The organism is Actinomycetospora corticicola, from assembly GCF_013409505.1.
GTDB lineage: Bacteria > Actinomycetota > Actinomycetes > Mycobacteriales > Pseudonocardiaceae > Actinomycetospora > Actinomycetospora corticicola.
Map to the genome: position 1 here is coordinate 1022558 of NZ_JACCBN010000001.1, position 56921 is coordinate 1079478.

54 protein-coding genes and 1 tRNA gene (2 of these 55 running past the window's edge) are annotated in these 56921 nt (G+C 73.0%); 23 read left to right on the forward strand and 32 right to left on the reverse strand.

Translation table 11 applies throughout. The annotated features are described in order from the left end of the window. The 7 genes from BJ983_RS04810 to aceE (BJ983_RS04840) form a co-directional block, all read right to left on the reverse strand. On the reverse strand, positions 1–163 hold the start of the coding sequence (locus tag BJ983_RS04810; protein WP_179792778.1) for a beta-ketoacyl-ACP synthase II. 1100 nt of this gene lie to the left of the window's left edge; only the first 163 of its 1263 coding nucleotides appear in the window; the start codon lies at positions 161–163; the stop codon falls past the left edge of the window. Continuing rightward, the gene (locus BJ983_RS04815) at positions 160–402 is read right to left on the reverse strand and encodes an acyl carrier protein (protein ID WP_018331414.1); all 243 of its coding nucleotides are present in this window, start codon (positions 400–402) and stop codon (positions 160–162) included. The genes BJ983_RS04810 and BJ983_RS04815 overlap by 4 nt, the downstream gene beginning before the upstream one ends. A 47-nt stretch (positions 403–449) precedes the next feature. After that, positions 450–1433 (reverse strand): beta-ketoacyl-ACP synthase 3, encoded by a 984-nt coding sequence (locus BJ983_RS04820; protein ID WP_179792779.1) that lies wholly within the window; start codon positions 1431–1433, stop codon positions 450–452. After that, complete coding sequence (locus BJ983_RS04825) at positions 1430–2365, reverse strand: acyltransferase domain-containing protein (protein WP_179792780.1); 936 nt, start codon at positions 2363–2365, stop codon at positions 1430–1432. Before BJ983_RS04825 ends, BJ983_RS04820 begins: the two co-directional genes overlap by 4 nt. A gap of 173 nt (positions 2366–2538) precedes the next feature. Further along, entirely contained in the window at positions 2539–3813 is a 1275-nt protein-coding gene (locus BJ983_RS04830; RefSeq protein WP_179792781.1) for a PucR family transcriptional regulator, read from the reverse strand. A 137-nt stretch (positions 3814–3950) separates the two neighbouring features. After that, positions 3951–4154 carry a cold-shock protein gene (locus tag BJ983_RS04835; protein ID WP_018331418.1) on the reverse strand — a complete coding sequence of 68 codons (204 nt, stop codon included), beginning with the start codon at positions 4152–4154 and terminating at the stop codon, positions 3951–3953. 213 nt (positions 4155–4367) lie between these two features. After that, positions 4368–7154: a pyruvate dehydrogenase (acetyl-transferring), homodimeric type gene (aceE, locus tag BJ983_RS04840; protein ID WP_343053726.1), complete on the reverse strand. Its 2787-nt coding sequence runs from the start codon at positions 7152–7154 to the stop codon at positions 4368–4370. A gap of 347 nt (positions 7155–7501) precedes the next feature. Between aceE (BJ983_RS04840) and BJ983_RS04845 the strand changes: the two genes are divergently transcribed. From BJ983_RS04845 to BJ983_RS04860, 4 genes are all read left to right on the forward strand, one after another. Beyond that, positions 7502–7945, forward strand: a complete 444-nt coding sequence (locus BJ983_RS04845; protein ID WP_179792783.1) for a DUF3052 family protein — start codon at positions 7502–7504, stop codon at positions 7943–7945. Between the two features lie 58 nt (positions 7946–8003). Further along, positions 8004–8474: a peroxiredoxin gene (locus BJ983_RS04850; RefSeq protein ID WP_179792784.1), complete on the forward strand. Its 471-nt coding sequence runs from the start codon at positions 8004–8006 to the stop codon at positions 8472–8474. A 54-nt stretch (positions 8475–8528) separates the two neighbouring features. Then, positions 8529–8600, forward strand: a tRNA-Val gene (locus tag BJ983_RS04855). 164 nt (positions 8601–8764) lie between these two features. Then, on the forward strand, positions 8765–9523 hold the full coding sequence (locus tag BJ983_RS04860) for a histidine phosphatase family protein (RefSeq protein ID WP_179792785.1): 759 nt from the start codon (positions 8765–8767) through the stop codon (positions 9521–9523). Here BJ983_RS04860 and BJ983_RS04865 read toward each other — a convergent pair. Beyond that, positions 9499–11874, reverse strand: a complete 2376-nt coding sequence (locus BJ983_RS04865; RefSeq protein WP_179792786.1) for an excinuclease ABC subunit UvrA — start codon at positions 11872–11874, stop codon at positions 9499–9501. The two genes, BJ983_RS04860 and BJ983_RS04865, sit on opposite strands and share 25 nt — an antisense overlap. 149 nt (positions 11875–12023) lie before the next feature. On the opposite strand from BJ983_RS04865, the gene BJ983_RS04870 reads away from it, so the two are divergent. The 4 genes from BJ983_RS04870 to fmdA all read left to right on the forward strand — a co-directional run bounded on the left by BJ983_RS04870 (position 12024) and on the right by fmdA (position 15723). Continuing rightward, positions 12024–13208, forward strand: a complete 1185-nt coding sequence (locus tag BJ983_RS04870; RefSeq protein ID WP_179792787.1) for an MFS transporter — start codon at positions 12024–12026, stop codon at positions 13206–13208. A 49-nt stretch (positions 13209–13257) separates the two neighbouring features. After that, positions 13258–14025: a class I SAM-dependent methyltransferase gene (locus BJ983_RS04875; RefSeq protein WP_179792788.1), complete on the forward strand. Its 768-nt coding sequence runs from the start codon at positions 13258–13260 to the stop codon at positions 14023–14025. A 109-nt stretch (positions 14026–14134) separates the two neighbouring features. After that, a complete protein-coding gene (locus BJ983_RS04880; protein WP_179792789.1) occupies positions 14135–14419 on the forward strand; it encodes an FmdB family zinc ribbon protein in 285 nt (94 codons plus the stop codon). 50 nt (positions 14420–14469) lie between these two features. After that, entirely contained in the window at positions 14470–15723 is a 1254-nt protein-coding gene (gene fmdA, locus BJ983_RS04885) for a formamidase (RefSeq protein WP_179792790.1), read from the forward strand. 41 nt (positions 15724–15764) lie between these two features. On the opposite strand, the gene BJ983_RS04890 is transcribed toward fmdA, so the two are convergent. Continuing rightward, entirely contained in the window at positions 15765–16973 is a 1209-nt protein-coding gene (locus tag BJ983_RS04890; protein ID WP_343053730.1) for a glycoside hydrolase family 1 protein, read from the reverse strand. A 978-nt stretch (positions 16974–17951) separates the two neighbouring features. Here BJ983_RS04890 and BJ983_RS04895 point away from each other — a divergent pair. From BJ983_RS04895 to BJ983_RS04905, 3 genes are all read left to right on the forward strand, one after another. Next, a complete protein-coding gene (locus tag BJ983_RS04895) occupies positions 17952–19037 on the forward strand; it encodes an SNIPE associated domain-containing protein (protein WP_218890115.1) in 1086 nt (361 codons plus the stop codon). Positions 19038–19109: 72 nt separating this feature from the next. After that, a complete protein-coding gene (locus BJ983_RS04900) occupies positions 19110–19952 on the forward strand; it encodes an alpha/beta fold hydrolase (protein ID WP_179792792.1) in 843 nt (280 codons plus the stop codon). 103 nt (positions 19953–20055) lie between these two features. Beyond that, a complete protein-coding gene (locus BJ983_RS04905; RefSeq protein ID WP_179792793.1) occupies positions 20056–21120 on the forward strand; it encodes a nitrilase-related carbon-nitrogen hydrolase in 1065 nt (354 codons plus the stop codon). A 3-nt stretch (positions 21121–21123) separates the two neighbouring features. On the opposite strand, the gene BJ983_RS04910 is transcribed toward BJ983_RS04905, so the two are convergent. Together BJ983_RS04910 and BJ983_RS04915 are read right to left on the reverse strand one after the other, a co-directional pair. Continuing rightward, entirely contained in the window at positions 21124–21453 is a 330-nt protein-coding gene (locus BJ983_RS04910; RefSeq protein WP_179792794.1) for a hypothetical protein, read from the reverse strand. Then, positions 21440–22246: a ParA family protein gene (locus tag BJ983_RS04915; protein WP_179792795.1), complete on the reverse strand. Its 807-nt coding sequence runs from the start codon at positions 22244–22246 to the stop codon at positions 21440–21442. Before BJ983_RS04915 ends, BJ983_RS04910 begins: the two co-directional genes overlap by 14 nt. 489 nt (positions 22247–22735) lie before the next feature. Here BJ983_RS04915 and BJ983_RS04920 point away from each other — a divergent pair, with 489 nt between their 5' ends. Further along, positions 22736–23065, forward strand: coding sequence for an STAS domain-containing protein (locus tag BJ983_RS04920; RefSeq protein ID WP_179792796.1), 330 nt, complete (start codon positions 22736–22738; stop codon positions 23063–23065). A 79-nt stretch (positions 23066–23144) separates the two neighbouring features. On the opposite strand, the gene BJ983_RS04925 is transcribed toward BJ983_RS04920, so the two are convergent. Genes BJ983_RS04925 through paaA form a run of 8 tightly spaced genes read right to left on the reverse strand, consistent with a single transcriptional unit; the run spans position 23145 to position 30304 of the window. After that, positions 23145–24026: an enoyl-CoA hydratase-related protein gene (locus tag BJ983_RS04925; protein WP_179792797.1), complete on the reverse strand. Its 882-nt coding sequence runs from the start codon at positions 24024–24026 to the stop codon at positions 23145–23147. Between the two features lie 51 nt (positions 24027–24077). After that, positions 24078–24452 carry a hydroxyphenylacetyl-CoA thioesterase PaaI gene (gene paaI, locus BJ983_RS04930; RefSeq protein WP_179797354.1) on the reverse strand — a complete coding sequence of 125 codons (375 nt, stop codon included), beginning with the start codon at positions 24450–24452 and terminating at the stop codon, positions 24078–24080. A 20-nt stretch (positions 24453–24472) separates the two neighbouring features. Then, on the reverse strand, positions 24473–26506 hold the full coding sequence (gene paaZ / locus BJ983_RS04935; protein ID WP_179792798.1) for a phenylacetic acid degradation bifunctional protein PaaZ: 2034 nt from the start codon (positions 26504–26506) through the stop codon (positions 24473–24475). A gap of 10 nt (positions 26507–26516) precedes the next feature. Next, the gene (paaE, locus tag BJ983_RS04940) at positions 26517–27572 is read right to left on the reverse strand and encodes a 1,2-phenylacetyl-CoA epoxidase subunit PaaE (RefSeq protein ID WP_179792799.1); all 1056 of its coding nucleotides are present in this window, start codon (positions 27570–27572) and stop codon (positions 26517–26519) included. Next, complete coding sequence (paaD, locus tag BJ983_RS04945) at positions 27572–28069, reverse strand: 1,2-phenylacetyl-CoA epoxidase subunit PaaD (RefSeq protein WP_343053732.1); 498 nt, start codon at positions 28067–28069, stop codon at positions 27572–27574. Before paaD ends, paaE begins: the two co-directional genes overlap by 1 nt. 5 nt (positions 28070–28074) lie before the next feature. Continuing rightward, positions 28075–28989 (reverse strand): 1,2-phenylacetyl-CoA epoxidase subunit PaaC, encoded by a 915-nt coding sequence (gene paaC, locus BJ983_RS04950; RefSeq protein WP_179792800.1) that lies wholly within the window; start codon positions 28987–28989, stop codon positions 28075–28077. After that, a complete protein-coding gene (gene paaB / locus BJ983_RS04955) occupies positions 28986–29330 on the reverse strand; it encodes a 1,2-phenylacetyl-CoA epoxidase subunit PaaB (protein ID WP_372460348.1) in 345 nt (114 codons plus the stop codon). The genes paaC and paaB overlap by 4 nt, the downstream gene beginning before the upstream one ends. Positions 29331–29332: 2 nt before the next feature. Next, positions 29333–30304: a 1,2-phenylacetyl-CoA epoxidase subunit PaaA gene (gene paaA / locus BJ983_RS04960; RefSeq protein ID WP_179792801.1), complete on the reverse strand. Its 972-nt coding sequence runs from the start codon at positions 30302–30304 to the stop codon at positions 29333–29335. A gap of 101 nt (positions 30305–30405) precedes the next feature. On the opposite strand from paaA, the gene BJ983_RS04965 reads away from it, so the two are divergent. Beyond that, positions 30406–31113: a glycerophosphodiester phosphodiesterase gene (locus BJ983_RS04965; protein WP_179792802.1), complete on the forward strand. Its 708-nt coding sequence runs from the start codon at positions 30406–30408 to the stop codon at positions 31111–31113. Positions 31114–31121: 8 nt separating this feature from the next. Here BJ983_RS04965 and BJ983_RS30495 read toward each other — a convergent pair whose 3' ends face one another. From BJ983_RS30495 to BJ983_RS04980, 3 genes are all read right to left on the reverse strand, one after another. After that, complete coding sequence (locus tag BJ983_RS30495) at positions 31122–32648, reverse strand: DUF222 domain-containing protein (RefSeq protein WP_179792803.1); 1527 nt, start codon at positions 32646–32648, stop codon at positions 31122–31124. Positions 32649–32768: 120 nt separating this feature from the next. Further along, positions 32769–33395 (reverse strand): TetR/AcrR family transcriptional regulator, encoded by a 627-nt coding sequence (locus BJ983_RS04975; protein ID WP_179792804.1) that lies wholly within the window; start codon positions 33393–33395, stop codon positions 32769–32771. Positions 33396–33459: 64 nt separating this feature from the next. Beyond that, positions 33460–33873, reverse strand: coding sequence for a DUF1761 family protein (locus BJ983_RS04980; RefSeq protein ID WP_179792805.1), 414 nt, complete (start codon positions 33871–33873; stop codon positions 33460–33462). Positions 33874–33998: 125 nt separating this feature from the next. Here BJ983_RS04980 and BJ983_RS04985 point away from each other — a divergent pair, with 125 nt between their 5' ends. Together BJ983_RS04985 and BJ983_RS04990 are read left to right on the forward strand one after the other, a co-directional pair. After that, positions 33999–34853 carry a 3-hydroxyacyl-CoA dehydrogenase family protein gene (locus tag BJ983_RS04985; RefSeq protein WP_179792806.1) on the forward strand — a complete coding sequence of 285 codons (855 nt, stop codon included), beginning with the start codon at positions 33999–34001 and terminating at the stop codon, positions 34851–34853. A 27-nt stretch (positions 34854–34880) separates the two neighbouring features. Further along, entirely contained in the window at positions 34881–35396 is a 516-nt protein-coding gene (locus BJ983_RS04990; RefSeq protein WP_179792807.1) for a hypothetical protein, read from the forward strand. 25 nt (positions 35397–35421) lie between these two features. Here BJ983_RS04990 and BJ983_RS04995 read toward each other — a convergent pair whose 3' ends face one another. Next, positions 35422–36147: a TIM barrel protein gene (locus BJ983_RS04995; RefSeq protein ID WP_179792808.1), complete on the reverse strand. Its 726-nt coding sequence runs from the start codon at positions 36145–36147 to the stop codon at positions 35422–35424. Beyond that, positions 36144–37280, reverse strand: a complete 1137-nt coding sequence (locus BJ983_RS05000; protein WP_179792809.1) for an aminotransferase — start codon at positions 37278–37280, stop codon at positions 36144–36146. Before BJ983_RS05000 ends, BJ983_RS04995 begins: the two co-directional genes overlap by 4 nt. 41 nt (positions 37281–37321) lie before the next feature. Between BJ983_RS05000 and BJ983_RS05005 the strand changes: the two genes are divergently transcribed. Together BJ983_RS05005 and BJ983_RS30115 are read left to right on the forward strand one after the other, a co-directional pair. Further along, the gene (locus BJ983_RS05005; RefSeq protein ID WP_246325532.1) at positions 37322–38995 is read left to right on the forward strand and encodes a flavin-containing monooxygenase; all 1674 of its coding nucleotides are present in this window, start codon (positions 37322–37324) and stop codon (positions 38993–38995) included. Between the two features lie 31 nt (positions 38996–39026). Beyond that, positions 39027–39656, forward strand: a complete 630-nt coding sequence (locus BJ983_RS30115; protein ID WP_218890119.1) for an acyltransferase — start codon at positions 39027–39029, stop codon at positions 39654–39656. Between the two features lie 18 nt (positions 39657–39674). On the opposite strand, the gene BJ983_RS05015 is transcribed toward BJ983_RS30115, so the two are convergent. Further along, positions 39675–40403 carry a DUF3159 domain-containing protein gene (locus BJ983_RS05015; protein ID WP_179792810.1) on the reverse strand — a complete coding sequence of 243 codons (729 nt, stop codon included), beginning with the start codon at positions 40401–40403 and terminating at the stop codon, positions 39675–39677. Between the two features lie 203 nt (positions 40404–40606). Here BJ983_RS05015 and BJ983_RS05020 point away from each other — a divergent pair, with 203 nt between their 5' ends. Then, positions 40607–41605, forward strand: a complete 999-nt coding sequence (locus BJ983_RS05020) for an LLM class flavin-dependent oxidoreductase (protein ID WP_179792811.1) — start codon at positions 40607–40609, stop codon at positions 41603–41605. Between the two features lie 9 nt (positions 41606–41614). Here BJ983_RS05020 and BJ983_RS05025 read toward each other — a convergent pair whose 3' ends face one another. Then, entirely contained in the window at positions 41615–42448 is an 834-nt protein-coding gene (locus BJ983_RS05025) for an alpha/beta fold hydrolase (RefSeq protein ID WP_343053734.1), read from the reverse strand. After that, positions 42439–43332, reverse strand: a complete 894-nt coding sequence (locus BJ983_RS05030) for a LysR substrate-binding domain-containing protein (RefSeq protein WP_179792812.1) — start codon at positions 43330–43332, stop codon at positions 42439–42441. The genes BJ983_RS05025 and BJ983_RS05030 overlap by 10 nt, the downstream gene beginning before the upstream one ends. An 83-nt stretch (positions 43333–43415) precedes the next feature. Here BJ983_RS05030 and BJ983_RS05035 point away from each other — a divergent pair, with 83 nt between their 5' ends. Then, a complete protein-coding gene (locus BJ983_RS05035) occupies positions 43416–44459 on the forward strand; it encodes a DMT family transporter (RefSeq protein ID WP_179792813.1) in 1044 nt (347 codons plus the stop codon). On the opposite strand, the gene ppdK is transcribed toward BJ983_RS05035, so the two are convergent. Further along, positions 44384–47059 (reverse strand): pyruvate, phosphate dikinase, encoded by a 2676-nt coding sequence (gene ppdK / locus BJ983_RS05040; protein ID WP_179792814.1) that lies wholly within the window; start codon positions 47057–47059, stop codon positions 44384–44386. The genes BJ983_RS05035 and ppdK overlap by 76 nt on opposite strands. A 283-nt stretch (positions 47060–47342) precedes the next feature. Between ppdK and aceE (BJ983_RS05045) the strand changes: the two genes are divergently transcribed. The 3 genes from aceE (BJ983_RS05045) to lpdA all read left to right on the forward strand — a co-directional run bounded on the left by aceE (BJ983_RS05045) (position 47343) and on the right by lpdA (position 53324). Continuing rightward, positions 47343–50075 carry a pyruvate dehydrogenase (acetyl-transferring), homodimeric type gene (aceE, locus tag BJ983_RS05045; protein ID WP_179792815.1) on the forward strand — a complete coding sequence of 911 codons (2733 nt, stop codon included), beginning with the start codon at positions 47343–47345 and terminating at the stop codon, positions 50073–50075. Between the two features lie 35 nt (positions 50076–50110). After that, positions 50111–51448: a 2-oxo acid dehydrogenase subunit E2 gene (locus BJ983_RS05050; RefSeq protein WP_179792816.1), complete on the forward strand. Its 1338-nt coding sequence runs from the start codon at positions 50111–50113 to the stop codon at positions 51446–51448. Positions 51449–51539: 91 nt separating this feature from the next. Continuing rightward, positions 51540–53324: a dihydrolipoyl dehydrogenase gene (lpdA, locus tag BJ983_RS05055; RefSeq protein WP_179792817.1), complete on the forward strand. Its 1785-nt coding sequence runs from the start codon at positions 51540–51542 to the stop codon at positions 53322–53324. A gap of 105 nt (positions 53325–53429) precedes the next feature. Here lpdA and BJ983_RS05060 read toward each other — a convergent pair whose 3' ends face one another. Genes BJ983_RS05060 through BJ983_RS05070 form a run of 3 tightly spaced genes read right to left on the reverse strand, consistent with a single transcriptional unit; the run spans position 53430 to position 55544 of the window. Continuing rightward, complete coding sequence (locus tag BJ983_RS05060) at positions 53430–54323, reverse strand: SMP-30/gluconolactonase/LRE family protein (RefSeq protein ID WP_343053736.1); 894 nt, start codon at positions 54321–54323, stop codon at positions 53430–53432. A 46-nt stretch (positions 54324–54369) separates the two neighbouring features. Next, positions 54370–54777 carry a DUF1707 SHOCT-like domain-containing protein gene (locus tag BJ983_RS05065; protein ID WP_179792818.1) on the reverse strand — a complete coding sequence of 136 codons (408 nt, stop codon included), beginning with the start codon at positions 54775–54777 and terminating at the stop codon, positions 54370–54372. A 47-nt stretch (positions 54778–54824) separates the two neighbouring features. Further along, positions 54825–55544 (reverse strand): SDR family NAD(P)-dependent oxidoreductase, encoded by a 720-nt coding sequence (locus tag BJ983_RS05070; RefSeq protein ID WP_179792819.1) that lies wholly within the window; start codon positions 55542–55544, stop codon positions 54825–54827. Between the two features lie 70 nt (positions 55545–55614). On the opposite strand from BJ983_RS05070, the gene BJ983_RS05075 reads away from it, so the two are divergent. Next, complete coding sequence (locus tag BJ983_RS05075; RefSeq protein WP_179792820.1) at positions 55615–56208, forward strand: TetR/AcrR family transcriptional regulator; 594 nt, start codon at positions 55615–55617, stop codon at positions 56206–56208. Between the two features lie 67 nt (positions 56209–56275). Here BJ983_RS05075 and BJ983_RS05080 read toward each other — a convergent pair whose 3' ends face one another. After that, a protein-coding gene (locus tag BJ983_RS05080) for an acetyl-CoA hydrolase/transferase family protein (protein WP_179792821.1) crosses the window boundary here: on the reverse strand, positions 56276–56921 show its 3' portion. Its footprint extends 641 nt past the window's final position; 646 of the gene's 1287 nt are visible here — the last part of the coding sequence; the start codon falls outside the window, past its right edge; the stop codon is at positions 56276–56278.

Sequence of the window (56921 nt, forward strand, 5' to 3'; positions counted from 1 at the left end):
AGGCGAAGTCGACGGGCAGGTCGAAGCGGGCGTAGTCCTCGGAGAGGGGCCGCGTCCCGCTGGCACCGGCCAGGAGACCGTCCCAGGTGGACTGCACGTCTCCGCCGAGCGGGGTCGTCGCTCCCATCCCGGTGACGACGACCCCCTGGCCGGCGGCGCTCACGAGTGGGAGGAGATGTAGTCGACGGCGTCGGACACCGTGGTGAGCTTCGCGAGCTCGTCGTCGGGAATCTTGACCCCGAACTTGTCCTCGGCCTGGACGGCGATCTCGACCATGGAGAGCGAGTCGATGTCGAGGTCGTCGACGAACGACTTCTCCGGGGTGACCTCGGAGGCGTCGACGCCGGCCACCTCCTCGACGATGCTCGCGAGGTCGGGCAGGATCTCTTCCTTGGAAGCCACGGGGCTCCTTTCCTTGACGGGTGCTGCGGGAAGGCTAGGGGAGGACCTCAGGGGAGGACGACGACCTGGCCGCCGTACGACAGACCGGCGCCGAAGCCGACCAGCAGGGCGACGTCCCCGGACCGCACGCGGCCGGCGGCGCGCATGTGGTCGATCGCCATCGGGATCGACGCGGAGCTGGTGTTGCCGGAGTGCACGATGTCGTCGGCGACCACGAGGTCGTCGCGGGCGCCCTCGGCGCGGAGCTTCTTCGCGATCGCCTCGACGATCCGGAGGTTCGCCTGGTGCGGCACGAGGACGTCGATGTCGGCGGGGGTGAGCCCGGCCCGCTCGATCGCCTGCAGCGCCACCGGCGCGATCTTGGTGGTGGCCCAGCGGAACACCGCCTGGCCCTCCTGGCGGAGGTAGTTCTGCTCGTCGATGCCGATGGTCTTGACGAGGTCGCCGGCCGCGCCGAGGACGACGGGACCGACCCCGACCTCCTCGGGCGTCCCGGCCGCCGTCAGGACCGCGGCCCCCGCGGCGTCGGCGAAGATGATGCAGACGCTGCGGTCGTCCATGTCCAGCCAGTCGGTGAGCTTCTCCGACCCGACGACGAGGACGTTGCGCGCGCTGCCGGCCCGGATCATGTCCGCCCCGACGCCGACGCCGTAGCAGAACCCGGCGCAGGCCGCGTTGAGGTCGAATGCCGCGATCCCGTTGACGCCGATGCGGTCCGAGAGCTGGGCCGCCGCGTTCGGGATGGGGTTCGGCATCGTGCAGGTCGCGACGATCACGGCGTCGAGCTCGGTGGGGGCGAGCCCGGCGTCGGCGAGGGCCTTCGACCCGGCGTCGGCCCCCATGGAGACCACCGAGTCGGACTCGGCGGCGAACCGGCGCTCGACGATGCCGACGCGGCTGCGGATCCAGGCGTCGTCGGTGGCGACGCGCTGCGCCAGTTCGTCGTTGGTGACGACGCGGTCGGGCTGGGAGCTGCCCAGCCCGATGATGCGGGCCCCGGCGACCGGGGGAGCGGTGCGCAGGGACGTCACGAGGTCCCCCGCAGGGTCTCGACGGCGGACGCGAGGTGCTCGGGGGTGGAGACGTTCACGGTGGCGGTGCCCTTGATCTGACGCTTGACCATGCCGGTCAGCGTGCCGGCGGGGGTGAGCTCGACCGCGGCGGTGATGCCGCGCTCGCGCAGGGTGTCCATGCAGGCGTCCCACCGCACCGAGAGCGTCACCTGCGCGACGAGCCGGTCGAGCATGTCGTCCCCGGAGGTGACGACGGCGCCGTCGGCGTCGGAGAGCAGGGGCGTCGTCGGGTCGGCCGGGGCGAGCTCGGAGCGGTGCTCCGCGACCCACGAGGCCAGCGCCTTCTCGGCCGGCTCCATGAAGCGGGTGTGGAACGCGCCGGCGACGGCGAGCGGGCGGACCCGGGCCCCCTCCGGCGGCTCGGCGGCGAGCGCCTCGATGTCGCTGGTGCGGCCGGCCGCGACGACCTGACCGGCCCCGTTGCGGTTGGCCGGCTCGAGGTCGCGGGAGGCGAGCACGCGCAGCACCTCGTCGGAGTCCCCACCGAGGACCGCGGCCATGCTCGTCGGTTCGACCGCGCAGGCGGCCGCCATCTCCCGGCCGCGGACGGCGGCGAGCGCGACCGCACGGTCCGCCGCGAGCACGCCGGCGATGGCTGCGGCGGCGATCTCGCCCACCGAGTGCCCGGCCACGACCGTCCCCTCGGGGAGCCCGCCGGCCTCGTCCCGCAGCGCCTCCCACGACAGCAGCGCGCTCGCGACCAGCAGCGGCTGCGTCACGGCGGTGTCCGCGATCGCCTCGGCGTCGGCCTCCGTGCCCAGGTGCTCGAGGTCGAGCCCGGCGGCGGTGGAGAACTCGGCCAGCCGCTCCCGGGCGCCGGGCCGCTCCAGCCACGGCGCCAGCATCCCCGGCTTCTGGGCGCCCTGGCCGGGCGCGAGGATCGCGATCACGGCACGTACTCCATCACGGGCGGGTGGTCGGCAGCAGCACGTCGGGCGACGAATCCTCCTCCGGGTTCGTTGTCGGGTTCCTACAACGACCCCGTCCCGACGACGGGTCGTGCGCGATCGGTCGTCTCGGCCGCTCTCGTGCGGTGCCGGTCGGGCAACGGTGTCGGCGCAGGTCAGAGTGTCGCGTCCGGCTCCGGTGTGCTGTCGCCCGCACGGAGCCGGTCGAGCGCGATGGCCATTCGCAACAACGCCGACCCGCGCGCGTCGCCGGGGTGGGAGCCGGTGAGGTCGGCCACTCGTCGGAGGCGGTAGCGCACGGTGTTGGGGTGCACGTAGAGGGTCCGTGCGCACGCCTCCAGCACGCCGGCGTGGTCCAGGTAGGACTCGACGGTCTCGGTGAGGGCGCCCCCGGCCTCGCGCAGCGGGCGGGCGACCTCCTCGACGAGCGTGGTCACGGCCGTGCGGTCCCCGGCGAGCACCCGCTCCGGGAGCAGGTCCTCGGCGTCGACGGGCCGGGGCGCGCCGGGCCACGCCGCCACCGCGCGGTGGCCGGCGAGCGCCCGCGCCGCCGACTCGTGGGCCTCCAGCAGGCCGCCCACGACGGGCCCGGCCACCACGGGGCCGGGGCCGAACGCGTCGGTGAGCGTGAGGACCGCCTTCGACTCCCCGCGCAATCCGCCCCCCCTATCGGCGTGCTCGGATGCATGATCGGGAGCTCGTTCCTCGTCCGCGGACATGATCATCAGCAGGTGGCGGCCGTGGGCGCCCAGCAGCACCGCGGCCCCGGCGCGGTAGGCGGCGCGGCGGACACCGTGCAGCGGGTCGGGACCGGAGGGGCGCCGGGGGTCGGGGTCGGTCGCGGGCGGGTTGCCGACCAGCACCCGTGCCCGGGCCGCCGGATCCCAGCCGAGGGCGGCGGCGCGGGAGAGGACCGCGCCCGCCGAGTCCCCGGGGTTGCTGTCGCCGCGCACCACGGCGTCGACGACGAGGGCCTCGAGGCGGGCGTCCCAGGCCCCGCGCGCCTCGGCGGCCGACGCGTAGACGGTGGCGGCGGCGAAGGCGACCTCGCGGCCGAAGCGCAGCACGGCGGCGACGAGGGTGGCCCGCTCGGTGCGGCTGCCGCCGAGGGCGGGGATGCGTTCCTCGAAGACCTCGGTGGCGATGCGGACGAGCTCGACGGTCTGGCGGAGCGTCATCTGCCGCGCGAGGTCGGGCGGGGCGCTGCGGAAGGCCTCGGCGGTGAGGCGGGGCGTCGCGTCGGGATCGCGGAGCCAGGCGACGAAGTTGGCGGCGCCGAGCTGGGTGACCATGAGGACCCCGGCCCGCTGGTCGGCGGTGAGGCGGTCGAACCAGGGGAGCCGGGCGGACATCTCCGCGACACCGGCCCCGGCGATACCGCCGGTGGCGAGCTCCAGACGACGGAAGGTGTCCGCGGAGACCGGGGCCATCGGACCTCCCTCGTCGGAGCCGGGACCCGGAGCCGGAACTCGTAGCCGGGACTCCGGGGTGGAACGACGAACGGGGCCCCGCCCGGCATCAGCTGCCGGACGGAGCCCCGCTCGTGGTGAACGCGTGTACGCGCTACTTACAGCGGCGTGACCTGAACGGCCTGCAGGCCCTTCTGGCCCTGCTCGACGTCGAACGAGACGCGCTGCCCCTCGTCCAGGGTCCGGAACCCACGAGACTGGATCGCCGAGTAGTGGACGAAGACGTCAGCGCCACCACCGTCGGGAGCGAGGAAGCCGAAGCCCTTCTCGCTGTTGAACCACTTGACGGTGCCTTCTGCCATTCCTGCTCCTCATACCGATGTCCCAGGGGCTTCTTCCTGCCCCCGGCCTTCAAGCCGCCGCCGGAGCGATGTACTCCAACCGCCGGACCCGCCGCTCGTCTCGTTGGCTACGAGGTGGGAGCGGGCGGTCGGCCACAGCCTAGCGGCACCCCCGGGGGAGGAATCCAGCCCCGAGCGCCGAAAAGTCACCGCTCGGTCACGGGGACGGGGTGATCACGCCACGCCGCTGTCCGACTCCTGCGGCCCGGCCGCCTGCGGGTCGTGGATCTGGTAGCGCGCCGCGGCGTCCCGCACCGTCGACTGGTCGACCTCCCCGCGCCGCGCGAGTGCGGCCAGCACGGCGACGACGACGTTCTCGGCGTCCACCCCGAAGTGCCGCCGGGTGGCGGGCCGGGTGTCGGAGAGCCCGAAGCCGTCGGTGCCGAGCGTCGTGTAGTCACCGGGCACCCAGGGGCGGATGAGGTCGGGCACGGCGCGCATCCAGTCCGAGACCGCGACGACGGGACCGGCCGCCTCCGCGAGCGCGGTGGTCACGTACGGCGTGCGGGCCTCGGCCTCGGGGTGGGCCTGGTTGTGCTGCTCGCAGGCCACCCCGTCGCGGCGCAGCTCTCCGTAGGAGGTGGCCGACCACAGATCGGCCTGCACGCCCCACTCGCTCGCGAGCATCTCCTGGGCCCGCTGCGCCCACGTCATCGCGACGCCGGACGCGAGGATCTGGGCGCGCGGTCCCGGCCCGCCGGGGGCCTGGGCGTAGCGGTAGAGGCCGCGCAGCAGCCCGTCGACGTCGACCCCGTCGGGCTCGGCCGGCTGCCGGTAGGGCTCGTTGTAGACGGTCAGGTAGTACAGGACGTTCGGGTCGCGGCGGGTCGACGCCGCGGCCTCGTGGTCCGGCTCCGCGGGCGGGGACTCCTGGTCGTCCTGGCCGTACATCCGCTCCAGGCCGTCGCGGACGATGTGCCCGATCTCGAACGCGAACGCCGGGTCGTAGGCCACGACGGCGGGGTTGGTCGCCGCGAGCAGGTGCGAGTGCCCGTCGTTGTGCTGCAGGCCCTCGCCGACCAGCGTGGTCCGACCCGCCGTCGCGCCGAGCAGGAAGCCGCGCGCCATCTGGTCCGCCGCGGCCCAGATACCGTCGCCGGTGCGCTGGAACCCGAACATCGAGTAGAAGATGTAGATCGGGATCATCGGCTCGCCGTGCGTCGAGTAGGACGTGCCGACCGCGGTGAACGAGGCGACCGAGCCGGCCTCGTTGATGCCCTCGTGGAGCAGCTGCCCGGTCTCGGACTCGCGGTAGGCGAGCAGCTGGTCGGCGTCGACCGAGGTGTAGAGCTGGCCCAGCGGGTTGTAGATCTTCAGGTTGGAGAAGAACGAGTCCATCCCGAAGGTGCGGGCCTCGTCCGGGATGATCGGGACGACCCGCTTGCCGATGCCCTCGTCGCGGGTCAGCTCCTTGACCAGCCGGACGAACGCCATCGTCGTGGCGATCTCCTGCTTGCCCGAGCCGCGCTTGACGACGTCGTAGGCCTTGTCGCCGGGCAGCACCAGCGGCTTGTTCCGCAGGCGGCGCTCGGGGGAGGGGCCGCCGAGCTGGCGGCGGCGCTCGAGCATGTACTGGATCTCGGGCGCCTCCTTGCCCGGGTGGTAGTACGGCGGCAGGTAGGGGTCGCGCTCGAGCTCGGCGTCGCTGATGGGCACGCGGACCTCGTCGCGGAAGGTCTTGAGGTCCTGCAGCGTCAGCTTCTTCATCTGGTGGGTCGCGTTGCGGCCCTCGAACGTCGGGCCGAGCGTGTAGCCCTTGATCGACTTGGCGAGGATGACCGTCGGGCGTCCCTCGTGCTCCAGCGCGGCCTGGTAGGCGGCGTAGACCTTGCGGTAGTCGTGCGCGCCGCGCTTGAGGTTCCAGACGTCGTCGTCGGAGAGGTCCTTGACGAGTTCCTTCGTGCGCGGGTCGCGCCCGAAGAAGTGCTCGCGGACGTAGGCGCCGTCGTTGGCCTTGTAGGTCTGGAAGTCGCCGTCCGGCGTGGTGTTCATGAGGTTGATCAGGGCGCCGTCGCGGTCGGCGTGCAGCAGCCGGTCCCACTCGCGGCCCCAGATCACCTTGACGACGTTCCAGCCCGCGCCGCGGAAGAACGACTCGAGCTCCTGGATGACCTTGCCGTTGCCGTGCACCGGCCCGTCGAGGCGCTGCAGGTTGCAGTTGACGACGAAGGTGAGGTTGTCCAGGCCCTCGGCGCCGGCGACGTGGATGGCGCCGCGCGACTCCGGCTCGTCCATCTCGCCGTCGCCGAGGAACGCCCAGGTGTGCTGCTGGGAGGTGTCCTTCAGGCCGCGGTTGTGCAGGTACTTGTCGAAGCGGGCCTGGAAGATCGCGTTGATCGGGCCGAGGCCCATCGACACCGTCGGGTGCTCCCAGAACCACGGCATGAGCCGGGGGTGCGGGTACGACGGCAGGCCGCCGCCCGGCCCGGCGTGCGAGAGCTCCTGGCGGAACCCGTCGAGGTGCTCGGCGCCGAGGCGCCCCTCGAGGAAGGCGCGGGCGTAGATGCCGGGGGAGGCGTGCCCCTGGATGTAGACGTGGTCGCCGCCGCCCGGGTGGTCCTTGCCGCGGAAGAACCAGTTGAAGCCGACCTCGTAGAGCGAGGCGGCCGAGGCGTAGGTGGAGATGTGCCCGCCGACCCCGACGCCCGGGCGCTGTGCGCGGTGCACCATCGCGGCGGCGTTCCAGCGGATCCAGGCGCGGTAGCGGCGCTCGGTCTCCTCGTCGCCCGGGAACCACGGCTCCTGGTCGGTGGGGATGGTGTTGACGTAGTCGGTGGAGAACAGCGACGGCACGGCCACGCGGCGTTCGCGGGCGCGCTGCAGCAACTGCAGGATCAGGAAGCGTGCCCGCTGCTGGCCGGCCGAGTCGAGCACGCCGTCGAACGACTCGATCCACTCGGCGGTCTCGTCCGGGTCGATGTCGGGCAGGTGCGTGGAGAGCCCGTCCCGGATGACGTGCACGCGGTTGTCGTTACGGGAGTCGTTCTGCGCTGACAACTGCTGCCACTCCTCGTGCTCGTGGGCCCGCCGGTCGGGTGTGACGCGGACGATCGGAACCGATTCTGCCCGCGAGTTCACCGTCGGGCCCCTCCATGGTCACCCCGTGTCGCCGGAACGTCATCTCTACCGACGGGTAGCCCGCACGCGTCGAGTAACGCGACGACGTGACGTCGTCGACACCCCCGGCCGCGTGGCTGGTTGCGTACCGAACCCCGGCCGTGTTCGCTGTGCGTCACGACGCCCCGGCGGGGTGTCGTGGGAGGCGGACCCGTCGAGGTCCGCCCGGACACGGAGGAGGGACGGGAGACGTGGTCGCGGCCGCGGGGGACTCCGACGGCAGCCGGAGTGATCTGGCCAGCAAGCTCGGGGTCGAGCCGGGGATGATCGTCCAGGAAGTGGGCTGGGGCTCCGACGTCGACGACGACGTCCGGTCCGCGATCGAGGAACGCTGCGGCGAAGATCTCCTCGACGAGGACGCGCAGGAGGTCGTCGACGTGGTGCTCATGTGGTGGCGGGACGACGACGGTGACCTCGTCGACGCCCTCATGGACGCCCGCTCGCCCCTCGCCGACAACGGCGTGGTCTGGGTCCTCACGCCCAAGACCGGCCACGAGGGTCACGTGGAGCCCTCCGAGATCGCCGAGGCCGCGCCGACGGCGGGGCTCTCGCAGACCTCCAACGTCAACATCTCCGACGGTTGGGTCGGCACCCGGCTCGTGGCTCCGAAGTCGGGGAGCAAGGGACGGCGCTGAGGTCGATAGGGTGGCCGGTGCACCAGCCGGACCACCCTCACGAGGAGACGCACGCGCCATGACGGTCGAGGTCGGATCTCAGGCCCCCGAGTTCACGCTCCCGAACCAGGACCGCGAGGAGGTCTCGCTCGCGGACTTCCGCGGCAAGAAGGCCGTGCTCCTGGTGTTCTACCCGTTCGCCTTCTCCGGGATCTGCACCGGGGAGTTCTGCGAGGCCCGGGACGACCTGGCCGCCTACGTGAACGACGACGTGCAGCTCATCGGGGTGTCCTGCGACCCGGCCCCGACCCTGAAGGCGTGGGCCGACCAGGAGCGCTACAGCTTCCCGCTGCTCTCGGACTTCTGGCCGCACGGCGCCGTCGGCGCGAGCTACGGCGTGTTCTCCGCCGACCTCGGGTTCTCCTTCCGCGGCACGTTCCTGATCGACCGCGACGGCGTCGTCCGCTTCGCCGAGCAGAACGGTCCGGGCGAGGCGCGCGACCAGCAGGGCTGGAAGAACGCGATCGAGGAGCTCAAGGCCTCCGCCTAGGAATTCCCCGTTCCCGACGACGGGCCCCGGGTAGCGTTCCCGGGGCCCGTCGAGGGGCGCATAGCTCAGCGGTAGAGCGCCGGCCTTACAAGCCGTCGGTCGCAGGTTCGAATCCTGCTGCGCCCACCCCTCCGGCGGGGACGCCCGACCCGGGTCCGACCGCTCGCCGCGAGAATCACGTGGGGCAGGTTGTGGGGCCCGCCGGGATGCCTGGTGTGCACCTCGGCGCGTTCGGCCAGCGGCAACCCGCGGGTGGAACACCGACGGCCCCGTCGGGCACGGTGGGTCCCGTGTACCGCGTCGTCCTCCTGCGCCATGGCGAGACCCACGGCTACCTCGGCGACCTCGGGCTGACCGAGCTCGGGGAGTCCCAGGCCCGCGACCGGGGCCGACAGCTCGCGAAGGAACTCGCGACGACGGCACCGCCGGGCACCCGGGTGCGCTTCCCGCACGCACCGACCGCGCGGGGGACGGCGACGGCGGTGACGCTGCGCGCGACCGTCGTCGAGGCGCTCCCCGAGGGGCACGGCCTCGAGCTCGGCGAGCTGGAGCCGGACACGCACTTCGACAGCCTGCAGTTCTTCCACGACGGCGAGGCGCGCGAGTCCTCGGGGGTCGCGAAGGACCGCCGCGCGCTCGACCCGGGCAGCGGCGCCGACCCGGACTGGGCGCTGGAGTTCGACCGCTTCGACTCGAACTACGGCGAGCTCGCCAGGACCGGCGGACCCATCGACCGATGGCTGACCTCGACCACGCTGCGCTTCGAGCCGCCGCAGATCGCGGTGTACCGGCTGTGGGCCGGGGTCACCGCGCTCGCAGCGAAGCACGAGATCGCCCTGGTCAGCACCCACTCCGGTCCGATGCGGGCGTTCGTCGCCGCGGCGATCGGCCGTGACCCGGGCGAGCCGGAGAACCTCGAGCCGGTCGAGGTCACCGTCGACGGTCGCCTCGCGGAGGTCGTGTTCCGCGAGCACCGGGTGGTCGTCGAGGTCCCCGACCGGCTCCCGCCGTGGATCGCCCCCGGCTACGTGGCGGGGGAGCGCACGTAGTCCGCCAGGTGTTCCCCGGTGAGCGTCGAGCGGCCGGCGACGAGCTCGGCGGGCGTCCCGGTGAAGACCACCCGCCCGCCGTCGTGTCCGGCGCCCGGTCCGAGGTCGATGATCCAGTCGGCGTGGGCCATCACCGCCTGGTGGTGCTCGATGACGATGACCGACGTCCCGGCGTCGACCAGCCGGTCGAGCAGGCCGAGGAGGGCCTCGACGTCGGCGAGGTGCAGGCCCGTGGTCGGCTCGTCGAGGACGAACGTGCCGCCCTTCGTCCCGAGGTGGTCGGCCAGCTTGAGCCGCTGACGTTCCCCGCCGGACAGCGTGTTCAAGGGTTGCCCGAGCCGCAGGTACCCCAGCCCGACGTCGAGGAGCCGCGCCAAAATCCGGTGCGCGGCCGGTAGCTTCGCCTCTCCGCCGGCGAAGAACGCCTCCGCCTGCGCCACCGACATCGCGAGGACCTCGCTGATGTCCGCCCCGCCGAACCGGTACTCCAGCACGTCGGCCGAGAACCGCTTGCCCTCGCAGACCTCGCAGGTGACGGCCACCGAGGCGATCGGGCCGAGGTCGGTGTCGATCACCCCGGCGCCGTTGCAGTTCGGGCAGGCGCCCTCCGAGTTCGCGCTGAACAGGGCGGGCTTGACGCCGTTGGCCTTCGCGAACGCCTTGCGGATCGGCTCCAGCAGGCCGGTGTAGGTGGCCGGGTTGCTGCGCCGTGAGCCGCGGATCGGCGCCTGGTCGACGACCTCCACGCCCTCGAGCCCGGCGACCGAGCCGGTGACCAGCGAGCTCTTGCCCGACCCCGCGACCCCGGTCAACGCCACCAGCACCCCGAGCGGGACGTCGACGTCCACGTCGCGCAGGTTGTGCGTGTCGGCGCCCCGGACCTCGAGCCAGCCCGTGGGCGTCCGGACGGTGTCCTTGAGCGAGGCGCGGTCGTCCAGGTGGCGCCCCGTCACGGTGCCCCCGGCCCGCAGCTCCTCGACGGTGCCCTCGAACTGGATGGTGCCGCCCTCGGTGCCCGCGCCGGGCCCGAGGTCGACGACGTGGTCGGCGATCACGATCGTCTCGGGCTTGTGCTCGACGACCAGCACCGTGTTGCCCTTGTCCCGCAGTGCGAGCAGCAGCTCGTTCATGCGGGCGATGTCGTGCGGGTGCAGCCCGATCGTCGGCTCGTCGAAGACGTAGGTGACGTCGGTGAGCGCCGAGCCGAGGTGCCGGATCATCTTCGTCCGCTGGGCCTCGCCGCCGGACAACGTGCCCGACGGCCGCTCCAGGGCGAGGTAGCCGAGCCCGATGCGGACGAACGAGTCGAGCGTGTGCGACAGGGACTCCACGAGCGGCGCCACCGACGGCTCGTCGATCGTCCGCACCCACGCCGCGAGGTCGCTGATCTGCATCGCGCTCGCCTCGGCGATGTTCATTCCGCGGATCCGCGACGACCGGGCCGCCTCGGTCAGCCGGGTGCCCGCGCACTCCGGGCAGGTGGTGAAGACGACGGCCCGGTCGACGAAGGCGCGGATGTGGGGCTGCATCGCCTCCCGGTCCTTCGACAGCATCGACTTCTGGATCTTCGGGATGAGCCCCTCGTAGGTGAGGTTGATGCCCTCCACCTGGATCTTCGTCGGCTCCCGGTAGAGCAGGTCGTGCAGCTCGCGCTTCGTGTACCTCGCGATCGGCTTCGCGGTGTCGAAGAAGCCGCTGCCCTTGAAGATGCGGCCGAACCAGCCGTCCATGCTGTAGCCGGGGATGGTGAACGGGCCCTCGTCGAGCGACTTGCCGGCGTCGTAGAGGGCCGTGAGGTCGAAGTCGGAGACCGCGCCCCGACCCTCGCACCGCGGGCACATCCCCCCGGTGATCGAGAACTCGCGGCGTTCCTTGACCTGCTGGCCGTTCTTCGTGGTGGTCACCGCGCCGGCCCCGCTGACCGAGGCCACGTTGAACGAGAAGGCCTGCGCCGGACCGATGTGCGGCTGCCCGAGACGGCTGAACAGGATGCGGAGCATCGCGCCCGCGTCGGTCGCCGTGCCCACCGTCGACCGCGGGTCGGCCCCGAGCCGTTGCTGGTCGACGATGATCGCGGTGGTCAGCCCGTCGAGGACGTCGACGTCGGGCCGCGCGAGCGTCGGCATGAAGCCCTGCACGAACGACGGGTACGTCTCGTTGATCAGCCGCTGCGACTCGGCCGCGATCGTGGCGAACACCAGCGAGCTCTTGCCCGAGCCCGACACCCCCGTGAACACCGTCAGCCGACGCTTCGGCAGGTCCACGTCGACGTCGCGCAGGTTGTTCTCCCGCGCGCCGAGCACGCGGATCCGCTCGTGCGCGTCGGCGGCGTGCCGGCTCTCGGTGCTCATCTCGTCTCCTCGCTCGCGGACCGTGCATCCCCTCGACCCGGTCCGTCCCCGGAACGTGACGCGAGGCTAGCGAGGACCCCCGACACCCACGTCCGGACCGGACACCGCGCGTAGGGTCTGTGGACGTGCCACGCGTCGGGACGACCTGAGTGCTCCGAGGTCGGCTCCCCGCCTTCGTCGCCGCGTCCGTCTCCCTGGTCGCGGTCTGCGGCGCGGCGGGCGTCCCCGCGCCGCTCTACGTGGTCTACGAGCAGACCTACGGGCTCCCGCCGGTCGCGCTCACCGGGGCCTTCGCGATCTACATCGTCCCGCTGCTGGTCGCGCTCCTGTGCTGCGGCAGCCTGTCCGACCACGTGGGACGCAAGCGGGTCGCAGTCCCGGCGATCCTGACGGGGGCCCTGGCCTGCCTGGTGCTCACCACGGTGGACGCGGCGGCCCCGCTGATCCTCGGCCGGGCGATCCAGGGGCTCTCGGTGGGCCTCGCGCTGTCCGCGCTCGGCGCCTTCGTCGTCGACCTCGTGCCCCCGTCGCGCCCCGGCCTCGCGGGCGCGGTGACCAGCGGGGCCCCGCCCGGCGGCATCGCGCTCGGGGCCCTCGCATCGGGCGCCGCGGTCCAGCTCGCGCCCCGGACGGCGCCGGTCGGGTCGTTCCTGGGCACGGCCGCGGTGCTCGTGGCGGCCGCGGTGACCGTCGCGCTCCTGCCGGAGACGGTCACACGGGGCCCGGGCGCCCTCCGGTCCCTGCGTCCGGTGGTGCACATCCCGCGCAGTGCGCGGCCGGTGTTCCCCGCGGTGTGCCTGCTGGTGGCGGCCACCTACGTCCTGGGTGGCTTCACCCAGGCCCTCGCCCCGTCCCTGGCCGTGACGGTGCTGGGGCGCGAGGACCTGTTCAGCGGTGCCCTCGCGGTGGCGGTCTACCACCTCGCCGGCCCGACGGCGGGTCTGGCGGCCAACCGCCTGCGCGCCACCCACGCGCTGGTCGGCGGGGCCGCCGTCCTGGCCGCGGGCACCGCGGGCTTCGTGGCGGCGATCGCGATCGGGAGCTTCGGGGCCTATCTCGCCGCGGCCGTCGTCGCCGGGGCCGGGTTCGGGGTCGCCTTCGCGGGCGCCATGCGGGTGCTGCTCGACCGGAGCCCCGCGGGCGCCCACGCCGGGACCCTCTCGGCCATCTACCTGTTCTGCTACCTCGCGGCCGCGGTCTCGAGCCTGCTCGCCGGGGTGGCGGTGGGGATCTGGGGGCTCGCCGCGGTCGCGTCCGTGCTCTGCGGCGTGGTCGTCGTGCTGGTGGCGACCGGGACCGCCGGGTCGGTCCTGCGGATGCGTCCCGCGACCTGACCCTGATCGGGGTCACCACGGGACCGCCCGACCTGCCACCCTCCGTCGGATGACCGACCAGATCGCCGACCACTACGGCCGGCTCGCGGCGACCTACGACGACCACTGGGCCTACGACCCGGAGTACGTCCGGGCCTTCACCCGGGCCATGTCCGGGGCCCTGCGGCTCCACCCGGGGGACGCGATCGTCGACGTCGGGTGCGGGACCGGCCTGTACACCCGTCAGCTCGCCGACGACGTGGCCCCGCTGCGCCCGATCGTCTGTGTCGACCCGAGCGCGGCGATGCTGGATCGGATCCCGGCGTCACCGTCGCTGCGGCCGGTGCTGGCGAGCGCCGAGGACGTCGCGACCGGCCGGGTGTCGCTGCCCGTGCCGGGGCCGGTGGACGCCGTGCTGGTCAAGGAGGCGATCCACCACGTCTCCGACCGCGCGGCGACCCTGCGAGGTCTGGCCGGGCTGCTCTCCGACCACGGCCGGCTCCTGGTGGTGATGCTGCCGACGACCATCCCGCACCCGCTCTTCGCCGCGGCCCACGAGCGTTTCGAGCAGCTCCAGCCCGACCCCACGGAGATCCGGGAGGCCCTCGTCGCGGCGGGCCTGCGCACGTCGCTGACCCACCGCACCTTCCATGTCGCGATCGACCGCGAGCGGTACGTGCGCATGCTCGAGTCGCGCTACATGTCGGTGCTCGGCGAGTTCTCCGAGGACGAGCTGGCCGAGGGCATCGCCCAGTTCCGCCACGCCTACCGCGAGGACCCGGTGCTGCGCTTCGACGACCACTTCGTCTTCCTGCGGGGCTCGGTCCCGCCGGCCTGAGCGCGCCCGTAACACCGCTGTCTCGACAGCGGTCACGCCGACTGGCAGGTTCGGCGGAGAGATCAGCTCCTGCGCATGGATGCCGGTCGCGACCGACGGGAGCGAGACGATGCCCCTGTACGCCTACCGCTGCGGGACGGACGGCGCGCTCGAGGTGATGGCCCCGATGGGCAGCGCGCCGGCGACGACCGCGTGCCCGGCCTGCGGGGCCGAGGCGGTCCGCGTCATGACGGCACCGCGCCTCGGAGGCACCCGACGGGCCGAGCGGGCCGCGATCGACCGGGCCGAGGCATCCCGCACCGAGCCCACGGTGGTCTCGTCGCCCCCGCCGCGTCCACGGACGGCACCGGCGCCCCGGCTCGACCCGCGGACCGCGGCCCTGCCCCGGCCCTGAGCGGTCACCCCCGAAGCCCCCGCACGACCCCGCACCGAGGGAGAGACCCGATGCCCCAGCAGGTGTTCCCGCTCGACAGCACGAAGGCCTTCACCGACCAGGAGAAGATCGGCCACAACCGCTGGCACCCCGACATCCCCGCCCAGGTGCACGTGAAGCCGGGGGACACGTTCCGGGTCGACTGCCGCGAGTGGTTCGACGGTGCGATCCACAACGACGACTCGGCCGACGACATCCTCAACGCCCCGCTGAACGGGGTGCACGTGCTGTCCGGGCCGATCGCGGTCGAGGGCGCGCAGCCCGGTGACCTCCTGATCGTCGACATCCTCGACGTCGGGCCGATCCCGCAGGAGGACTCCGGCCCGCTCGCCGGGCAGGGCTGGGGCTACACCGGGGTCTTCGCGAAGTCCAACGGCGGCGGCTTCCTCACCGACCAGTTCCCGGACGCCTACAAGGTCGTCTGGGACTTCCAGGGCGGGAAGGCGACGTCGCGGCACGTCCCGCACGTCGAGTTCACCGGGATCGTCCACCCCGGCCTCATGGGGACGGCCCCCTCGCACGACCTGCTGGGCCGGTGGAACTCCCGCGAGCAGGCCCTGATCGACACGAACCCGGGGGCCGTGCCGCCCCTCGCGCTCCCGCCGCAGCCGGACGCGGCGGTCCTCGGGTCGCTGACCGGCGACGAGTACGAGCGGGCCCGCGGCGAGGCCGCCCGCACCGCGCCGCCCCGGGAGAACGGCGGCAACCAGGACATCAAGAACTTCACCAAGGGCAGCCGCGTCTTCTACCCCGTGTTCGTCGACGGCGCGAACCTCTCGATGGGCGACCTGCACTTCTCCCAGGGCGACGGCGAGATCACGTTCTGCGGGGCGATCGAGATGGGCGGGTTCATCGACCTGCACGTCGACCTGATCAAGGGCGGGATGGAGACCTACGGCGTCTCCGAGAACGCGATCTTCATCCCGGGCAACACCGACCCGCAGTACAGCGAGTGGATCGCCTTCTCCGGCACGTCGGTGACGCTCGACGGCGAGCAGCGCTACCTCGACTCGCACCTGTCGTACCAGCGGGCCTGCCTGCACGCGATCGACTACCTGACGACGTTCGGCTACTCGCCGATCCAGGCCTACATGATCCTGGGCGCGGCGCCGATCGAGGGCCGGCTCTCCGGCGTCGTCGACATCCCGAACTCGTGCTCGACGGTGTACCTGCCGACCGGCATCTTCGACTTCGACGTCAAGCCCGGGAAGAACGGGCCGACGCGGATCGACCCGGGCCAGGGCGTGCCCATGAGCCGGGGCTGACCCGGCGGCGGGGCTGACCCGGCGGCAGGTGCGACCCGCCGTCAGGACAGCACGGAGAGGTCGCCGGTCCGGGCGACCTCGCCGAACAGCTCCGCGCTCCGCCGGGGGACGCGCCGCAGCCCGTCGGCCCGGTCGATCCCGACGAGCCCGAACGTCGGCCGGTAGCCGACGGCCCACTCGAAGTTGTCGAACGACGACCAGTACAGGTAGCCGCGGACGTCGATCCCGTCGGCGAGGGCGGCCGCGACCTCGCCGAGGTGGGAGGCGAGGTAGCGCACCCGCTGGTCGTCGTCCGTCGTCGCGATCCCGTTCTCCGTCACGACGACGGGGAGCCCGGCCTCGGCGATCCGGCGCAGCACCGCGCCGAAGCCGGCCGGGTACACCTCCCAGCCCATGAGCGTCGTCTCCGCGCCCTCGGGCGGACCCGCCGTCAGGTCGGGCGACGTCGCGTCGATCAGGGCCCGCGAGTAGTACTGCAGCCCCACGAAGTCGCCGACGTCGCCGCCCGCGCGCAGGTCGTCGAGGTGGGTGTCGACCATGACCATCCGTGCTGCGGCCGCCGCGCCCTCGTCGGCCTCGTCGCCCGGGCGCAGCGGCTCGAGGTGCGGCAGGTGCAGGCAGGTCCCGAGCTGCGCCGACCCCGGTCCGGCGCGCAGCACCTCGACGGCCCTCCGGTGGGCCGCCGCGAGCACCCCGTTGACCGTGACGGCCTCGGTCAGATCGCGGTGCCCGGGCGGGAACTGGCCGGAGAGGTAGCACTCGCGCGCGACGATCTGCGGCTCGTTGATCGTGCAGACGTAGGGCATCCGGTCGCCGAGTGCGGCGGAGACCCGCGCGACGTACCGGGCGAACACGTCGAGCGCATCCGGCGCGAGCCAGCCGCCGCGGGCGGCGAACCAGCGGGGGAGCGTGAAGTGGTGCAGCGTCACGAAGGCCGTGAGCCCGTGCCGCGCGAGGGAGTCGAGCATGCGCCCGTAGTGGTCCAGCGCCGCCGTCGAGAACTCGCCCTCGGCCGGCTCGATGCGCGACCACTCGAGGGAGAACCGGTGCGCGTTCTGGCCGAGCGAGGCGAGCAGGGCGAAGTCGTCGTCGTAGCGGTGGTAGTGGTCGATCGCGTCGCCGGAGGGCTCGACGCAGGGCGAGGCCGGGTCGTGCTCCCAGTCCCACCAGTCGTTGTTCGTGTTGTTGCCCTCGACCTGGTGGCTGGCGGTGGCGCTGCCCCAGTGGAAACCCGGCGGGAAGATCGGCACGGTCGCCCACCCTGGCATGACCGGCCGGACGGCGTGGGCAACGGTGCGGTGGGCACGATCAGGCGACTCGCTCTGCGCCTGATTCGTCACTCGTTGCACACTTGTCCCGGCGCGCTGGGGGCGGCTGCGCGGGAGGGGGAGCGTCGTGTCCGACAACATCACCTACCGTTATGTGGTCCCGCCCGGGTGGCCGCAGCCCCCGGTCGGGTGGGCGCCGCCGCAGGGCTGGGTCCCCGACCCCGCGTGGCCTGCCGCGCCGTCGGGATGGCAGTTCTGGGTGCCGGAGGACGACGGGCGAGGGCGGCACGCGACCTCGTCGTCGGGCCGGGGACCGGCCCGACACCGCCGACCCGAGGACGAACCGGCCGGGCCCACCTCGACCGGTCCCCTCGCTGCGCCCCGCCACCGCGCCCCCGTGGTCGAAGAGCCGGTCATCCCGTTGGCACGTCGCCGGCCGTCGCCCGGGGCCCCCGGACGGGGGTGGCCGCCCTCCCCGACGGTCGACGAGCCGTCGGGCCCCTCGCCGGTGCCGGCGGATGCCGCCCCCTCTCAGCGCAACGTGCCGCGGGAGAAGGTCGGCCTGTTCGGCGCACGTAGGGAACTCCGGCTCTCGGAGGAACGTGTCGTCGGCCTCGAACAGCAGCTCGACGCGGCGATCGGCACGGCGAACCGGCTCGCGACGGACAACGCGATGCTGCGTCGGCAGGTCGGCGAGCTCCGTGACCCGGACCTGGTCGCCCTCGAGGCGCAACGGGATCGGCTGCGGGTCGAGTCGGCGGACCTTCAGGGCCGGATGGCCGTGACGGAGGCGACCTGGCAACGGCGCAGAGGGCTGCCGGACGGATCCGCGACGACGCCGAGCAACTCGCGCGGGAGGTCGCCGCGCGGGCTGAACAGGAGGCGGCCGGACTCGTCACTCGCGCCTCCCGTCGCGCAGCCGACGAGAGCAGGAACGCCGACGAGCGTCGGCGGAGCGCGGTGGACGGCGCGGAGGCGGCGGAGCGGCGCCTCGCCGAGCTACGGAGGGAGATCGTCGAGACCGAGGACAGGGCGATGCTGCAGGAGGCCGGGATCTACGAGTTCCGGCACCGGCTCGCCGACGCGGTCGCCTACAAGGCGCGGCTCGAAGCCGTGAAGGCGCGCTACAAGGAGCTCGTCCGGCAGGACGGAGCGGTGCTCGCGGCCCAGGGCTGGACGGTCAACGGCTCCACGGCCGAGGGCAAGCGGATGATCAAGGACTACACCAAGCTGATGCTGCGCGCCTACAACGCCGAGGTGGACGCCGCCGTCCGCACGATGCGGCCGCATCGGCTCGAGACGTCCATCGAGAGGCTGACGAAGGCCCAGGAGACGATCGCCCGGCTGGGACGAACGATGAGCATCCGCATCTCGGAGGCCTACCACCGCGCGCGGATCGAGGAACTCGAGCTGACCGCGGACCACCTCGCGCAGATCGAGGAGGAGAAGGAGCGGGCGCGGGCGGAGCGTGAGCGGGTCCGCGACGAGGCCGCCGCGAAGAAGGAGGTCGCCCGGGAACGCGAGAAGTTGATGAAGGAGCATGCCCACTGGCAGGCCCTCGTCCAGCGAGCCGAGTCCGGTGCCGTCGACGAGTCCGTCGCTGTCGAGGCCGCCGAGGCGTTGGAACGCATCGACGGAGCCCTCGAGGACCTGAGCGTGCGGGCGAACCCCGGGGTCGGCACGGTCTACGTGATCTCGAACGTCGGTGCATTCGGGGAGAACGTCATCAAGGTCGGAGTGACCCGGCGACCGAACGTCGACGACCGGGTCCGCGAACTGGGCGATGCGTCGGTCCCCTTCAAGTTCGACCTCCACACCGCGATCTTCACCCAGGATGCCTATGGCCTCGAGAACCAGCTGCACAAGGCCCTTGCAGATCGTCGGGTGAACCGGGTGAACATGCGGCGGGAGTTCTTCTACGCGACGCCCGCGGAGGTCCGGGAGATCCTGGCGAGGACCGACCACGCCCGGTGGGTGTACGAGTACCGCGATGACGCGGAGGCCGAGGAATGGCGAACGAGTCAGAGGCTCATGTCCGGCGGATGAGCCACCGAGGTAGAGCGTCACCGACCGTCGCGCGGGGCATTCCCGGCGAAGACGTCGTTGGAAGGGCGCTACATGGTCGAGTACAACCACTCCTACGTCGACGTGGGCGAGGTGGTCCTGCACGTCGCCGAGATCGGTGACGGCGCGCCGGTCCTGCTCGTGCACGGCTTCCCGCAGACCTGGTACTCGTGGACCGCAGTTGCGCCGCTGCTGGCTGACGCCGGCTACCGGTGCGTGATGCCCGATCTGCGCGGTCTCGGGGACTCCACCCGGCCGCTGCACGGGTACGACAAGCAGACCCTTGGCGAGGACCTCGTGCGGGTTCTCGACGCGTTCGACATCGAGCGGTGCGCCGTCGTCGGGCACGACTGGGGCGGCGCCGTCGCCTTCTCGATCGCGGCGCGGCACCCGGAGCGGGTGAGCAGGCTCGGCGTCGTCGACGTCGCGATCCCCGGGGACGGGCAGCCGAACATCTCGCAGGGCGGTCGACGCTGGCACCATGCCTTCCTCGGCACGCTCGACCTCCCGGAGGCCCTGATCACCGGGCGGGAGGAGGTGTTCCTGCGCTGGTTCTACGAGCACTACGGCCACCACCAGAAGGTCCTTCCCGACGATGCCGTGGCCGAGTACCTGCGCTGCTACACCGCCGCCGGGGCGCTACGCGCGGGCTTCGAGCTCTACCGCACCGTGCCGCTGGACATCGCCGCCAACGAGACGCTGGGGAAGATCGACGTGCCCGTGCTCGCCGTCGGCGGTGCGACCTCCTTCGGTCGCGGCGACGAGGTCGAGGAGTCGCTGCGGCGGATGGCGCACGACGTCACCGGCCACGTGATTCCCGACTGCGGGCACTGGGTGCCCGAGGAGAAGCCGCGGGAGCTCGCGGAGCTGATCATCGGACACGTGGGGCCGTCATGACGACGGGTCTCGCCGACTCAGCGCGCCACGAGGTGCGCTGCGCGCCCGTGAGTACTTTTCCGTGCCAGGGCACGGATGAGTACTCACAGGGCGGAGCCACCTCGTGATCGAGCCGTACACCGCGGTCGGGCTGATCCCGACGTTCCGGGGCATCCGCGAGCGCGCCGACATCGCGCACAATCTCGAGCACCTCGAGAGCCTGACGACGGCGGCGTTCTGGCTGTCGAACCTCGACGTCCCGGTGAAGCTGCTCGCCATCCCCGAGGGCGCGCTGCAGGGCTTCAACGACGAGATCCTCGACGTCGACCACGTCGACTTCGCCCACCACTGCGCGATCGACCTGCCCGGACCGGAGACCGAGCGACTCGGCCGGCTGGCGTCGCGGTGGGGCGTGTGGATCATGGCGCAGGCGAAGGTCCGGCACCCGGAGTGGCCCGACCTGTTCTTCAACGCGGGGTTCGTCCTCTCGCCGGACGAGGAGATCGTGCTCGTCCACTACAAGCTCAACGCGCTGCTGCCGGTGGAGCGCTCGGTGTCCCCGCACGACCTGTTCGACTGGTGGGTCGAGCGGTACGGCCGCACGCTCGACGCGTTCTGGCCGGTCGCGGACACGCCGATCGGTCGGCTCGGCGTCATGATGGCGATGGAGGGCTGCTACCCGGAGAACGGGCGCGGGCTGGCGCTCAACGGGGCCGAGGTCGTCTACCGGGCCTCGCTGCCGGTGCCGTTCACCGAGAACGACGTCTTCGAGATCACCAACCGGGCGCGGGCCCTGGAGAACAACTTCGTCGTGATCGCCCCGAACATCGGCGGCTACCACCTCTACCCGGAGAGCCCGACCGCGATCGACGCCGGCGGCGGCCGGTCGATGATCGTGAACCACCGTGGCCAGATCGTCGGGAAGCAGTTCGACACCAACGGCTCGACGTTCGTCAGCGGCGTCGTCGACATCGAGGCCCTCCGCCACCACCGGGCGTCCGCGCAGATCAGCAGCTGGACCAAGGACATCCGCGCCGAGCTCGCCCAGATCGTCTACGAGCAGCCGATCTACCCGAAGAACCTCTACCTCGACCGGACTCCGCCCCACCACGAGGAGTACCGCCGGGAGATCCTGCAACGCCAGATCGACCTGCTGCACGACCGCGACGTCTGGCGGCGCCCGGGCTGACCGCTACGGCTCCCGCGGCGGGGTCACGTCGAGGTAGCCGCGGATCGCGTCGCGGAGCAGGTCCACCACGGGGCGGCCCTCCTCGATCGCCCGGATGTGCAGCTCGTCGCGCAGTGCCCGGGGGACCCGGCCGGAGAGGTAGACGAGCTCCTGCCGGGTCGGTGTGCCGCGGTGCTGCCGCCGGCCACGGGGACCGTCGACGGGCATGAGCGGGCTCGGCGCCGGGGCGAGGGTCGACGTGGGGTCCGGTCGGCGGCGCTCCGCGGCCGGCGGCCCCACCCGACGGCGGGCGCCGGGGTCGGGAGCGGGACGGCGGGGCTCAGACGGCGGCATCGAGCCGGACCTCCAGCTGGTCGGCGAGGGTGGCGAAGACCTCGAGCAGCGGCCTCGCCGGGGCTCCGCGCGCCCGGAGGGGCTGGGCGGCGTCGATGGCCTCGGCGAGCACGGCCCGCGACGGGACCGGGGGCGACCACACCAGCTCACCGAAGGTCTCGGTGACCGACTCGGTGTGCCAGGCGTGCAGGCCGCGCCGTCGGTCGTGCTCGTTGACGATCACCCCGGAGACGGCGAGGTCGGGGCGACCGAGATGGCGTCGGTAGGCCGCGACGAAGTCCCGGACCCGGATCGCGCCCTGCAGGTGGTCGAACTCCGGGCGCAGGACGAGCACCACCGTGTCGGCCGCGGCCAGGCCGAGCTGGGTGAGGTGCCCCAGCGAGGGCGGGCAGTCGAGCAGCGTCACGTCGTAGTCCTCGGCGACGCCGGTGAGGGCGACGTCGAGGCGTTCGTGGGAGCCGAGCTGGCCGGCCTCGGCGACGCGGGCCTCGAGGTCGTAGCGGGCCGGCAGCAGGTCGATGCGGGTCGCCAGGTCGGCCGCGGACCCGGTCCACCGGCAGCCGACCAGCGCGTCCGCCGCGCATCCCTTCTGGTTCGCGGCGACCACCTCGGCGGCGGTCACCATGTCGGTGAGGTCGGCCTCGCCGTAGCCGAGTCGGCGCGACAGGTTGGCCTGCGGGTCGAGGTCGACCGCGAGGACCCGGCGTCCGCGGGCCGCGAGGGCCTCCGCCAGGTGTGCGATCGCGGTCGTCTTCCCGGCACCGCCCTTGTTGTTGGCCACGGCGATCCGCATGCGCCCGCACCCCCGCCCCGACGACCCCCGACCGGCGCGCCAGCGTGGTGCAGCGGGGCCGGGAGAGCACAGTGACACCCGCGCACGCGTGCTCACAAGCACCCGTGCACACGTGCATGTGTGCACACGGTGCCGCTGCTCCGAGCGGGGCAACGATCGCGCCACGGCGCGCCGCGCGGCACCCGTCCGTACCAGCGCAGGCGGGTGAACCGCTTGCGCCGCTTCGCTACCGGGTCAGCATCACCGCCTCGCGGCCCCTTCCGGCCGAACCGCCCGCCGCCTATGGTCCAGCGACACCGATCGCCGAGACGTGGCGCAGGCCGGGGACACCACTCCCGCCGCGCCGGCGCCGAGCGCCGTGATCGACGTGCGCCACCCCGGACCGCCCTGCGGCCGTCGGGGCGACGAACGATGCCCGCGGGACGAGGGGGACCTGTGATGGGGACGAGACCGGCACCGCCGGCACACCACGCGCGGACCGGGGGAAGCATGGACGGGCTGACGGCGACGGTCGCGACGCTCCCGTCGGCCACGGTGGTCCGGCTGGCGGGCGGTCTGCGTTCCCGGACGGCGACGGTGTTGCGCGAGGCGGTGGAGGGGGCTCTCGACGGCGGGTCCACCACGCTGGTGCTCGACCTGACCGACGTCGTCGCCGAGGACGACCTGGGCCTCTGGGTGATCCCTGCCGTCGCCGGGGACGCCCACGCGCGGGGTGTGGTCTTCACGGTCGTGGCCCCGAAGCGGGCGCTCCGAAGCCGCCTGCGCCGCCTCGGGGGGCGGCCGTTCGACATCACCGACGTCCGCCCGGCGGGGTGCTGACCCGGCCCGCCGAGGTTCACATCAGGCAGGGACGGGAGCTGTTCGGGCTGCCTGACGTGACTCTCGCGGTCGGCCCGCGCTACGTGGGCGGCTCGAGGTCGTCCGGGACGCCGGGCCACGGGTCGACCAGGTCCAGGTAGTCCCCGGGCGAGGCGGTGAACTCCGGCGGGCGCTTCTCGAGGAACGACGTGACGCCCTCGGTCGCGTCCGGCCCGGCGCCGAGCGCGGCGATCACGCGGGTGTCCATCCGGTGCGCGTCCCACGGGGACTCCGCGCCGAGCATCGACCACATCATGCGGCGGGTGAGGGCGACCGAGACGCCGGAGGTGTTCTCCGCGATCTCCGCCGCGAGCGCCCGCACGGCCGGGCCGAGCTCGTCGTCGGGAACGACCCGCGAGACGAGTCGGCCGGCGAGGGCCTCGGCGGCTCCGAAGACACGCCCCGTCGCCACCCACTCCATCGCCTGCGAGATGCCGACGACGCGGGGGAGGAACCAGCTCGACGCGCCGTCGGGGGCGATGCCGCGGCGCGTGAACACGTAGCCGAAGCGGGCCGACTCCGCGGCGATGCGGATGTCGGCCGGCAGCAGGAGCGAGGCCCCGATCCCGACGGCGGGTCCGTTGACCGCCGCGATCACCGGCTTCACGCTCGCCGCGATCCGCAGGACGGCGACCCCGCCGAGGTCCCGCGGCTTCCCGCCGATCGCGCCGCCGGCCTTCAACCGCGCGTCCTGCACCGCCGCGTAGTCGAAGGTCGAGCCGCCCCGGCCGAGGTCCGCCCCGGCGCAGAACGCCCGCCCCGCGCCGGTGAGGACGACGACGCGCACGGCGTCGTCGGCGTCGGACCGGTCGAACGCCGCGACGATCTCGGTGGCCATCTCTGGGGTGAAGGCGTTCATCCGGTCGGGACGGTCGAGGGTGACCGTCGCGATCCCGTCCGCGACCTCGTAGCCGATCTGCATGTGGCCTCCGGCCTCGTGAGCACTAGCGGTCGCTATCGCGACCGTTTCTGCTCACGAGCGAAGCACACGCGACCGGCCGCGGAACTCCGCGATCACCCGACCGTCGGTGGGGCGGGAGACCGTCACGTCGTAGACCCCGGAGCGCCCGTACACCGTCCGCTCGATCGCGACGGCCTCCAACACGTCGTTCTCCCGCGCCGAGGCGACGAAGGTGATGTCGCCGCCGGCCGCGACGGTGACGGGGCCGGGGGAGTTGCACGCGCACGCGAACGCGGAGTCGGCGAGCAGGAACAGGTAGCCGCCGTGACACATGCCGTGGCCGTTGACCATGTCGGAGGTGACCCGCATGGTCACGCGGGCCTCGCCGTCCGCGGCGGCGTGCAGCTCCATGCCGAGCTTGCGGGACGCGGCGTCGTCGTCCCACATCCGCTTGACCGACGCGGCGATCACGCGGACACCGCCTGCTTCGCCACCAGCGTGAGCACGTCGTAGCGCGCCACCGAGTCGCCGTTCTGGTTCGTCACGTCGGCGTCCCAGCGGACCTCGCCGTACGCGGCGGTGTCGCGCGGGGTGATCTGCTTGGCGGTGAGCGTGATCGTCAGCTCGTCGTCGAACTTGACGGGCGTGAGGAAGCGCAGCGAGTCGACGCCGAAGTTGGCGAGCACGGGGCCGGGCGCCGGGTCGACGAACAGGCCCGCGGCGAACGACACGACCAGGTACCCGTGGGCCACGCGCTCCCCGAAGAACGGGTTCTGCGACGCGGCCTCGGCGTCCATGTGCGCGTAGAACGTGTCGCCGGTGAACTCGGCGAAGTGCTCCACGTCCTCCAGCGTCACCCGCCGCGGACCGCCGACGACGGTGTCGCCGAGCGCGAGCTCCTCGAGGTGCTTGCGGAAGGGGTGGACGTCGGTGACGGTGCGGGTCGTCCCCGGCACCCACTGCCCGGTGATCGCGGTGAGCATCTCCGGCGAGCCCTGCACCGCGGTGCGCTGCATGTGGTGCTTCACCCCGCGGACGCCGCCCATCTCCTCGCCGCCACCGGCCCGACCTGGACCGCCGTGAACGAGCTGGGGCATCGGCGAGCCGTGGCCGGTGGACGCCTTCGCGGAGTCCTGGTCGAGCACCAGCAGCCGGCCGTGCCACGGCGCGATGCCGAGCACGACCTCCCGGGCGAACTCCGGGTCGCCGGTGACGACGGAGCCCGCCAGCGAGCCCTGCCCGCGGGCGGCCAGCTCGATCACCTGGGTGGTCGAGGTGTAGGGCACGAGGGAGGACACGGGGCCGAACGCCTCGACCTCGTGCACCGCGGCGGCGTCGGGGTCGGCGGCGAGCAGGACGGGGGAGAGGAACGCGCCGCGCTCGGCGTCGGCGTCCACGACCTCCACGGAGTCCGGCGACCCGAACAGCACCCGCGACCCGTCGAGGAGCGACTTCAGCGAGCGGCGCACCTCCTCGCGCTGCTCCAGCCCGGCCAGGGCACCCATCCGGACGTCGGGGTTCGAGGGGTTCCCGACGACGATCCTCCCGAGGCGTTCGGCGGTCGCCTCGGCCACCGCGTCGAGGTGCTCGGCGGGCACGAACGCGCGCCGGATCGCCGTGCACTTCTGGCCGGCCTTAACCGTCATCTCGGTGACGAGCTGCTTGACGTACAGGTCGAACTCGGGCGTCCCCGGCGTCGCGTCCGGGCCCAGGATCGAGCAGTTCAGCGAGTCGGCCTCGGCGGTGAACCGGACGGCGCGGGCCGCGAGGTTCGGGTGGGTGCGCAGCTGCCGGGCGGTCGACGCCGAGCCGGTGAACGAGACCAGGTCCTGCTCGGTGAGGTGGTCGAACAGGTCGCCCACGGAGCCCGCGACGAACTGCACGGCGCCCTCGGGGAGCAGCCCGGAGTCGGCGATCAACCGGGCCAGACCCGCCGTCAGGAAGGCGGTGGGGGTGGCGGGCTTGATGATCGACGGGACCCCGGCGAGGAAGGCCGGCGCGAGCTTCTCCAGCGGGCCCCAGCAGGGGAAGTTGTAGGCGTTGACCTGCACCGCGACGCCCTGCAGCGGGGAGAGCACGTGCTGGGCGAGGAACGAGCCGTCCTTCGACAGCGGTTCGACGTCGCCCTCGACGAGGACCGTGCCGGCCGGCAGCTCGCGCTTGCCCTTTGAGGCGTAGGCCTGCAGCACACCGATGCCGCCGTCGACGTCGAACTTCGAGTCACCGAGGGTGGCGCCGGTGCGCGCGGACAGGGCGTAGAGCTCCCCGCGGTGCTCGCGGAGGTGCCCGGCGAGCGCCTTGAGCAGCCCGGCGCGCTGGTGGAACGTCAGCTCGCGGAGCGCCGGGCCGCCCGTCGAGCGGGCGTACGCCGCCGCGCCCGCGAGGTCGAGCCCGTCGGTGGAGAGCCGCCCGACCTCCTCGCCGGTGACGGCGTCGAACATCGGCCGACCCTCACCGGACCCGGCCTGCCAGCGCCCCTGCAGATAGCTCTCGACGGTCACCCGCGCACCTCTAGACGTCGTAGTCGATGGTCAGTTCGTCGGAGACCGGGACCGACTGGCACGTGAGCACGAACCCGGCCTCGACCTCGGAGTCCTCCAGCGCGAAGTTGCGCTGCATCGCCACCTCGCCGGTGACGACCTTGGCGCGACAGGTCCCGCACACGCCACCCCGGCAGGCGAAGGGCAGGTCGGACCGCACCTTCTGGGCCGCGTCGAGCACGAACGAGTCGGGCGGGATCGTCGCGGTGACGCTGCGCCCGTGCAGCACGATCGTCGCCGTGGCGCCCTCGGCGGGCGCGTCCTCGTGGCGCACCGGCTGCGGCGGCGGGGAGTCGACGTAGAACAGTTCCGCGTGGACCTTCTCCCGCCCGATGCCGAGCTCGTCGAGCAGGTCCCGCGCTCCGGTCACCATCTCCAGCGGACCGCACAGCCACCAGTGGTCGACCTGCGGGGTCGGGACGAGGAAGCGGAGCAGCTCCCCGAGCTTGTTCCTGTCGAGCCGGCCCGCGAAGATCTCGGCCTCGACGGGCTCGCGGGAGAGCACGTGGTCGAGCTGGAACCGCGCGCGGTAGCGGTCCTTCAGATCGGCGAGCTCCTCGGCGAACATCACCGTGTCGGCCCGGCGGTTGCCGTAGAGCAGCGTGACGTGGGTGTCGGGGTGCGCGGCGAGCACGGTCGCGGCGATCGAGAGCACCGGGGTGATACCCGAGCCGGCCGCGATCAACGTGTGGTGCTCGCCCGGCTGCGGATCGGGCGAGAAGCGCCCGTCGGGCGGTCCGACCTCGAGGGTGTCGCCGACGGCGAGCCGGTCGACCAGCCACCCCGAGAACAGCCCGGTCTCCACCCGTCGCACGCCGATCCGCGGCGCAGCGCCCTCGGGGGCGCAGATCGAGTAGGAGCGACGTTCGCCGTCGTGGGAGAGCGTCAGGTACTGCCCGGCGCGGAAGGCGTAGTGCTCGCGCAGATCGGCCGGCACGTCGAAGGTGATCGCGACGGCGTCGTCGGTGAGGTGCTCGACGGCCGCGACCCGGAGGGCGTGGAAGCCCGTGTCGAGCGTGGCGGTCATCAGATGTCCTTCATGTGCTCGAACGGCTCGGAGCAGGCGCGGCACCGGCGCAGCGCCGTGCAGGCCGTGGGTCCGAAGCGCGACAGCTCCTCGGTGTCGGCGCTGCCGCAGCGTGGGCAGTCGACCCGCTTCGGCGGGGCCGCCAGCGTGAGCGCGACCGGGCCGGTCGAGCGCGGGCCGATGTGGTCGGGCGGCGCGACGCCGGCCTCGGCGAGCTTGCGGCGGCCCTCGTCGGAGATGAGGTCGGTGGTCCACGGCGGGGTGAGGGTCACCGTGACCTCGACCTCCCCGTAGACGGCGAGCCGCTCGCGCAGGTCGGCGGCCATCGCGTCGAGGGCGGGGCAGCCGGCGTAGGTGGGCGTGATGGTGGCGGTGACGTGCCCGTCGTCCTGCGAGACCGAGCGCAGCACCCCGAGGTCGGCGAGGGTCAGCATCGGCATCTCGGGGTCGGTCACCTCGGCGGCGGCCCGCCAGAGCTCCGCGTCCACCGTGTCCACCCCGCTCACCACGTCGCGTCCGGGTGCGCGCGGGCCAGCGACTGCATGGTGGCGAGCACCCGCCCCAGCGACTCGGTGTGCACGCCGTCCCGGCCCCCGCGGCCGCCGACCAGCCCGACGGCGGGTCGGGTCGGCTCGGTGAGCGTCGCGACCGGCAGGACCTGCGCGAGGTCGGCGTCCACCGACGCCTTCAGTGACGCCGGGTCGACCGCGACGCCGGCCTCGACCAGCCGGGTCTCGACCGGGTGCGCCAGGAACAGCTCCGTGACGAACGGCCAGACGTCGTCGAGCCCGGCCTGCATGCGCCGGTGCGACTCGTCGGTCCCGTCGCCCAGGCGCACGACCCACCCCGCGGCGTACTCGCGCTGGTAGGCGAGCTCCGGCACGGCCTTGGCGGCGACGGCCGCGAGCACCGGGTCGGCCGAGCCCCGCAGCGTCGTCATGAGGGCCAGGCGCCAGGAGGAGTAGACGAGGATCCAGGCCATCGTCCGCCCGAAGTCGCCCAGGTCCATCTCGGCGAGCGTGACGTTGCGGAAGGACCGGTCGTCCCGGAAGTAGGCGAGGACGTCCTCGTCGGACAGACCGGCGGCGAGACCTGGCGTCCGGAAGCGCTCCGCCGCGCCGAGGTGACCGGCGCGCGAGAGCAGCACCCGGGCCTGGCCGAGCAGGTCGAGCGCGATGTTCGCGAGCGCGACCTCCTCCTCGAGCTCCGGGGCGTGCGTCGCCCACTCGGAGAGGCGCTGGCTCCCGACGAGGGCGTCGTCGGCGAGCATCAGGCAGTAGGCGGCGAGGTCCTCGCGGTCGACGCCGTCGGGAGCTGGTGCGGTGACCTCGACGACCGTCTCGTCGAAGCCCGCGCCGTAGGCCCACCGGCCGTCGTGGTCGGCGTCGGCGAGTCCGTCGAACACGTGATCGTTCACAGGTGCGGCACGTCCTCGGGGATCTCGTAGAACGTGGGGTGGCGGTAGACCTTGTCGCCCGACGGCGCGAAGAACGGGTCCTTCTCGTCGGGGCTCGACGCGGTGATCGCGTCGGCGCGCACCACCCAGATCGACACACCCTCGTTGCGCCGCGTGTAGAGGTTGCGGGCGTTGTGCAGGGCCATGTGGTCGTCGGGGGCGTGCAGCGACCCGACGTGCACGTGGTTCAGCCCGCGCTTGCCGCGCACGAACACCTCGTAGAGCGGCCACGTGCGGTCGGGGGTGACGCCGGGCCGGATGTCCGGCTCGCCCTCGGGGTGCGCGGTGACGTCGTCGGCCATGCTCATGCGACCGCCACCTCCCCTTCCTGACGGCGGGCCGCGCGCTCCGCCTGCTTCGCGGCGTAGGCGGAGGCCGCGTCGCGGACCCACTGCCCGCCCTCGTGCGCGGCGCGACGGTGGGCGAGGCGCTGGGCGTTGCAGGGGCCCGCGCCCTTCACGACGGCGGTGAACTCGTCCCAGTCGATGGCGCCGTAGTCGTACGACCCGCGCTCGGGGTTCCAGCGCAGCTCCGGGTCGGGGAACGTGACCCCGAGCGCCTCGGCCTGAGGCATCGACATGTCGACGTAGCGCTGGCGCAGCTCGTCGTTGGTGTGCCGCTTGATCCGCCACGCCATCGACTGCTGGGTGTTGGGGGAGTCGCCGTCGGCGGGGCCGAACATCATGAGCGAGGGCCACCACCAGCGGTTGACCGCGTCCTGCACCATCTCGCGCTGCGCGTCGGTGCCCGCCATCAGCGTCATGAGCAGCTCGAAGCCCTGCCGCTGGTGGAACGACTCCTCCTTGCAGATCCGCACCATCGCCCGCGCGTAGGGGCCGTAGCTGGAGCGGCACAGCGGGACCTGGTTGCAGATCGCGGCGCCGTCGACGAGCCAGCCGATGACGCCGATGTCGGCGTACGTCAGCGTCGGGTAGTTGAAGATCGACGAGTACTTCTGCCTCGAGTCGATCAGCTTCTCGGTGAGCTCGGTGCGGTCGACGCCGAGGGTCTCGGTGGCCGAGTACAGGTACAGCCCGTGGCCGGCCTCGTCCTGCACCTTCGCGAGCAGGATGGCCTTCCGGCGCAGGCTGGGGGCGCGGAGGATCCAGTTGCCCTCGGGCTGCATGCCGATGATCTCGGAGTGCGCGTGCTGGGCGATCTGGCGGATCAGCGTCTTCCGGTAGCCCTCGGGCATCCAGTCCCGCGGCTCGATCCGGCCCTCGGCGGCCACGGTGGCGTCGAACGCCTCGGCCAGCTGCTGCTCGTCCCGGTCCACAAGCCCTCCCGAATGTTCGTTCGGTTACCGATGGTGCCCGACTCGCGTGGTGGACGCAAGCCGTTCGCCTCGCCGTCACACGGCTCTGGTCGGATGGCGCGATGCCCGACCCCATGCCCGCCGTGATCGCCCATCGTGGAGCCTCGGCCGACGCCCCGGAGAACACGCTCGCCGCGGTGGAGGAGGCGCGTCGGCAGGGCGCCGACGGGATCGAGGTCGACGTACAGCGCACCGCCGACGGCGTGCTCGTGCTCCACCACGACGCGACGCCGCGGCGCACCACCGACGCCGGCCCGGCTCTCGCCGACCGGCTCCTGGGCTCCCTCACGTCCACCGAGCTGCGGACGCTGGACGCCGGGGCGGGGGAGCGCATCCCGACGTTGGCCGAGCTCCTCGACACCGCCGGCGACCTGGAGCTGTTCCTCGAGCTCAAGGACCCGTGGCTGTACCCGGGAATCGCCGCCGAGGTCGTCGCGGCGTTGGCCGGCCGGCCCGCCGTGGTGATGTCGTTCGACGCCTCCGCGGTGCGGCCGGTCGACGCGCCGGGCGTCACCGTCGGGCAGTTGTTGGCGGCCGCCCCCGACGCGGCGCTGCTCGATGACATCGCGACCTACGCGCAGCTGGTCACCGTCGACTACCGCGCGATGACCGCTGACCTCGTCGCCGCGATCCGCGACCGTTGGATGTCGCCCGGGGTGTTCACCGTCAACGAGGGCGCAACGATGCGGCGAATGGTCGACCTCGGGATGGACCGCGTCATCACCGACCGGCCCGCGATGGTGCGGGATCTGCTGGTCGGGCACCGCTGACCCGACTGTCAGGCGGCCACGGTGCCGGGCGGACTCTCCGGTGGGTTGCCGCCGCCGGGGATGGGTTGTCGGTCCGGGTCGATCCAGAGGGGTGGGATGAACCAGGGCCGGCCGGAGAGCATGTGGATCTCCCAGCCGCCGTGGTGGACGAGGTGGTGGTGGTAGCGGCAGAGCAGGACGAGGTTGTCGGGGTCGGTGGGGCCGCCGTCGATCCAGTGCCGGATGTGGTGGGCGTGGCAGCGGCGGGGTCGGCGGGTGCAGCCGGGGTGGGCGCAGCCGCGGTCGCGGATGGTGAGCAGGCGGCGGAGGGCTTCGGTGACGGCGTAGGTGGCGCGGCCGAGTTCGAGGGGTTCGCTGCGGGTGCCGAGGACGACGGGGAGGATTTGGGCGTCGCAGGCGAGGCGGCGGGCGGTGGCGGGGTCGAGGGGGCGGCCGGTGTCGAATGCGGCGTGGCCGACCTGGCCGCGGAGCCAGTCCAGCGGGATGGTGAGCGCGATCTGGGCGCGGGCGGGGATCGGGAGCCGCTCAGCCCGGTGGGCTCCTGGCGGCGTCGTGGTCGGCGCTGGTGGCGCATCCGATGTGCTGGGGCTCTGGCGTCGGGTCGCTGTGTCGGCGTCCGCGGGCCGACTGCCGACGTCGTTCCCGTCGAGGTCGTCAGGGACGAGTTGCAGGCGGCCGTGGCGGCGGTCGAGGTCGGAGTCCTCGCCGTCGGCTTCGCGGAAGTCCGCGGGGCCGGTCGGCCACGGGTCGGGGTCCTCGTCGGCTTTTGCGCTCCCGCCGGTCGCCTCAGTCCGTGGTTCGGGGTCGTGGGGGTCGATGGGTCCGGTTCCGGTGTGGGCGGCGGCGCAGAGGTCGAGCAGGGCTTCGGCGCGGCGGGCACCGAGGGGGCGGGTGTCGTCGGGGCCGGCGGGTCCGGCGAGGGCGTCGAGGGTTTCGAGGAGCAGTTCGACGTCGGCGGCGCCGTGGATGTGGCCGGTGAAGGCGAGGCTGCCGTCGCGGCGGTGGACGAGCAGCCATTCGTCGTCGGGTTCGTCGGGTTCGCCGGGGGCGATGCCGTCGGGGTCGAGGGTGGCCAGCAGCCGTGCGGCGACGCGTTCGAGGCCGCGCGGGGAGAGCTGTCGGGCGGTCTGCGCGAGGAGGTCCTCGGCGGCGGCGACCTGCTCGGGCTCGATGTCCTCGATCGACCGGACGCGGTCCATCGCGCGCACCAGCACACGGAGGTGTTCCTCGCCGATTGCACCCTCGGCGGCCGCCTGCGCCGAGGCCGGGAGCCGGGGCGGAAGTTCCTGCCCGGAGAGCGCGACCATCTGCAGGGTCTGTTCGGCGTGGCGGAGCAGGTGGGCGGCGTGGGCGTGGTCGACGCGCCAGAGTTCCTCGAGGAAGCGGCCGAGGTCGCGGTGTCCGGTGGTGGTCCAGGCGGCGGTCTCGGCGAGGTCGCCGATGGCGGCGAGCAGGGCGTGTTCGGCGAGCCGGGCCGCGGTCATCGCGCCCCGCGCCCGCTCCATCACCGCCTCGTCTGCCGCACCCACGCTCACGTCGATCAGTCTACGGGCCGCTGACCTGGAGGAACATCCGCTGTTCGAACGTATGTTCGAGTAGCGTTCGACAGGCTTGGTCCTGACGATCGGAGCAACGGCGGCGGTCCGGACACGGTGTCAGGGCTTCTCGTGCTCACCTGGCCGGAGGCCACACGCCGGCAGCACCACCGTGTCGACGAGTCGGGCGAGCAGGTTCACGTCGATCGGCTTGCGCTGCACGATGAGGCGGAACGCGGTCATCGACGGGGTCACGAACGCGATCGTCTCGACGTCCACGTCGTCCCGGACCTCGCCCCGCTCGATCGCGCGCCGGATGAGCAGCCGCTGCGAGGCGACGAAGGGCTCGACCAGGGCGGTGCCCGCAACCTCGGCCAGCGCCGGATCGGCCGGGAGCAGCGAGGCCATCCCCGACGCGAGGGCGAGTGTGCGTCGCTCGTCGTCGGGGGTCTGCGGGCGCATGAGAGCGAGGAGGTCGCCGCGCAGGCTGCCGGTGTCGGGCAGCTCGTCGAGGGTCGGCATCCGGTCGAACTGCGCGACGGCCTGCACGACCAGATCCGACTTCGAGGGCCAGCGGCGGTAGAGCGTCGCCTTGCCCGCTCCGGCGCGGCGGGCGACCTGGTCCATCGTCATGCGCTCGTAGCCGTGCTCGGCGAGGACCTCGAGCGCCGCCGTCAGGATCGCCGTGTCCCGGCTCGCGTCGCGGGGGCGACCACCGCGGGCGCGGGGAGCGGAGTCGTCGGTCATCGCGGCCCATCCTCCCGAACGCGCCGAGGCCCCGGCACGGAGCCGGGGCCTCGGGGCGGTCACCTCAGATCAGGACGAGCGCGAGGCTGGTGACCAGGCTCGTCGTCAGGAAGTAGGGCGCGTTGAGCGCGCCGTAGCGCAGGGGGTGCGGGAAGTTCGGGTTGATCGCGATCTGGAAGGTCATCGCGAGGAGGTAGCCGATCCCGACGACGAGGCCGAAGACCACCGCGTCGGTCGCCGTGCTCAGCTGCAGTGCGGCCACGAGCACCGCGCTGGTGAGCACCACGACGACGATGCAGACCAGCGGGCCGACGGCGTCGACCGTCCGCTGCTGCGGCGCCGGCTGCCCCTCCCGACCGAGCACTCGCACGTACTGCTTCGCGGCGACGAGGCCGAACCAGAGACCGCCGAGTCCGATCGAGACCACGGACGCGATCGCGACGGCGAGCCAGTTGATGTTCGAGAACGCCTGGAGCACGAGGATTCCTCTTCCCCTGGGGCAGCGGGCCGGCGGCGGCTGCTCTGCCAGTAACGATACTGATCGGTTCCGGAACTGACAAGTCTCGTTCGGCCCGATCCGCGGATCTGCGCCAAGGTCTGCGCATGACGATTCCCGAGAGCGTCGGCGTGATCGGCGGCGGCACGATGGGCGCGGGCATCGCCCACGTCCTCCTGACGGCGGGTGCCACGCGGGTGGCCGTGGTGGAGAGCGACGACGAGCGCGTGGAGGCGGCCCGATCCGCCGTCGGGACGAGCCTGCAGGGAGCGGCGGACCGCGGGAAGCTGCCCGAGGGCGAGAGCGTCGAGTCGCTCCTGGAGCGCACGACCTTCGTCGTGGGGGCGGGGGAGCTGCCGACCGACGCGGGCCTCGTCGTCGAGGCCGTGCCCGAGAAGATCGACCTCAAGCAGCGGATCCTCGGCGAGGTGGCGCAGCGGTGCCCGGACGCCGTGCTGGCGTCGAACACGTCGTCGTTGTCGGTGGCTGCGATCGGCGCCGAGCTGCCGGCCGACCGCGTCATCGGCATGCACTTCTTCAACCCGGTGCCCGCACAGAAGCTCGTCGAGCTGATCCGGACCCCGCAGACCGCCGACTCCGTCGTCGAGCAGGCGCGGCAGTGGGTGGGCGACCTCGGCAAGACCCCGATCGTCGTCGACGACTCCCCGGGCTTCGCGACCTCCCGGCTCGGGCTCGTCGTCGGGCTCGAGGCGATCCGGATGGTCGAGGAGGGCGTGGCGACCGCCGAGGACATCGACACCGGGATGGAGCTCGGCTACCGGTGGCCGATGGGGCCGCTGAAGCTCACCGACGTCGTGGGGCTCGACGTCCGGCTGGCGATCGCCGAGCACCTCGCGACCGAGCTGGGGGACCGGTTCGCCCCACCGCAGCTCCTGCGCGACAAGGTGGAGCGCGGGGAGCTCGGGCGCAAGAGCGGACAGGGCTTCCACACCTGGGAATGACCCGCACGGCTGGCTAGCGTCCGGCCCATGACGACGACGGGGCGCCGGCTCGCGCTGGACGTGGAGCCGGCGGTGAACAGCACGGTCGTGATGATGACCGTGCTGGCCCTGGCGATCGACCGCGGCGTGTCGGACTTCCGGGACGTCCTGTCGCTGAGCCTCGGCCCGCTCCTCGCCACCTTCGCGGCGCACCTGTTCGCGACGACGCTCAAGGCGGTCCACGCCGAGCACGCCCTCCCTTCCCGACGACGGGTGCTCGGGCTGACCGGGCACGCGGCGCAGTACCTGCTGCCGGGGCTCGGGCCGCTGGCGGTGGTCGCCGTCGTCGCGGGGACGGGCTTCGCCGGAGCGGCGGGTCCGGTGGAGTCGGCGCACATCACGATCGACCTGAGCTGGATCGCCCTGGTCGTGCTCGGCGGGGTCGGCGGGTGGCGGGCGCTGCGCCGGTGGTGGGGCGCGGTCCTGGGGGCCGTGGGCGCCTTCGGGGTCGGGTTCGTCGTGCTCCTGCTGCGGGTCCTGCTCGAGGGTGGCTTCGCCACGTGAGCAGAAAAGGTCGCAGTAACGACCCTCAGTGCTCACCTGCCGCAGGCACATGCTCCAGCGCCACCCACCCCTCGTAGCCCACGGCCCGCAACGACCGTAGCCACCGGGCGAGCGGCAACGACCCCGTCCCCGGGGCGCCCCGGCCGGGCGCGTCCGCGATCTGCGCGTGCGTGAACTCCGCCCCGCGGGCCGCGATCGCCGCGTCGACGTCCTCGCCGTTGACCGCCAGGTGGTAGAGGTCCGCCAGGACCCCCGCCCCCACGCCCACCCGCTCGACCAGCGCGAACGCGTCGTTCGTCGTCAGGACCGGGTAGTCGGCCATGGCCGACAACGGCTCGATCAGCAGCACCGAGCCCTGCGCCGCGGCCGTCGCACACGCCTCGGCCAGCCGCTCCACCGCCACGTCGGACACCGGGCCCCGGCCGACCAGCGTGTTGTGCATGCGCGCTCCGAGCCGGCGTCCGATCTCCAGCCCGACCGCGAGCGAGTCGGCGAACTCCGCCGGGCGGTCCCCGACGATCCCGCGCTCACCGGCGGCCATGTCGCCGCCGAAGAGGTTCATCGCGATCAGCTCGACGCCGGCATCGGTCACGGAGGAGCAGAACGCGTCCACCTCGGCCGCGGCAGGACCTGCCGTCGGGAAGGGCCACCAGGACTCGACGACGGTGAAGCCGTCCGCGCGGGCGCGCGCGGGCCGCTCGAGCACCGGGACGTCGGGGTACCGGATGGACACGTTCACGGCGAGGCTCACGCGCCGAACTCCGTCAGCCGGGTCGCCAGGTCGTCGACGTCGGTGAGGTTGCCGACGCTGAACCGCATCGTCCCGTCGTCGACCGCCTGGAAGTCGCTGCCCGCCATCACCAGCACGTCCTGGTCGCGGAGGAGGGCCTGCACGACGTCGGGTGTGCGCGACACCGCGCGCGGGTGCCGGACCCAGGCGAAGAACCCGCCGAGCGCGACGACCTCGAACCCACCCGGCCGCTCGCGCATGGCCGCGGCGAACGCGTCCCGCCGCCCCGCCACCTCGGCCGCCCGCTCGGTCCGCCAGCCCTGCGCGCGGGTCAGACCGGCCCACGCCGCCTCCTGCCCGACGCGGGGCGCCCCGATGGCGACGCAGTCGAGCAGCTTGAGGGCCTGCCGACGCAGCGATTCGCCCCCGACGAGCGCGCCGACGCGGTACCCGGCCAACGCGAGGTCCTTGGAGAAGCTGTGCAGCGTGACCACGGTGTCGCGCCAGTCGGCCGCGGAGTACAGCGTGTGCGGGCCGACCGAGCGGAAGGCGCGGTAGGTCTCGTCGAGGACCAGGGCGAGGTCCCGACGACGGGCGAGGTCGGCGAAGGCCGCGAGCTCCCCGGGTGGGATGTCGACGCCGCTCGGGTTGCCCGGCGTCACGAGCACGATCGCCCGGGTGCGCGGCGAGACGAGCGCCTCGGCGTCGGCGGCGTGCGGGGTCAAGGAGGCGTCGGGCTCCACGGTCACCGGCTCGATGCCCCGCATGCGCAGCCACATGGCGTGGTTGAAGTAGGTCGGGCGGGCCACGAGCACCTCGTCGCCGGGCTCGCAGAGGGCGTCGGCGACCAGGCAGAAGGCCTGGTTGCAGCCGGCCGTGACCACCAGGTCGTCGGCGGTCACGTCCCCGCCGTGGTCGGCGCGCAGATCCGCGGCGAAGGCCTCCCGCAGGTGGGGCAGTCCGGCCTGCGCGGCGTAGCGCGCGTCCTCGGCGACGGCCGCGACGTGCTCGACGACCTCCGGGGCGGGCGGGTAGGCGGGTGCGGCGCGGGCGAGGTCGAGCAGGGGTCGGTGGCCGCCCGCCCGGCCCACGCCGTCGTAGGCGGCGGCCATCGGCGAGTCGACGCCGGCGGCGACGCGGGAGGAGAGGCGCACGGTCAGGGCGAGCGGAGCGACGGGGTGGTCATGGAGCCAGGATGCCGGGAGCGCGCCCGTGGGGCACCCTCGAGGACATGGGCGACGGTGATGGCGGGCACACCGATGTGATCGTGATCGGCGCCGGGTTCTCCGGCCTCTACGCCCTGCACCGGCTGCGCTCGCGCGGGTTCTCGGTGCAGGTGCTCGAGCAGGCCGACGGGGTCGGCGGCACCTGGTACTGGAACCGGTACCCGGGCGCCCGCTGCGACTCCGAGAGCTACTACTACTGCTACTCGTTCGACCCGGAGCTCGAGCAGGAGTGGCGCTGGACGGAGCGCTACCCGGGGCAGGAGGAGATCCGCGGCTATCTCGAGCACGTCGCCGACCGCTACGACCTGCGCCGCGACATCGCCTTCGGGGTCCGGGTGTCCGAGGCCGCGTGGGACGGCGCGGGCTGGACCGTGACGAGCGAGGACGGGACGTCCCGACGATGCCGCTGGCTGGTCACGGCGGTCGGCTGCCTGTCCGCCGCGAACGTGCCGGACATCCCGGGGCTCGCGGACTTCGCGGGGGAGTGGCACCACACCGGACGCTGGCCGCACGAGGGCGTGGACGTGTCCGGACGACGGGTCGGGGTGGTCGGGACCGGGTCCACCGGCATCCAGGCGATCCCGGTGCTCGCCGAGGCGGCGGGGCACCTGACGGTGTTCCAGCGGACGGCGAACTACTCGATCCCCGCTCGGAACGCGCCGCTCTCCGAGGAGGAGATGACGGCGACGAAGTCCGACTATGCGGCCATCCGGCGGGTGCAGCAGGGCTCGACCAACGGCCACCCCTTCGTCCTGTCCGACGTCGACATCCTGGACCTGCCCGCCGACCAGCGTCGAGCGCTCTACGACGCCGCCTGGGAACGGGGCGGGCTCCGGTTCCGGGCGGCGGTCAAGGACGTGCTGAGCGACCCCGATGTCAACGCCGACACCAGCGAGTTCCTCCGCGAGAAGATCCGCGAGACGGTGCACGACCCGGCGACCGCCGAGACGCTGACCCCGCGGGACCACCCCTTCGCCACCAAGCGCCCGCCGATCGACACCCACTACTTCGAGACCTACAACCGGGAGAACGTGTCCCTGGTCGACGTGAAGGCGGACCCGATCGCGGCGATCACGCCGGACGGGGTGCGGCTGGAGTCCGGCGCCGAGCACCCCCTCGACGTCCTCGTCTTCGCGACCGGCTTCGACGCCCTCACCGGCCCGCTCCTCTCCTTCGACATCCGAGGACGCGACGGGGTGTCGCTGCGCGAGGCGTGGCGGGAGGGTCCACGCACCCACCTCGGCCTCGGCGTCGCCGGCTTCCCCGACCTGTTCACCGTCACCGGACCCGGCAGCCCGTCGGTGCTCACGAACATGCCGACCGCGATCGAGCAGCACGTGGACTGGATCGCCGATCTCCTGGAGCGGCTGCGCGCGACCGGCGAGCACGCCGAGCCGACGCCCGAGGCGGAGGCGACGTGGGCGTCCGAGGTGGCCCGGGCGGCGGACGCCACGCTGCTGCCGCAGGCGGCCAGCTCCTGGTACCTGGGCGCGAACGTGCCCGGGAAGGCGCGGGTGTTCCTGCCCTACGCCGGTGGTTACGCCCGGTACCGCGCCACCTGCGACGACGAGGCCGCGGCGGGCTACCCGGGCTTCGGTCTGGCGGAGAACCGGACGAACCTCGCGAATCGTCACGCTGTGTAACGTAGACACAGTCTCGACCGACGATCGAGTCATGAGCTGGACCGAGAAGGTCGTCGGGGAGTTCCGGGTCTCGCCGTGGCGGACGCTCGCGCTGGGCCATCCGGGTCGCATCACGGCGTCCCGGCACTTCCGGGTCTGCCACCGCGACCACATCCGTCTCGCGACCCCGAGCGCCCGGCTCCGCCTGGGCACCCACGCCTTCGGCTTCGCGCGCGGCGACGAGGGCGGCCTCCTCCGGCTCGACGGCGACCTCGAACTGCGCGGCAACGTGCAGGTCGGGGTGGGCGCCGCCTGGACGGTGGGGGAGGGAGCGACGCTGTCGATCGGCGACCGCACCTACTTCTCCCCGAGCACCCGCATCGTCGCCATGAACGGCATCACGATCGGCGACGACTGCGCGATCTCCTGGGACGTCCAACTGCTCGACGAGGACTTCCACGAGGTGATCATCGACGGGGACGTGCGCCCGACCGGGGCGCCGATCACGATCGGCGACCACGTGTGGATCGGATCCCGCGCGACGGTGCTCAAGGGCTCGGTGATCCCGGACGACACCTCGGTCGCCTCCGGAGCCGTCGTCGCGGGGGTGTTCACCGAGCCCGGCACGGTGCTCGCCGGGTGCCCGGCGAAGGTCGTCCGCCGCAACGTCGTGTGGACGTGAGGGCGGCGTCCCGACGGTTCAGGCGGTGCGGGAGACAGCACGACGGGCGGCGACGACGGTGACCGCCGCGAGGGCGGCGAACGCGGGGACGGCGGCGACCCCGAGCACGGCGAGCACGGCGGGCTGGTCGGCGACGTAGGCCACGCCCCGGCCCGCGAGGTTCAGCGCGTGCAGGACGGCCCCGGCGAGGGTCGTCACCGTGTAGACGCGGAGGAGGCGTGCGTGGCTGCGCCAGTCGGCGGGGCCGCCGACGAGGCGGTTGAACAGCGAGCCGGTCACCGGGCGGCGCAGGAGGGCGGACCCGAGGAACAGCACCCCGAGCACGGCCGGGAGGAGGGTCGGGATCAGGAAGAACGCGCGGGCCTCCCCGGAGAACGCCGCGAGGCCGGCGCACACCCCGGCGACCGCCAGGCCGACCAGCGCGCCGCGCTGCGGTTCTCGGCGGGCGAGCTGCACGCCGAACGTGACCGGTGCTGCAACGGCCAGGGCGACGAACGCCCACCCGAGACCGCCGAGGGCATCGGCGACGACGAACGCGGCAGCGGGGGCCGCGGCGAGGAGGATGCCCACGACGCCACCCGAGCGCGCCAGGGCGTCCCGCATCGCCGAGGCGAGCGTCGTCGCCCCCGCCGTCGTCTCCGTCGTGGCGACCGGCTCGTCGGACCCGCGCTCGAGGGGGACGGCGGCCGTCGGGTCGAGCGCTGCGATCGGCGTGGGCGACGCGGTGGGGGTGAGGTCGTTCGGCACGGGGAGCTCCGTCCGCTTCGGGTGGTGTGTCCCGTTCACCGTCGCCGGATCCCTGGGCGACAACCACGGCCTCCCGATCCCCGGCTGGACGGTCCACCCCGGCCAGGAGGGGTCGTCCGCGGGCACCTCGACGTGGCACGCTCGCACGACGGTGGCGCAGCCCGGCCGTCGCCGGAGCCGACCTCAGCGACGAGGAGGACCCCGTGCAGGTGTCCTGTGCCTTCCCGACCGCCCTGAGCACGCCCGACGACATCGCGGTGGCCGAGGAGCTCGGCTACGAGCGTGCCTGGATCTACGACACACCCCAGCAGAGCCCCGACGTCTGGATGACCCTGGCGCTGGCCGCGCAGCGGACGGAGCGGATCGGCCTCGGCCCCGGCGTGCTGGTGCCGAGCCTGCGCCACCCGATGGTCAACGCCGCGGGCACCGCGACCCTCGCCGCGCTGGCCCCGGGCCGGGTCGCGGTCGCCTTCGGGACCGGGTTCACCGGCCGACGCGCCATGGGACACGGGGCGATCACCTGGTCGTTCATGGACGCCTACATCCGGGCCTACCGCGCGCTCCTGGCGGGCGAGGTGATCGAGTGGGAGGGGGCCCGCATGCGGATGCTCCACCCCGACGGCCACGCGCCGGCCCGGCCGGTCGAGGTCCCGGTCCTCGTCGGCGCCCTCGGGCCGAAGGGCAACAAGGTCGCCAACGAGCTCGGCGACGGCCTGTTCGTGACGCTGCAGCAGCCCGACTTCATGACCGAGTACTCCTGGGTGCCCTACCTGGCCTGGGGCACGGTGCTCGACGACGACGAGCCGCAGGACTCCGACCACGCGCGGGTGGCGGCCGGACCGGGGTGGGCGCTCGCCTACCACGGCGCCTACGAGTTCGCGGGCGCCGACGCGGTGCGCGAGCTCCCGGGCGGGGCGGCGTGGATGGACGTCGTGGAGCGGACGTCGCCCGACGAGCGGCACCTCGCGGTGCACGCCGGGCACTGCGTGGAGCTCAACGAGGCCGACCGGGCCGCGTGGGACGCGGGCGGCCACGTGATGGTGCGCGACGCGACGCTCAGCGGCACCCGCGACGAGGTCCGACGGCGCCTCGCCGAGCTGGGCGCCCGCGGCGTCACCGAGATCGTCTACCAGCCGTGCGGTCCCGACACCCGCTCGGAGCTGGCGCGGTTCCACGAGGCGGCGGCCGGCGTGGAGTCGTAGCTCCCGTCGTCAGGACGCCGCGCGACGGGCGTGCTGCTCGACGAGGCGGGTGAAGATCTCGGGGTACTCGAGGTTGGTCAGGTGCCCCGCGCGGGGGAGCACCGCGAGGTCGGCCACCGGGAGCGTGCGGCGCAGCATCAGCGTCGCGTCGATGGCCTCGTCGTCGCGGTCCCCGACGACCAGCAGGGTCGGCACGGTCATCGACACCAGCCGGTCGGTGAGGTCGTAGAGCGACGGCCGGGACGCCTGGACGCCGCGCATGGTGAGCGCCGCGCCGACCGGGTCGTGCTCGGCGAGGATGCGCAGGTGCTCGTCGTGGGCGTGCTGATCCCGCTCGCGCAACGGCAGCCGCGCCGGCCGGTTGCCGTAGTCCGCGGCCACGGTGGCCGACCCGTCCCGCTCGTAGGCGTCGGCGAGCGCGAGGGCGTCCGCCCGGAAGGCCGCGGCGCGCTCCGGCGCCGCCCCGTAGCCGCAGCCCGCGACGACGAGCCCGGCGCAGCGGTCGGGGCGGGTCAGCCCGAGGTGCAGGGTCGCGAACCCGCCCATCGAGTTCCCGACGACGAGCGCCTGCTCGATCCCCAGCGCGTCGAGTACCGCGACCGCGTCGGCCACCGCCCGGTCCTGCGAGTAGGCGGCCGGGTCGGTCGGGACGTCGGAGTGCGGGTAGCCCCGCGCGTCGTAGGTGATGCAGCGGTACCGCTCGGCCAGGAGACCGAACTGCGGCGACCACGAGCGGTGGTCGCCCCCGAACTCGTGGAGGAACAGGACCGGCGTCCGCTGCGCGGCGTCTCCTCCCGTGTCGTACACGGCCAGGCCGACCCCGTCGTCGGTCGTCACGCGCACGTCGCCGCCACCCCCCTCAACGTCTCCAGGGCGGCGCGGACCGGCGGCGTGTGCGCGGCGGCGTCCCGGAGGACGGCCATGATGGACCGGACGGGGGTCGGACGCACCACCCGGACGGTGCACAGCCCGGCCGGGAGCGCCCGCGTCCCGAGCACCGGCAGCACCGTCAGGCCGATCCCGGCGTCCACGAAGGCGATCGCCGTGGGGTAGTCGGCCGCCTCGACGTGGAACGACGGGGCGAACCCCGCGGCCGTGCAGGCCTCGAGCAGGACGGCCCGGCACGCCCCCTGCGCGGCGTCGTTGTCGACCCACTGCTCGCCCGCCAGCTCCGCGAGCTCGACCTCCGCGACCCCGGCCAGCCGGTGGGTGCGCGGCACGACGGCGACGTAGGGGTCGTCGAGCAGGTGGTGGGCGGTGAAGCCGGGCCGCGGCGTCCAGCCCGGCCGCGCCACGGCCACCTGGAGGTCGGGCCGGTGGGCGGGGTCGTCCGGGAGGTACTCGAGCAACGACAGGTCGAGGCGGACGTCGGGGAACTCGCCGGTCAACCGGGTGACCACGTGCGGCAGCCAGGCCGACCCCGCCGAGGCGAAGTAGCCGAGGGAGACGGTGCCCGTGCGGCCCGCCCGCAGGTCGGCGACCACCGCCTCGGCCTCGCCGAGCCGGGCCAGGACCGCGTCGGCCTGGTCGGCGAGCGCCAGCCCGGCCGCCGTGGGACGCAGGCCTCGTCCGACGCGCTCGAAGAGGTTCAGCCCGGTCTCCCGTGCCAGCGCGGTGATGTGCTGGCTGACCGCCGACGGCGTGTAGCCGAGGTTGTCGGCGGCCGCGGCCACCGTCCCGCTGGCCACGACCGACCGGAACACGCGCAGCCGCTGGGTGTCGAGCACCCGCCGACCGTACAGTCACGCTGAATCGTCGTGAAGGACTCTTCGCTGGTGCTTCCCGGTCGAGCGGGCGCAGGCTCGGTGCCATGAGCACCTCGACCGCCCCGACCCGCCGTCGGGACGACCTCCGCCCGGCGCTCGCCGCGGGGGTCACCGTGCTGCTGTGGGCGTCCGCCTTCGTCGGTGTGCGCAGCGCGGGGCACGACGTCGAGCCAGGGGCCCTCGCCTTCGGGCGCATGCTGGTCGCGAGCGCGGCCCTCACCGCTGTCGTGCTGTTCCGGGGGCTCCCGACGATGCCGCGCGGACGGCGGCTCGCCGCCGTCGCGGCCTGGGGCGTCGCCTGGTTCGGCGCCTACAACCTCGCCCTCAACGCCGCCGAGACCCATCTCGACGCGGGCACGACGGCACTGCTCGTGAACCTGGCCCCGGTGCTCGTCGCACTGCTCGCGGGCCTGTTCCTCGGGGAGGGGTTCCCGCGTCGCCTGCTCGTCGGGGTCGCGATCGCCTTCGGGGGCGTCGTCCTCATCGCGGTGGCGGGGCCGGGCGGGCGGGCCGACACCGTCGGGGTCGCGCTGGGGCTGACCGCCGCGGTGCTCTACGCCGGGGCCGCGGTCGCGCAGAAGCGGCTGCTCGCGCACACCGACGCGCTGACGATGACGTGGCTGGGGTCGCTCGCGGGCACGCTGGTCACCGCGCCGTGGGCGCCGTCGCTCGCCCGCGACCTGTCCGCGGCGCCGACCGGCACCGCGCTCACCGTGGTCTACCTCGGCCTCTTCCCGACCGCGGTCGCGTTCCTGGCCTGGGGCTACGCCCTGTCCCGCACCACCGCCGGGCGGCTGGCCTCGACCACCTACGCCGTGCCGGCCCTCGTCGTCGCGCTGTCCTGGCTGCTGCTCGCCGAGGTCCCCGCACCGCTCGCGTTCGTCGGCGGTGCGCTCTGCCTGGTCGGGGTGGCGGTGTCGCGGGGGCGCAGCCGGGCCGCGCGCGACGGTGCCGGATTTCCTGACCCTGGGTGCAAGCAGCGACGCATTGCGTGCACCCAGGAGGTGCCGGGCTACCCGTGCTCGACCGCCGCCCGGCCGGCCTCGAGCCGGGCGACCGGCACCCGGAACGGCGAGCAGGACACGTAGTCCAGGCCGGCGCGGTGGAAGAAGTGCACCGAGTCGGGGTCGCCGCCGTGCTCGCCGCAGATGCCGAGCTTGAGGCCCGGACGCACCTCCCGGCCGCGCCACGAGGCGATCTCGACGAGCTCGCCGACGCCCACCGTGTCGAGGGACTCGAAGGGCGAGACGCCGAAGATGCCGTGGTCGAGGTAGGCCGAGAAGAACGAGCTCTCCACGTCGTCGCGGGAGAAGCCCCACGTCGTCTGCGTGAGGTCGTTGGTGCCGAACGAGAAGAACTGCGCGACCTCGGCGATCTGCGCGGCCACCAGCGCGGCGCGGGGCAGCTCGATCATCGTGCCCACCTGGTGCTCGACCGGGGCGCCGTCGACCAGCGACTCCGGCTCCTGCACCACCTCGGCGATCTCCGCCGCCACCGCCTGCAGCTCCTGCACGGTGCCGACCAGCGGCACCATGATCTCGGGAAGGACGTTCACGCCCTCCGCGGCCAACGTCGCCGCGGCCCGGGTGATGGCGCGGATCTGCATGGCGAACAGGCCCGGGACCTGGATGCCGAGGCGGACGCCGCGCAGGCCGAGCATCGGGTTCTGCTCGTGCAGGCGGCGCACGTTCTCCAGCAGCGCCTCCTGCTCGTCGGTCAGCTCCCCGCGCTCGCGGGCGACCGCGACCTCCACCGACAGCTCGGTGAGGTCGGGCAGGAACTCGTGCAGCGGCGGATCGAGCAGGCGGATGGTCACCGGGAGCCCGGCCATCGCGCGGTAGAGGGCGGTGAAGTCCTCGATCTGCATCGGCAGCAGCGCGGCGAGCGCCTTCTCGCGCTCCTCCGGGGTCTCCGCCAGCACCAGGTCCTCCACCAGCGAGCGGCGCTCGCCGAGGAACATGTGCTCCGTGCGGCACAGCCCGATGCCCTCGGCGCCGAACCGGCGGGCCAGCCCCGCGTCCTCGCCGGTGTCGACGTTGGCGCGGACCTTCATCCGTCGTCGGGCGTCGGCGTGGGCCATGATCCGGTCGACCGCGACGACGAGCTCGTCGTCGGGATCGATCTCCCCGGTCTCGAGGTAGGACACGACGGGGCTCGCCGACACCGGGATCTCGCCGAGGTAGACCTCGCCGGACGTGCCGTCGATGGCGATGACGTCGCCCTCCACGACCTCGTGGCCCGACGCCGTCGTGAATTTCTTCCCGCGGACGTCGACCTCGAGCTCCTCGGCGCCGCAGACCGCGGTCTTGCCCATGCCGCGGGCGACCACGGCGGCGTGCGAGGTCCGCCCGCCACGGCTGGTGAGCACGCCCTCCGCGGCGATCATGCCGCCGAGGTCGTCGGGGTTCGTCTCGCGCCGCACGAGGATGACCTTCTCGCCGCGCTTGGCCCACGCGATCGCGGTCTCCGAGTCGAAGACCGCCTCCCCGCCGGCCGCGCCGGGGGAGGCGTTCATCCCCGTCGTCAGGAGCTCCTTCTCCGCGTCCGGGTCGAAGCGGGGGAACATCAGCTGCGCGAGCTGGTGCCCGGTGACGCGCAGCAACGCCTCGTCGAGGTCGATGAGGCCCTCGTCGACGAGCTGCGTCGCGACGGTGAACGCGGCGGCCGCGGTGCGCTTGCCGACGCGGGTCTGCAGCATCCAGAGCTTGCCGCGCTCGATGGTGAACTCGATGTCGCAGAGGTCGCGGTAGTGCTGCTCGAGCGTGGTCATGATGCCCATGAGCTCGTCGTAGGAGCTCTTGTCGAGGCCCTCGAGGTCGGTCAGCGGGAGCGTGTTGCGGATGCCCGCGACGACGTCCTCGCCCTGGGCGTTCTGCAGGTAGTCGCCGTAGACCCCGCGGGTTCCCGACGCCGGGTCGCGCGTGAACGCGACGCCGGTGCCGGAGTCCATCCCGAGGTTCCCGAAGACCATCGAGCAGACCGACACGGCGGTGCCGAGGTCGGCCGGGATGCGCTCCTGGCGGCGGTAGATGTTCGCGCGCTCGGAGTTCCACGAGTCGAACACCGCGCGGACGGCGAGGTCGAGCTGCTCGCGCGGCTCCTGCGGGAAGTCCCGCCCGGCGTGCTCGCGGACGAGGCCCTTGTAGGTCTCGACGAGGGCGGCGAGGTCGCCGGCGTCCAGGTCGAGGTCGTTCTTCGAGCCCTTGGCGGCCTTGGCGGCCTCCAGGGCGTCGTGGAAGTGCTCGGCGTCGATCCCGAGGACGGTCGCGCCGAACATCTGCACGAGGCGGCGGTAGGAGTCCCAGGCGAACCGGTCGTCGCCGGCCTGCGTGGCGAGGCCGTGCACCGAGGAGTCGTTCAGCCCGACGTTGAGGACGGTCTCCATCATCCCGGGCATCGAGAACTTCGCCCCGGACCGGACGGAGACCAGCAGCGGGTCGTCGGCCTGGCCGAGGTGCTTGCCCATCGTGGCCTCGAGGGCGGCGAGGTGCTCGGAGACCTCGTCGGCCATCCCCGCTGGTTCGGCGCCCCCGGCGAGGTACGCGCGGCAGGCGTCGGTGGTGATGACGAACCCGGGCGGGACCGGCAGGCCGAGGTTGGTCATCTCGGCGAGGTTCGCCCCCTTGCCGCCCAGCAGGTCGCGCTGGCTCCTGTCGCCCTCGGCGAAGTCGTACACGAACTTGGTCATCGCCCAGCCCTCCCGTGCGCCGACACCACCGGGGAAACCTGACACGTCGAGCGGGCGGAAGCCACCGTGGGAGGAGGAGGACACCCCCGTTCGGGAGCGATCCAGTGGTCCCGTCGCCCGACCGCCATGCATCCCACTGTGATCCAACCCGTCGGTAACCCGGTCGAAGCTCAAGGAAGGCTCAGGCGCGGGTCCGTCCGGCTTCCGTCGTGACGGCGCGCACGGCAGGGTGGGTCGCTCAGGACACCCCTGACCGGCAAGCGATCAACGAGGACTGCTCCGCATGCTCTCCGACTCCAGCGACCCGCAGCGCGACCCCGACCCCGAGGGCACCGACGAGTGGCGCGAGGCCCTCGAGTCCGTGCTGGCGGTCGAGGGTCCGCAGCGCGCCCACGACCTGCTCGACGAGCTGATCGGCCAGGCCCGTCGGGCCGGCGCGCCGGTCCCGTACTCGGCGACCACGCCCTACGTGAACACCATCGCGGTGGAGGACGAGCCGCCGCACCCGGGGGACCGGGCGGTGGAGCACCGCATCCGCTCGGCGATCCGCTGGAACGCGGTGGCCACCGTGCTGCGCGCGAACAAGGAGTCCTCGGAGCTCGGCGGGCACATCGCGAGCTTCCAGTCCGCGGCGACGCTCTACGACACCGGCTTCCAGCACTTCTGGCACGCGCCGTCGGAGGACCACGGCGGCGACCTGGTGATGATGCAGGGGCACTCCTCGCCCGGCATCTACGCCCGCGCGTTCCTCGAGGGCCGTCTCTCCGAGGAGCAGATGGACGCCTTCCGGCAGGAGACCGGCGGGAAGGGCCTGTCGTCGTACCCGCACCCGTGGCTGATGCCGGACTTCTGGCAGTTCCCCACGGTGTCGATGGGGCTCGGCCCGCTCATGGCGATCTACCAGGCGCGCTTCCTCAAGTACCTGCACGGCCGTGACCTCGCGCAGACCGCCGACCGGCACGTGTGGGCCTTCCTCGGCGACGGCGAGATGGACGAGCCGGAGTCGCTGGGTGCGATCTCGCTGGCCGGGCGCGAGCGTCTCGACAACCTGGTCTTCGTCGTCAACTGCAACCTGCAGCGGCTCGACGGCCCGGTGCGCGGCAACGGCAAGATCATCCAGGAGCTGGAGGGTCTGTTCCGCGGCGCCGGCTGGAACGTCATCAAGGTGATCTGGGGCAGCCGCTGGGACGAGCTGCTCAAGCGGGACTCCACCGGCCGGCTCCACCAGCTCATGGAGGAGTGCGTCGACGGCGACTACCAGACCTTCAAGTCCAAGGACGGCGCCTACGTCCGCGAGCACTTCTTCGGCCGCTACCCGGAGACCGCGGAGCTCGTCGCCGACTGGTCCGACGAGGAGATCTGGGGTCTGACCCGCGGCGGGCACGACCCGTCGAAGATCTACGCCGCCTACGCGGCCGCGACGGCCCAGAAGGACCGCCCCACCGTCATCCTGGCCAAGACGGTCAAGGGCTACGGCATGGGCGAGGCCGGCGAGGGCCAGAACATCTCCCACCAGCAGAAGAAGATGGCGGGCGAGCAGCTCACGATCTTCCGCGACCGCTTCGACCTGCCGATCTCCGACGACGAGATCGCCTCGCTGCCCTACCTGAGCTTCGAGCCGGACTCGGAGGAGGCGGTCTACCTCCGCGAGCACCGTGCGGCGCTCGGCGGCTCGCTCCCGCAGCGCCGGACCCGCTCGGAGTCCCTCGAGGTGCCCGAGCTCTCGGCGTTCGGCGCCCAGCTCGCCGACTCCGGGGACCGGAGGATCTCCACGACGATGGCGTTCGTGCGCGTGCTCAACACGCTGTTGCGGGACAAGAAGATCGGCAAGCGGGTCGTCCCGATCGTCCCCGACGAGTCCCGCACCTTCGGCATGGAGGGCATGTTCCGGCAGTTCGGGATCTTCTCCCGGGTCGGGCAGCTCTACACGCCCGAGGACGAGGGCCAGCTGATGTCCTACCGCGAGGCGGAGAACGGGCAGCTGCTCCAGGAGGGCATCAACGAGCTCGGCGCGATGTCGTCCTGGATCGCGGCGGCGACGGCGTACTCCACCAGCGACGTCCCGATGATCCCGTTCTACATCTACTACTCGATGTTCGGGTTCCAGCGGGTCGGCGACCTCGCCTGGGCGGCCGGGGACCTGCGCGCCCGTGGCTTCCTGCTCGGCGGCACCGCCGGCCGCACGACGCTGAACGGCGAGGGCCTCCAGCACGAGGACGGGCACTCGCACCTGTTCTCGTCGGTGATCCCGAACTGCGTGTCCTACGACCCGACCTTCGCCCACGAGGTCGCGGTGATCGTCCAGGACGGCCTGCGGCGGATGTACGCCGAGCAGGAGGACGTCTTCTACTACCTGACCCTGATGAACGAGAACTACCACCACCCGGCGCTGCCGGGCCTGGGCGACGACGCCGCCGAGGCGGCCGCCCGGGAGGGGATCATCAAGGGGCTCTACCTGCTGCAGGAGGGCGCCCCGGCCCCGGCGAAGCGGTCGCGCTCGAAGGCGTCCGCGAAGCCCCGCGTCCAGCTGATGGGCTCGGGCACGATCCTCAACGAGGTGCTCGCCGCGGCCGAGATGCTCTCCTCGGACTGGGGGGTCGACGCCGACGTGTGGAGCGCGCCCAGCTTCACCGAGCTGCGCCGCGACGGGATCGACACCGAGCGCTGGAACCTGCTGCACCCGACGTCGGAGCCCCGGAAGTCGTGGGTGGAGCAGCAGCTCGAGACGCGACCCGAGGGTCCGGTCGTCGCGGCGACCGACTACATGCGGGCCTTCCCCGACCAGATCCGCCAGTTCGTCGTCGGGCGCCGCTACGAGGTGCTCGGCACCGACGGGTTCGGGCGCTCCGACTACCGCGCGGCCCTGCGGGACTTCTTCGAGGTCGACCGCCGCTTCGTCACCGTCGCCGCCCTCCACGCGCTGGCCCGCGACGGGAAGATCGAGGCCTCGGTGGTCGCCGACGCCATCGCGAGATACGAGATCGACCCCGAGCGCCCCGCTCCCGCGCACACCTGACGCCGCCCGCCCCTGTCTAGCGAGGTCATCCAACGATGTCGGCCCCCGCCGCAACCCAGGTCACCGTCCCCAACATCGGCGACTTCTCCGACGTGCCGATCATCGAGGTCCACGTCTCGCCCGGCGACACCATCGCCGTCGACGATCCGCTGCTCACCCTCGAGTCCGACAAGGCGACGATGGACGTGCCGTCCTCGCAGGCCGGGACCGTCGTCGAGGTGCTGGTGTCGGTGGGCGACGCCGTCAGCGAGGGCACGCCCGTCGTCATGCTGGACGCGGGGGAGGGGGAGCCGACCGACGACGGGGACGCCGCCCCCGAGCCCTCCGGCGCCGCGCAGCAGGCCGACACCGAGGCAGCCGCACAGGAGCCGGACACCGAGCGCCCGTCGTCGAACGGGTCCTCGCGCCCGCCGTCCTCCAACCCCTCGACCGCCACGCCGGCGGCCTCCGAGCTGCCCGCGCACGCCGGCCCGAGCGTGCGCAAGCTCGCCCGCGAGTTCGGCGTCGACCTCGCGCAGATCACCGCGAGCGGGCCGAAGGGCCGGATCACGAAGGAGGACCTGCTCTCCTTCGTCCGGGGTGGCGACGGGGCCTCGGCACCGGCCGCGGCCGCGCCGGCGCCCGCCGCGCAGGGCTCGGGCATCCCCGAGATCCCGGCCCAGGACTTCTCGGTGTTCGGCGAGGTCGAGACGCAGCCGCTCTCGCGGATCACGCGGATCTCCGGGCCGTTCCTGCACCGGTCGTGGCTGAACGTCCCGCACGTCACGCACAACGACGACGCGGACATCACCGACACCGACCGCTACCGCAAGGAGCTCGACACCGCCGCGAAGGCCGAGGGTTACCGGGTCACCCTGCTCGCGTTCCTCATGAAGGCGAGCGTGTCGGCACTCAAGGCGTTCCCGACGGTCAATGCGTCGCTGACCCCGGAGAAGGACGCGCTGATCCTGAAGCGCTACTACCACATCGGGGTCGCGGTGGACACGCCCGGCGGCCTCGTGGTGCCGGTCATCCGCGACGTCGACCGCAAGGGCATCGTCGAGATCTCGAAGGAGCTCGGCGAGGTCTCGGCGCGGGCGCGCGAGGGCAAGCTGACCGGGGACGACATGAAGGGCGGCACCTTCACGATCTCCTCGCTCGGCGGGATCGGCGGCACCGCGTTCACCCCGATCGTCAACGCCCCCGAGGTCGCGATCCTCGGCGTCGTGCGCTCCCGCGTGGCACCGGTGTGGAACGGCACCGAGTTCGAGCCCCGCACGCTGCTGCCGCTGTGCTTCTCCTACGACCACCGCGTCATCGACGGCGCCCTGGCCGCCCGCTTCACCCGGCACGTCGCCCACACCATGGGCGACGAGCGCCGCCTCCTGCTGTAGGTGCCTCCGGCAGGTGAGCAGAAAGTGGGGTTACAGCCCCACTTTCTGCTCACCTGGCCGCAGGCCACCACGTCCATCGAAAGGTTCCGGAGTGGCTGACACCGTCGTCGTCGAGGTCCCCGACATCGGCGACTTCACCGACGTCCCCGTCATCGAGATCCACGTCGCCGAGGGCAGCGAGATCGCCCTCGACGAACCGCTGCTGACCCTCGAGTCGGACAAGGCGACGATGGACATCCCCGCCGAGGTGGCGGGGACGGTCACCGAGGTGCGGGTCGCGGTCGGCGACCGCATCTCCCAGGGGACGCCCATCCTCGTCGTCACGCCGGCCGGCGGGGGCGAGGAGTCCGCCACCCCGCCGCCGACGAAGAAGGCCTCGACGCAGACCGAGAAGCCGGGCGCGAAGGAACGGAACCGCTCCGCGCCGACGCCCGCGTCCGACGGCGACGAGGACCGCCACGTCGGGCTGCTCGTCCTCGGCGCGGGCCCCGGCGGGTACACCGCGGCGTTCCGGGCGGCCGACCTCGGGCTCGACGTGCTCGTCGTCGACTCCCGCGACCAGCTCGGCGGGGTCTGCCTCAACGTCGGCTGCATCCCCTCGAAGGCGCTCCTGCACGCGGCGAAGGTGATCGCCGAGACCAAGGAGATGTCCGAGCACGGCGTCTCGTTCGGCGCCCCGCAGATCGACCTCGACAAGCTCCGCGACTGGAAGGACGGCGTCGTCGGCAAGCTCGTCGGCGGTCTCGCCGGCCTGGCGAAGCAGCGCAAGGTCGCCACCGTGCAGGGCTACGGACGCTTCGTCTCGCCGCACCGCGTGGAGGTCACCACGGCCGACGGGTCGACGACGACGATCGGGTTCGACCAGGCGATCGTGGCGGCCGGCTCGGAGCCGGTGCAGCTCCCGTTCGTCCCGCACGACGACCCGCGGGTGCTCGACTCCACCTCCGCGCTCGAGCTCGCCGAGATCCCCGAACGCCTGCTCGTGCTCGGCGGCGGCATCATCGGCCTGGAGATGGCCACGGTGTACGCGGAGCTCGGCTCGAGGATCACCGTCGTCGAGCTGATGGACCAGATCATCCCGGGGGCCGACAAGGACCTCGTCAAGCCGCTGGCCAAGCACATCTCGTCGCGCTACGAGAACGTCTTCCTCTCCACCAAATGCACGGACGTCGAGGCCACGGAGAAGGGCCTCGTCGTGTCGATGGAGGGGAAGAAGGCCCCGGAGCAGGACACGTTCGACGCCGTGCTCGTGTCGGTCGGGCGCGTGCCGAACGGCAAGGTGATCGGGCTCGACACGGCCGGGGTCGACGTGAACGACCGCGGCTTCCTCGCCGTCGACGCGCAGATGCGCACGAACGTCGAGCACATCTTCGCGATCGGCGACATCGTCGGGCAGCCCATGCTCGCCCACAAGGCGGTGCACGAGGGGAAGGTCGCCGCCGAGGTGGCGGCCGGGAAGCCGAGCGCGTTCGACGCCACGGTGATCCCGTCGGTCGCCTACACCGACCCCGAGGTCGCCTGGGTCGGCGTCACCGAGAACGAGGCCAAGGCGCAGGGTCTGTCCTACGGGACCGGCACCTTCCCGTGGGCCGCGTCCGGGCGGTCGCTGTCGCTGGGCCGCTCCGAGGGGTCGACGAAGCTGCTCTTCGACACCGAGACCGACCGCGTCATCGGCGCCGGGATCGTCGGACCGGCGGCGGGTGACCTCATCACCGAGGCGGCCCTGGCCATCGAGCTGGGCGCCGACGCGGCCGACATCGGGCTCACCATCCACCCGCACCCGACGTTGTCGGAGACCGTGGGCATGGCGGCCGAGGCGTTCGAAGGCACCCTGACCGACCTGTACCTGCCCAAGAAGAAGCCGACGAAGGCCTGACCCTTCCGAGCGAGCGGCACTTTCGCGCACATAGATGCTGCGAAAGTGCCGTTCGTTCCGCCATGGGAGGGCCCGGCGGCCGGGAAACGGCCGCCGGGAACCCGATCAGGCCGACGGCACGTCCACCGTCGTCGCCAGGACGGCCGCCTCGCGGGCGTCGCGGCGGTTGTGCTCCAGGAAGTCCGGGGCGGTGCACAGGTAGAGGGTGCGGCCGTCGGCGCCCCCGAGGCCGCAGGCGTAGACACCGGTGCCGGGCTCCACCGAGTCCACGATCTCGCCGCCCTCGCGCACCCGGACCGCGCGCCCGCCGAGGGCGTCCGCGACCCACAGGCAGCCCTCCGTGTCGAGCGTCGGCGAGCACCCGTCGGGCGCCACCACCAGCTGGCCACCGAGCACCGTCTCCAGGTCCGACGACGTCGGCAGTGAGCCGAACGAGGCCCAGTCGCGGCGCGGGCCGAGCGACCCGTCGTCGTGGATGTCGAAGGCGCTGATGCGGTTGCCGAACGTCTCGTCGACCAGCAGGGTCCCGCCGGCGACGACGCTGCCGTTGGGGAACCACAGGTCGTCCGCCGCCGCGGTGACCGAGCCGTCGGGGTCGACGCGGAACACGGTGGTCGGGGCGACGGGGGCGCCGCCCATGAGGTCGAAGCCGAAGTTGCCGACCCAGGCCCGGCCGGTCGAGGAGTCGACGACCATGTCGTTGAGCTGCGCGGGGACCTTCCCGGACAGGTCGGCGTGCGTGACCACGGAGCCGTCGGCCTCGCGGCGCAGGATCCGCCGGTCGCGGGCGGAGACCGCGAGGAGCCTGCCGTCGGGGAGCCACCCGATGCCGGACGGCTGTGCGGGGATCTCCAGCTCGGTCCGCAGGTCGGAGCCGTCCTCGCGGGCCGACAGGACCCGGTGGGTGTAGAAGTCGACGAACCAGAGCCGGTCGTCGTGCCAGCGCGGGCACTCGGTGAAGGACATCCCGTCGACGACGGTGCGGATCTCGCGGCTCACGTCTGACCTCCTGGCCTCGGCGGTGGGGCGGGAGGAACGTACTCGCTCAGAACGGGCGACGCCGGTGCCCGAGCGAGCCCATGAGCAGGAAGAGCAGCGGGAACAGCATGAAGCCCGCGCCGTTCCCGGCGATCACCAGCGCCACCATGCCGACACCCAGCACGATCGGGATCAGCGCCATCGGCCAGACCGCCCGCGCGGGCAGGTGCGGCCGGGCCGGGACGATCTGCCCGGCCGGGGCGAGGTGCGGCTCCGGGAGATCGGTGAACAGCGCGTCCAGCTCGTCGCGGTAGACCGCCGCCCCCGCGGTGGCCGAGCGGTCGCTGTACGTGGTCACGTCCAGCCGCCCGGCCTCGAGGTGCTCGTCGAGCGCCTTCATGGCAGCGGTCCGCTCGTCGTGCCCGACCCGCAGGCGGGGCGTCTCGGCCGGCCGGTCCGCGTGGTCGTCGGTCATGCCTCCATGGTGCGCCCGGATCGGTCCGCGTGCCGTGAGTTCGGCGTTCAATTCTGGGCGGTCGGCCGCACGACGATCTCGCCCACGTCGACCCCGGCCGGCTGCGCCATCGCGTAGGCCACGGCGCGGGCGATCGCGTCCGGCGGCATCGCGATCTCCGCCATCCGCTCCTGGTACTCCCGACGACGGGCCGGGTCGGCCACCGTGTCGACGAACTCGGTCGCCGTGAACCCGGGGGAGACCGCCGTGACCCGCAGGTGCGGGCCGGCCTCCTGGCGCAGGCCCTCGCACAGCGTGCGCACCGCGTTCTTCGTGGCCGCGTACACGACCTGGTCCGGCACGATCCGCAGCCCGGAGGTCGAGACGATCGCGACGAGGTGCCCGGCGGACTGCGCGCGGAACACCGGCAGCGCGGCGGCCACCCCGTGCAGCACGCCGCGCAGGTTCACGTCGATCATCTCGTCCCAGTCCTCGACCGTCTGGGTGTCCAGCCCGCCGACGTGGGCGACGCCCGCGTTGGCCACGAACACGTCGAGGCGCCCGAAGGTCGAGACGGCGAGGTCGACCAGGGCGGCCACGTCGTCCCGACGACGGACGTCGGTCGCCCGGGTGCGCACCTCGCCCCCGAGCTCGGCCGCGAGGGCGTCCAGCCGGTCGGCCCGGCGGGCGCCGAGGACCAGTCGGGCGCCCTGCCCGGCGAGCAGCCGGGCGGTCGCCTCCCCGATCCCGCTGCTCGCCCCGGTGATCACGACGACGGGTGACTCCACGGTGTGCTCCTCATGCGATAGGGCTATCACTCGCTAGAGTAACAGCCCTCTCACATCGCTGGAGGTGTCGATGCCCGGAGGTCCGCGACAGCGGGGGCGCTACCACCACGGCGACCTCCCCTCGGCTCTGCTCGACGCCGGGCTCGAGCAGCTCGCGACGGCGGGTCCGGCCCGGTTCTCGGTCGCGGAGGTGGCCCGACGGGTCGGGGTCAGCACGGCCGCCCCGTACCGGCACTTCACCGACCGCGACGGGTTCCTCGCCGCCGTCGCCGCCCGCGCGGCGGAACGGCTGGCCGCCGCGGTGTCGGCGGAGTCGACCGCCGATGACCCCCGCGACCGGCTCGCGACGGCCACCGGCGCCTACGCGGCGTTCGTCGCCGAGCACCGCATCGGGTTCGACGTCGTCTTCTCGCCGGCCCTGCGCGGGGCCCGGGACGCCGATCTCGCGACGGCGGGACGCGCCGTGATGGCGCTCTTCCTCGAACCCGCCCGGGAGATCGCCGGGGACCGGGCGCTGGAGCTCACCGAGCAGGTGGTCGCCCTCGCGCACGGGTACGGGACGCTCGACGCCGACGGCTTCCTCACCGCCGACCGGGTCACCGCCGATCCCACCGCCGTGCGGGTCCGCCGGGCGGCGCGGGCGCTGATCGACGGCACCCGCTGACCGACGGCACCCGCTGACCGACGGCACCCGCTGACCGACGGCACATGCTGACGGACGAGCCCGCCGATCAGGGCAACAGCTCGAACCGCTTCGCCTCGTGGCGCAGCTCGTCGCGGTGTTCGGGGGCGGCGATGGCGATGAGCTCCCGGGCGCGCTGCGCGATCGAGCGCCCGCGCAGCGACGCGACGCCGTACTCGGTGACGACGTGGTCGACGGTGTTCTTCAACGTGGTGACGACGCTGCCCGCCGTGAGCTGGGCGCGGATGCGCGAGATCCCCGACGACGTCGCCGCGTGCGTCACGAGGAAGGCGCGTCCGCCGGGGGAGTACATCGCGCCGCGGGCGAAGTCGGACTGACCGCCGGACGACGACCAGTAGCGGCCGGCGATCGTCTCGCTCGCTGCCTGCCCCATCAGGTCCACCTCGGTCGTCGCGTTGATCGAGACGAAGTTCGGCTCCTCGGCGACCACCCGCGGGTCGTTGGTCCACTCCACCGGCAGGAACGCGACGTCGGTGCGCCCGTCGAGCCAACGGTGCATCGCCTCGTCCCCGATCGAGAACGTCGTGACGTGCTCGCCCGGCCGCTGCTTCTTGCGCGCTCCGGTGACGACGCCGAGGTCGACGAGGTGGGCGAGCCCGCTCGCGAGGCATTCGGTGTGGATGCCGAGGTCGCGGTGGCCGGTCAGGGCCTCCGTGACCGCGCCCGGGGTGCCG

Bases quoted from the DNA above. Each gene is read 5' to 3' on its own strand.
- BJ983_RS04965 (WP_179792802.1), top strand. From the start codon at position 30,406: ATGCCCGACCCCATGCCCGCCGTGATCGCCCATCGTGGAGCCTCGGCC.
- BJ983_RS04830 (WP_179792781.1), bottom strand. From the start codon at position 3,813: ATGGCCCCGGTCTCCGCGGACACCTTCCGTCGTCTGGAGCTCGCCACC.
- fmdA (WP_179792790.1), top strand. From the start codon at position 14,470: ATGCCCCAGCAGGTGTTCCCGCTCGACAGCACGAAGGCCTTCACCGAC.
- BJ983_RS04920 (WP_179792796.1), top strand. From the start codon at position 22,736: ATGGACGGGCTGACGGCGACGGTCGCGACGCTCCCGTCGGCCACGGTG.
- BJ983_RS05035 (WP_179792813.1), top strand. From the start codon at position 43,416: ATGAGCACCTCGACCGCCCCGACCCGCCGTCGGGACGACCTCCGCCCG.
- BJ983_RS05065 (WP_179792818.1), bottom strand. From the start codon at position 54,777: ATGACCGACGACCACGCGGACCGGCCGGCCGAGACGCCCCGCCTGCGG.
- BJ983_RS04865 (WP_179792786.1), bottom strand. From the start codon at position 11,874: ATGAGCACCGAGAGCCGGCACGCCGCCGACGCGCACGAGCGGATCCGC.
- paaB (WP_372460348.1), bottom strand. From the start codon at position 29,330: ATGGCCGACGACGTCACCGCGCACCCCGAGGGCGAGCCGGACATCCGG.
- BJ983_RS04985 (WP_179792806.1), top strand. From the start codon at position 33,999: ATGACGATTCCCGAGAGCGTCGGCGTGATCGGCGGCGGCACGATGGGC.
- BJ983_RS04900 (WP_179792792.1), top strand. From the start codon at position 19,110: ATGGTCGAGTACAACCACTCCTACGTCGACGTGGGCGAGGTGGTCCTG.
- BJ983_RS04925 (WP_179792797.1), bottom strand. From the start codon at position 24,026: ATGCAGATCGGCTACGAGGTCGCGGACGGGATCGCGACGGTCACCCTC.
- BJ983_RS04880 (WP_179792789.1), top strand. From the start codon at position 14,135: ATGCCCCTGTACGCCTACCGCTGCGGGACGGACGGCGCGCTCGAGGTG.
- BJ983_RS04910 (WP_179792794.1), bottom strand. From the start codon at position 21,453: ATGCCGCCGTCTGAGCCCCGCCGTCCCGCTCCCGACCCCGGCGCCCGC.
- BJ983_RS04915 (WP_179792795.1), bottom strand. From the start codon at position 22,246: ATGCGGATCGCCGTGGCCAACAACAAGGGCGGTGCCGGGAAGACGACC.
- aceE (WP_179792815.1), top strand. From the start codon at position 47,343: ATGCTCTCCGACTCCAGCGACCCGCAGCGCGACCCCGACCCCGAGGGC.
- BJ983_RS04975 (WP_179792804.1), bottom strand. From the start codon at position 33,395: ATGACCGACGACTCCGCTCCCCGCGCCCGCGGTGGTCGCCCCCGCGAC.
- BJ983_RS05075 (WP_179792820.1), top strand. From the start codon at position 55,615: ATGCCCGGAGGTCCGCGACAGCGGGGGCGCTACCACCACGGCGACCTC.
- BJ983_RS04850 (WP_179792784.1), top strand. From the start codon at position 8,004: ATGACGGTCGAGGTCGGATCTCAGGCCCCCGAGTTCACGCTCCCGAAC.
- paaI (WP_179797354.1), bottom strand. From the start codon at position 24,452: ATGTGGGACGACGACGCCGCGTCCCGCAAGCTCGGCATGGAGCTGCAC.
- paaE (WP_179792799.1), bottom strand. From the start codon at position 27,572: ATGACCGCCACGCTCGACACGGGCTTCCACGCCCTCCGGGTCGCGGCC.
- BJ983_RS04990 (WP_179792807.1), top strand. From the start codon at position 34,881: ATGACGACGACGGGGCGCCGGCTCGCGCTGGACGTGGAGCCGGCGGTG.
- BJ983_RS04875 (WP_179792788.1), top strand. From the start codon at position 13,258: ATGACCGACCAGATCGCCGACCACTACGGCCGGCTCGCGGCGACCTAC.
- BJ983_RS05050 (WP_179792816.1), top strand. From the start codon at position 50,111: ATGTCGGCCCCCGCCGCAACCCAGGTCACCGTCCCCAACATCGGCGAC.
- BJ983_RS05005 (WP_246325532.1), top strand. From the start codon at position 37,322: ATGCCGGGAGCGCGCCCGTGGGGCACCCTCGAGGACATGGGCGACGGT.
- BJ983_RS30115 (WP_218890119.1), top strand. From the start codon at position 39,027: ATGAGCTGGACCGAGAAGGTCGTCGGGGAGTTCCGGGTCTCGCCGTGG.
- BJ983_RS04835 (WP_018331418.1), bottom strand. From the start codon at position 4,154: ATGGCAGAAGGCACCGTCAAGTGGTTCAACAGCGAGAAGGGCTTCGGC.
- ppdK (WP_179792814.1), bottom strand. From the start codon at position 47,059: ATGACCAAGTTCGTGTACGACTTCGCCGAGGGCGACAGGAGCCAGCGC.